The 56,866-nt window shown below is 71.0% G+C and carries 48 protein-coding genes, 4 tRNA genes and 1 riboswitch; of the genes, 22 read left to right on the top strand and 30 right to left on the bottom strand.

Features of this window, described 5'->3' with window-relative positions:
• Window positions 1–90: 90 nt before the first annotated feature.
• The 3 genes from ACWEVS_RS40830 to ACWEVS_RS40820 form a co-directional block, all read right to left on the bottom strand.
• Complete coding sequence (locus tag ACWEVS_RS40830; RefSeq protein WP_354907193.1) at window positions 91–483, bottom strand: DUF6463 family protein; 393 nt, start codon at window positions 481–483, stop codon at window positions 91–93.
• A complete protein-coding gene (locus tag ACWEVS_RS40825) occupies window positions 480–1,037 on the bottom strand; it encodes a TetR/AcrR family transcriptional regulator (protein WP_452556171.1) in 558 nt (185 codons plus the stop codon). Before ACWEVS_RS40825 ends, ACWEVS_RS40830 begins: the two co-directional genes overlap by 4 nt.
• A gap of 86 nt (window positions 1,038–1,123) precedes the next feature.
• Complete coding sequence (locus ACWEVS_RS40820) at window positions 1,124–1,624, bottom strand: hypothetical protein (RefSeq protein WP_452419520.1); 501 nt, start codon at window positions 1,622–1,624, stop codon at window positions 1,124–1,126.
• 1,021 nt (window positions 1,625–2,645) lie between these two features.
• On the opposite strand from ACWEVS_RS40820, the gene ACWEVS_RS40815 reads away from it, so the two are divergent.
• On the top strand, window positions 2,646–3,059 hold the full coding sequence (locus ACWEVS_RS40815) for a hypothetical protein (RefSeq protein WP_452556169.1): 414 nt from the start codon (window positions 2,646–2,648) through the stop codon (window positions 3,057–3,059).
• A 72-nt stretch (window positions 3,060–3,131) separates the two neighbouring features.
• On the opposite strand, the gene ACWEVS_RS40810 is transcribed toward ACWEVS_RS40815, so the two are convergent.
• On the bottom strand, window positions 3,132–3,842 hold the full coding sequence (locus ACWEVS_RS40810) for a hypothetical protein (RefSeq protein WP_452556167.1): 711 nt from the start codon (window positions 3,840–3,842) through the stop codon (window positions 3,132–3,134).
• Window positions 3,843–4,544: 702 nt separating this feature from the next.
• Window positions 4,545–5,132 (bottom strand): isochorismatase family protein, encoded by a 588-nt coding sequence (locus tag ACWEVS_RS40805; protein ID WP_452556177.1) that lies wholly within the window; start codon window positions 5,130–5,132, stop codon window positions 4,545–4,547.
• A gap of 977 nt (window positions 5,133–6,109) precedes the next feature.
• Between ACWEVS_RS40805 and ACWEVS_RS40800 the strand changes: the two genes are divergently transcribed.
• Window positions 6,110–7,363, top strand: coding sequence for a DUF1254 domain-containing protein (locus ACWEVS_RS40800; protein WP_452556165.1), 1,254 nt, complete (start codon window positions 6,110–6,112; stop codon window positions 7,361–7,363).
• 42 nt (window positions 7,364–7,405) lie between these two features.
• Window positions 7,406–8,020 carry a hypothetical protein gene (locus tag ACWEVS_RS40795; protein ID WP_449927665.1) on the top strand — a complete coding sequence of 205 codons (615 nt, stop codon included), beginning with the start codon at window positions 7,406–7,408 and terminating at the stop codon, window positions 8,018–8,020.
• A gap of 303 nt (window positions 8,021–8,323) precedes the next feature.
• Here ACWEVS_RS40795 and ACWEVS_RS40790 read toward each other — a convergent pair whose 3' ends face one another.
• The gene (locus tag ACWEVS_RS40790; protein ID WP_452556163.1) at window positions 8,324–9,496 is read right to left on the bottom strand and encodes an FAD-dependent oxidoreductase; all 1,173 of its coding nucleotides are present in this window, start codon (window positions 9,494–9,496) and stop codon (window positions 8,324–8,326) included.
• A 55-nt stretch (window positions 9,497–9,551) separates the two neighbouring features.
• On the opposite strand from ACWEVS_RS40790, the gene ACWEVS_RS40785 reads away from it, so the two are divergent.
• The 3 genes from ACWEVS_RS40785 (at window position 9,552) to ACWEVS_RS40775 (ending at window position 12,048) form a co-directional block, all read left to right on the top strand.
• Window positions 9,552–10,244 carry a TetR/AcrR family transcriptional regulator gene (locus tag ACWEVS_RS40785; protein ID WP_449927671.1) on the top strand — a complete coding sequence of 231 codons (693 nt, stop codon included), beginning with the start codon at window positions 9,552–9,554 and terminating at the stop codon, window positions 10,242–10,244.
• A gap of 213 nt (window positions 10,245–10,457) precedes the next feature.
• Window positions 10,458–10,970 carry an N-acetyltransferase family protein gene (locus ACWEVS_RS40780; protein WP_452419524.1) on the top strand — a complete coding sequence of 171 codons (513 nt, stop codon included), beginning with the start codon at window positions 10,458–10,460 and terminating at the stop codon, window positions 10,968–10,970.
• A gap of 415 nt (window positions 10,971–11,385) precedes the next feature.
• Window positions 11,386–12,048: a DUF4097 family beta strand repeat-containing protein gene (locus tag ACWEVS_RS40775; protein WP_452556175.1), complete on the top strand. Its 663-nt coding sequence runs from the start codon at window positions 11,386–11,388 to the stop codon at window positions 12,046–12,048.
• Between the two features lie 293 nt (window positions 12,049–12,341).
• Here ACWEVS_RS40775 and ACWEVS_RS40770 read toward each other — a convergent pair whose 3' ends face one another.
• Together ACWEVS_RS40770 and ACWEVS_RS40765 are read right to left on the bottom strand one after the other, a co-directional pair.
• Window positions 12,342–15,701 carry a BTAD domain-containing putative transcriptional regulator gene (locus ACWEVS_RS40770; protein WP_452556161.1) on the bottom strand — a complete coding sequence of 1,120 codons (3,360 nt, stop codon included), beginning with the start codon at window positions 15,699–15,701 and terminating at the stop codon, window positions 12,342–12,344.
• A gap of 10 nt (window positions 15,702–15,711) precedes the next feature.
• Window positions 15,712–16,383 (bottom strand): hypothetical protein, encoded by a 672-nt coding sequence (locus tag ACWEVS_RS40765; RefSeq protein ID WP_449927680.1) that lies wholly within the window; start codon window positions 16,381–16,383, stop codon window positions 15,712–15,714.
• A gap of 164 nt (window positions 16,384–16,547) precedes the next feature.
• On the opposite strand from ACWEVS_RS40765, the gene ACWEVS_RS40760 reads away from it, so the two are divergent.
• Together ACWEVS_RS40760 and ACWEVS_RS40755 are read left to right on the top strand one after the other, a co-directional pair.
• Window positions 16,548–18,632 (top strand): sensor histidine kinase, encoded by a 2,085-nt coding sequence (locus ACWEVS_RS40760; protein ID WP_452556159.1) that lies wholly within the window; start codon window positions 16,548–16,550, stop codon window positions 18,630–18,632.
• On the top strand, window positions 18,622–19,275 hold the full coding sequence (locus tag ACWEVS_RS40755) for a response regulator (RefSeq protein ID WP_449927686.1): 654 nt from the start codon (window positions 18,622–18,624) through the stop codon (window positions 19,273–19,275). Before ACWEVS_RS40760 ends, ACWEVS_RS40755 begins: the two co-directional genes overlap by 11 nt.
• Before the next feature lie 101 nt (window positions 19,276–19,376).
• Here the strand turns inward: ACWEVS_RS40755 and ACWEVS_RS40750 are convergent, their stop codons facing one another.
• The 6 genes from ACWEVS_RS40750 to ACWEVS_RS40725 form a co-directional block, all read right to left on the bottom strand.
• Window positions 19,377–21,161: a hypothetical protein gene (locus tag ACWEVS_RS40750; RefSeq protein WP_452556157.1), complete on the bottom strand. Its 1,785-nt coding sequence runs from the start codon at window positions 21,159–21,161 to the stop codon at window positions 19,377–19,379.
• Window positions 21,162–21,379: 218 nt separating this feature from the next.
• Window positions 21,380–21,454 (bottom strand) — tRNA-Val (locus ACWEVS_RS40745).
• 19 nt (window positions 21,455–21,473) lie between these two features.
• Window positions 21,474–21,545: transfer RNA gene (locus ACWEVS_RS40740), tRNA-Gly, on the bottom strand.
• Between the two features lie 50 nt (window positions 21,546–21,595).
• Window positions 21,596–21,666 (bottom strand) — tRNA-Cys (locus tag ACWEVS_RS40735).
• 16 nt (window positions 21,667–21,682) lie between these two features.
• Window positions 21,683–21,754, bottom strand: a tRNA-Gly gene (locus ACWEVS_RS40730).
• A 90-nt stretch (window positions 21,755–21,844) separates the two neighbouring features.
• A complete protein-coding gene (locus tag ACWEVS_RS40725) occupies window positions 21,845–23,767 on the bottom strand; it encodes an N-acetylmuramoyl-L-alanine amidase (protein ID WP_452556155.1) in 1,923 nt (640 codons plus the stop codon).
• 218 nt (window positions 23,768–23,985) lie between these two features.
• Between ACWEVS_RS40725 and ACWEVS_RS40720 the strand changes: the two genes are divergently transcribed.
• Together ACWEVS_RS40720 and glmS are read left to right on the top strand one after the other, a co-directional pair.
• Entirely contained in the window at window positions 23,986–24,249 is a 264-nt protein-coding gene (locus ACWEVS_RS40720) for a hypothetical protein (protein ID WP_354922564.1), read from the top strand.
• Window positions 24,250–24,261: 12 nt separating this feature from the next.
• The gene (gene glmS / locus ACWEVS_RS40715) at window positions 24,262–26,082 is read left to right on the top strand and encodes a glutamine--fructose-6-phosphate transaminase (isomerizing) (RefSeq protein WP_354922561.1); all 1,821 of its coding nucleotides are present in this window, start codon (window positions 24,262–24,264) and stop codon (window positions 26,080–26,082) included.
• A 160-nt stretch (window positions 26,083–26,242) separates the two neighbouring features.
• Here glmS and ACWEVS_RS40710 read toward each other — a convergent pair whose 3' ends face one another.
• Window positions 26,243–27,943 carry a CocE/NonD family hydrolase gene (locus ACWEVS_RS40710; protein WP_452556153.1) on the bottom strand — a complete coding sequence of 567 codons (1,701 nt, stop codon included), beginning with the start codon at window positions 27,941–27,943 and terminating at the stop codon, window positions 26,243–26,245.
• A 79-nt stretch (window positions 27,944–28,022) separates the two neighbouring features.
• On the opposite strand from ACWEVS_RS40710, the gene ACWEVS_RS40705 reads away from it, so the two are divergent.
• From ACWEVS_RS40705 to ACWEVS_RS40685, 5 genes are all read left to right on the top strand, one after another.
• A complete protein-coding gene (locus tag ACWEVS_RS40705) occupies window positions 28,023–28,601 on the top strand; it encodes an ArsR/SmtB family transcription factor (RefSeq protein ID WP_449927700.1) in 579 nt (192 codons plus the stop codon).
• Window positions 28,602–28,662: 61 nt separating this feature from the next.
• The gene (locus tag ACWEVS_RS40700; protein ID WP_354922553.1) at window positions 28,663–29,559 is read left to right on the top strand and encodes a tripartite tricarboxylate transporter substrate-binding protein; all 897 of its coding nucleotides are present in this window, start codon (window positions 28,663–28,665) and stop codon (window positions 29,557–29,559) included.
• Between the two features lie 23 nt (window positions 29,560–29,582).
• Window positions 29,583–29,781, top strand: a riboswitch (cobalamin riboswitch).
• Between the two features lie 87 nt (window positions 29,782–29,868).
• Window positions 29,869–32,058, top strand: a complete 2,190-nt coding sequence (locus ACWEVS_RS40695; protein WP_452556150.1) for a ribonucleoside-diphosphate reductase subunit alpha — start codon at window positions 29,869–29,871, stop codon at window positions 32,056–32,058.
• Between the two features lie 46 nt (window positions 32,059–32,104).
• Window positions 32,105–33,100, top strand: a complete 996-nt coding sequence (locus tag ACWEVS_RS40690) for a ribonucleotide-diphosphate reductase subunit beta (protein ID WP_354922548.1) — start codon at window positions 32,105–32,107, stop codon at window positions 33,098–33,100.
• Window positions 33,101–33,113: 13 nt separating this feature from the next.
• Complete coding sequence (locus ACWEVS_RS40685) at window positions 33,114–34,226, top strand: mechanosensitive ion channel family protein (protein WP_449927708.1); 1,113 nt, start codon at window positions 33,114–33,116, stop codon at window positions 34,224–34,226.
• On the opposite strand, the gene ACWEVS_RS40680 is transcribed toward ACWEVS_RS40685, so the two are convergent.
• From ACWEVS_RS40680 to ACWEVS_RS40655, 6 genes are all read right to left on the bottom strand, one after another.
• On the bottom strand, window positions 34,155–35,678 hold the full coding sequence (locus tag ACWEVS_RS40680) for a hypothetical protein (protein ID WP_452556148.1): 1,524 nt from the start codon (window positions 35,676–35,678) through the stop codon (window positions 34,155–34,157). The two genes, ACWEVS_RS40685 and ACWEVS_RS40680, sit on opposite strands and share 72 nt — an antisense overlap.
• Window positions 35,679–35,864: 186 nt before the next feature.
• A complete protein-coding gene (locus ACWEVS_RS40675) occupies window positions 35,865–37,010 on the bottom strand; it encodes a DegT/DnrJ/EryC1/StrS family aminotransferase (protein WP_452556147.1) in 1,146 nt (381 codons plus the stop codon).
• Window positions 37,010–38,092 carry a GNAT family N-acetyltransferase gene (locus tag ACWEVS_RS40670; protein ID WP_354922536.1) on the bottom strand — a complete coding sequence of 361 codons (1,083 nt, stop codon included), beginning with the start codon at window positions 38,090–38,092 and terminating at the stop codon, window positions 37,010–37,012. Before ACWEVS_RS40670 ends, ACWEVS_RS40675 begins: the two co-directional genes overlap by 1 nt.
• 26 nt (window positions 38,093–38,118) lie before the next feature.
• Window positions 38,119–39,417, bottom strand: a complete 1,299-nt coding sequence (locus ACWEVS_RS40665) for a lipopolysaccharide biosynthesis protein (protein ID WP_452556146.1) — start codon at window positions 39,415–39,417, stop codon at window positions 38,119–38,121.
• Window positions 39,418–39,798: 381 nt separating this feature from the next.
• Complete coding sequence (glgC, locus tag ACWEVS_RS40660; RefSeq protein WP_449927720.1) at window positions 39,799–41,034, bottom strand: glucose-1-phosphate adenylyltransferase; 1,236 nt, start codon at window positions 41,032–41,034, stop codon at window positions 39,799–39,801.
• A gap of 133 nt (window positions 41,035–41,167) precedes the next feature.
• Complete coding sequence (locus ACWEVS_RS40655; protein ID WP_449927722.1) at window positions 41,168–41,590, bottom strand: hypothetical protein; 423 nt, start codon at window positions 41,588–41,590, stop codon at window positions 41,168–41,170.
• Between the two features lie 294 nt (window positions 41,591–41,884).
• Between ACWEVS_RS40655 and glgA the strand changes: the two genes are divergently transcribed.
• Both glgA and pgeF read left to right on the top strand, forming a co-directional pair.
• A complete protein-coding gene (glgA, locus tag ACWEVS_RS40650) occupies window positions 41,885–43,051 on the top strand; it encodes a glycogen synthase (protein ID WP_449927724.1) in 1,167 nt (388 codons plus the stop codon).
• A gap of 253 nt (window positions 43,052–43,304) precedes the next feature.
• Complete coding sequence (pgeF, locus tag ACWEVS_RS40645) at window positions 43,305–44,012, top strand: peptidoglycan editing factor PgeF (protein WP_452419535.1); 708 nt, start codon at window positions 43,305–43,307, stop codon at window positions 44,010–44,012.
• On the opposite strand, the gene ACWEVS_RS40640 is transcribed toward pgeF, so the two are convergent.
• Entirely contained in the window at window positions 43,991–44,371 is a 381-nt protein-coding gene (locus ACWEVS_RS40640) for a PH domain-containing protein (protein ID WP_354922518.1), read from the bottom strand. The two genes, pgeF and ACWEVS_RS40640, sit on opposite strands and share 22 nt — an antisense overlap.
• A 68-nt stretch (window positions 44,372–44,439) precedes the next feature.
• Between ACWEVS_RS40640 and ACWEVS_RS40635 the strand changes: the two genes are divergently transcribed.
• Both ACWEVS_RS40635 and ACWEVS_RS40630 read left to right on the top strand, forming a co-directional pair.
• Entirely contained in the window at window positions 44,440–45,015 is a 576-nt protein-coding gene (locus tag ACWEVS_RS40635) for a hypothetical protein (protein WP_452556144.1), read from the top strand.
• The gene (locus ACWEVS_RS40630) at window positions 44,925–45,917 is read left to right on the top strand and encodes an Nramp family divalent metal transporter (protein ID WP_452556142.1); all 993 of its coding nucleotides are present in this window, start codon (window positions 44,925–44,927) and stop codon (window positions 45,915–45,917) included. The genes ACWEVS_RS40635 and ACWEVS_RS40630 overlap by 91 nt, the downstream gene beginning before the upstream one ends.
• Window positions 45,918–46,100: 183 nt before the next feature.
• Here the strand turns inward: ACWEVS_RS40630 and ACWEVS_RS40625 are convergent, their stop codons facing one another.
• Window positions 46,101–46,505 (bottom strand): nitroreductase family deazaflavin-dependent oxidoreductase, encoded by a 405-nt coding sequence (locus tag ACWEVS_RS40625; protein WP_354922510.1) that lies wholly within the window; start codon window positions 46,503–46,505, stop codon window positions 46,101–46,103.
• 224 nt (window positions 46,506–46,729) lie between these two features.
• Here ACWEVS_RS40625 and ACWEVS_RS40620 point away from each other — a divergent pair, with 224 nt between their 5' ends.
• A complete protein-coding gene (locus ACWEVS_RS40620) occupies window positions 46,730–47,920 on the top strand; it encodes an MFS transporter (RefSeq protein ID WP_452556140.1) in 1,191 nt (396 codons plus the stop codon).
• Window positions 47,921–48,082: 162 nt separating this feature from the next.
• On the opposite strand, the gene ACWEVS_RS40615 is transcribed toward ACWEVS_RS40620, so the two are convergent.
• The 6 genes from ACWEVS_RS40615 to ACWEVS_RS40590 form a co-directional block, all read right to left on the bottom strand.
• Window positions 48,083–48,883 (bottom strand): glycosyltransferase family 2 protein, encoded by an 801-nt coding sequence (locus tag ACWEVS_RS40615; RefSeq protein ID WP_449927733.1) that lies wholly within the window; start codon window positions 48,881–48,883, stop codon window positions 48,083–48,085.
• Between the two features lie 548 nt (window positions 48,884–49,431).
• Window positions 49,432–49,881 (bottom strand): hypothetical protein, encoded by a 450-nt coding sequence (locus ACWEVS_RS40610; protein ID WP_449927735.1) that lies wholly within the window; start codon window positions 49,879–49,881, stop codon window positions 49,432–49,434.
• 486 nt (window positions 49,882–50,367) lie between these two features.
• Window positions 50,368–50,673, bottom strand: coding sequence for a hypothetical protein (locus ACWEVS_RS40605; RefSeq protein ID WP_452556138.1), 306 nt, complete (start codon window positions 50,671–50,673; stop codon window positions 50,368–50,370).
• Window positions 50,674–51,544: 871 nt separating this feature from the next.
• On the bottom strand, window positions 51,545–52,774 hold the full coding sequence (locus tag ACWEVS_RS40600) for an MFS transporter (RefSeq protein ID WP_449930948.1): 1,230 nt from the start codon (window positions 52,772–52,774) through the stop codon (window positions 51,545–51,547).
• A 354-nt stretch (window positions 52,775–53,128) separates the two neighbouring features.
• On the bottom strand, window positions 53,129–53,434 hold the full coding sequence (locus ACWEVS_RS40595; protein WP_449930946.1) for a hypothetical protein: 306 nt from the start codon (window positions 53,432–53,434) through the stop codon (window positions 53,129–53,131).
• A 221-nt stretch (window positions 53,435–53,655) separates the two neighbouring features.
• Window positions 53,656–54,069, bottom strand: a complete 414-nt coding sequence (locus ACWEVS_RS40590) for a DUF6223 family protein (protein WP_452556136.1) — start codon at window positions 54,067–54,069, stop codon at window positions 53,656–53,658.
• 217 nt (window positions 54,070–54,286) lie between these two features.
• Here ACWEVS_RS40590 and ACWEVS_RS40585 point away from each other — a divergent pair, with 217 nt between their 5' ends.
• Both ACWEVS_RS40585 and ACWEVS_RS40580 read left to right on the top strand, forming a co-directional pair.
• Entirely contained in the window at window positions 54,287–55,402 is a 1,116-nt protein-coding gene (locus tag ACWEVS_RS40585; protein WP_452419798.1) for a sensor histidine kinase, read from the top strand.
• Complete coding sequence (locus ACWEVS_RS40580; protein WP_452419799.1) at window positions 55,399–56,061, top strand: response regulator; 663 nt, start codon at window positions 55,399–55,401, stop codon at window positions 56,059–56,061. Before ACWEVS_RS40585 ends, ACWEVS_RS40580 begins: the two co-directional genes overlap by 4 nt.
• Window positions 56,062–56,144: 83 nt before the next feature.
• On the opposite strand, the gene ACWEVS_RS40575 is transcribed toward ACWEVS_RS40580, so the two are convergent.
• Window positions 56,145–56,441, bottom strand: coding sequence for a sterol carrier protein domain-containing protein (locus ACWEVS_RS40575; RefSeq protein WP_452556134.1), 297 nt, complete (start codon window positions 56,439–56,441; stop codon window positions 56,145–56,147).
• Window positions 56,442–56,866: the final 425 nt, after the last annotated feature.

Genomic DNA, 56,866 nt, shown 5'->3' with positions numbered 1-56,866 from the left:
GCTCCACCCGCCGGACGTCTCCCGAGCTCGCGCATCCCGTCGCCCTCCGGCCGCCCGGCGACACCGGGCGCGCGTCGAGGCGATGTCATCTCAGCCGCCGGCGCCCTCCGGACGGCGCGCGGCGATCAGGGCCAGCACCCCGATGGCCAGCATCGGCCAGCTTCCCGTGACGGGGAAGTAGAACACGCACAGCGGGACGCCCATGGCCAGCATGTACCACCCGAGCTGCGCGGGCACCCGCCCCGTCGTCCGTACGGCGTGCCGCGACATCGTGCCGAGCGCCAGGAACGCGATGCCGGAGATCATGAACCACACGCTCGACTCGCGTACCCAGAAGTCGGGCAGCGCCGTGTCGGCGACGCCGCGGAAGAAGCCGTCGGCGGCGATCGCGGCCCAGGCGTTGGGCTGGAGGAACGCCCACCCGAAATGGAGCACCGCCAACCCGATGATCAGCCGCGGGACCCAGCGGTTCAGCCCGTTCATTCGTCGTCTCCCCGGTTCTCCGGCGCCAGGCGCAGGGCCAGCGCGTAGATCTCTCGCAGGTCCTCGGCGGGCAGCGGCGGCACGACCTGCTGGGCCCCGACCAGCACCAGGTACAGCAGGTGGGCCAGCGGGCCGGCGTCGGCCCGCCGGCCGACGAGCCCCCCGCACAGGGTGGTCAGGTAGTCGATGCGCAGCCGGTCGACGCGTTGCTGGAGCGCGTGGACCTCGGCGTCCTGCGCCGCCCACGCGCGCATCGCGATCTCGAGGTCGTGGCTGCCGCCCTTGTCCTCGAGCACCAGGGTGACGAGGTGATCGAGCTTGGCGGACGCGGCGTCCGCGGCCGCCTCGGCACTGTCGATGTAGCGGCTGGTGTGCTCGGTCTCGAAGTGCCGCAGCAGGTCGGTCTTGAAGCCCGCCATGCCCTTGAAGTGGTGGTAGAACGACCCCTTGGTCAGGCCGAGGTCGCCGCACAGCCGCTCGATGGTCAGCGCGGGCGCGCCGTCCTCACCCAGCACCCGGAGCCCTGCCTCCAGCCAGTCACGCTTGCTCGCCATGGTGAACCTCTCTTGTCCGCGTCACCGTACCATACGGAATGGTATGTCCCGAACGCCTGCCGTCCTTTGCCGCGCGCATCACGGCGTCACGACGGCATGGCGCTCGGGCCGGGGGCGACGGTCGAGTAGGAGCCGATCTTCTCCTTCACCGGCACCAGCGCCCGCACCGAGCCCGCCCTGCTGAAGGTGAAGGTCATCGGGATCGAGCCTGTCGGCCGCACGCCGGTGACCTGGGCGATCGGCCGGTCGAGCCCGACCGGCCGCCCCGGCGGCACCACGACCGGCGCGGCCAGCTGGACCGATCCGCCGCCGCCGTCCACGGTGACCCGCTCGAGACGGTCGGGCTGCCCCTGGTCGTTGATGATCACCGCGTACAGGGGCAGCGTGGCCGGCGGGGGCTGCCCGGGCGCGCCGGCGAGCAGGAAGACGTTGCGCAGGTGCACGTCGTGGTGGCTGACGTTGGCACCCTCGTTCTGCGGCTGGTGGAACCGCGTGACATCGTCGAGATCGTGGGTCACGCCGGTGCACCCGCCGGTGGCGAGGCCGAGGCAGAGCGCGGTGGCCGCGATGACGCGAAGAGCCGGCACGGCAACCCTCCTGACGCGAGGAGCTGGAACTGTCGCGCTACCCACGCCCGTCCCCCCGTAACCGGAGACCGGAAGGGCCCCGCCGCGGCGGGTCACACCACCTCACGCTCCCCTTGCGGTGTAACCGGTCCCGCGCGGTACACGCGGTCGTCGCGAGGACGCGTCCCGGCTTTCCGGCGGCGCCCGCGCGATGCGGTCGGGCCGGAAGCAGAAGAGCCGGGCGCGCCTCCTCCCATGCTCGGACCTGGGCGTTAAGTAGCCGGCGGCCACCGGGGTGGTTCACGTGGCGGTTGGCGGCAGCAGAGCATGCCGACCGTGACGAAGCGGCTTCCGGACAGCCAGGAGCCCCTTTGGACATCCACCCCGCGCGGCAACAGGTCGGCGGAGATCCTGTCTCCCGCGTCGCGGTGCCGTGAGCCCGTGAGGCGGTCACCCTCGTGGTCCACGTGCACGAGCGGCTCGGCCGCGACCATTGTCATCGCCGGGTCAGTCCTGCGGTGCGATTTCGGCCTGCTGGTTCTGGATCGTCACGAGTGGATCGTCAGGAGGCCGATCCATCCGGGTGGCGACGGCATGTACCGGAATGTCGATCTTCGTGCTCGACCTCGGTGAAGGCCGAGGCCCGGGCGTCCGGGACGAACTGGTGTTCCGCAAGGGGAACGCTCGCAGCTCCTTGGTGCGATCGCCAACCTGACCCGTCGCACGGAGCTGCTTTGCCCGGCAGGCGCGGTCGAGGGCTTCTTGAGGTGTGCCGGCCAGTTGGGGCCAGCGGTCGCGGGCGTGCCGGCGCAGTCGCCGAGCGCGGGAGGTCTTGGAGCCTGCGCTCCGAGCTCGAACGCATGGTGGAGGCGTCCTTCTCGAACTCGAACCCAGGTATTGCATGCGAACCATCGCGGGTAGGCGTTCGCCATCATGTTCCGGCCCAGTGCTACGATCTCCACCTTAATTCGTACATGATTGTTCGAGTTACGGGAGACCTGTCCGATCATGGATGGAGGCGCGCACGGTCGTGGTGCTGAGCATGGATGCCAAGGTGGTTCTGCTGGCGGCAGGCCTGATCTTTCTGCTGGCGTTGCTGCTGGGCGTATGGAAATATCGCCAGATGGCCACCTCTGCGGAGCATGTGGCTCACCCCTATGTGGACGTCGCACATCGAACCGCCTTGCTCTATTCGTTCGCGACGCTGCTGCTCGCGGCGTTCGTCGAGTTGAGCGACTGGCCGTCGTCGGTGGACCTGGTGGCGGCGGGGGTCATGATCTTCTTCTTCGTGGCCGCGATCGGGACCTACGTTTACCACGGCTGGCGTCGTGACACCGACAATCAGTTGCGCCATCCCGTACGCGGCACGAGCGCGTTCATGGTCTCTCTGATCGTCGGTGAGATCGGCGGCTTCGCCGTACTGCTGGCTGGATTCGTTCGGGCACAGCTTTTGTGAGTCGGGCCTCCTCGCGAACGCCGGAGCTCCGGCGGTCTCCACCTCGGCCAACGTTGAGGCCCCCTGAGGGACTTACGAACGAGGCCTTACTGACGGCGACTCCGCAGCTGCCAGAGAGCGCCGGCGTCGCTCCACGAGGAGGAAACGGACGACGACGAAGCCGGTACTCGCCGCAGCCGCCGCCCATACGATCGTCTTCCCTATGGTCTCGACCACCTCGTTCCTGCCGGGCGGGAGCACGACCATCTGGACGGCGGCGCCGACCGGCACGGTCAAGCGTGCGAGCAAACCGATCGCTCTCGATCGCTTGACGTATGTACCAACGGCTCCCAAGGGCGCTCCGAACACGACACTGGCGACCCACCACAGGGGCGGTTCGGACTCGTACCAGGGGAATTGCCCGCCGCTACGGATGGTGTCCACGATGCTGTAGGCGGCTGTGGCCGCAAGAAGGGCCAGTGCGCCGGCGGCGGCACCGCCCCGCGCCAGCGCGGTGGGGCGGCTCTCCCCGGCACGTGTGACCAGCCACCCCACTGCGACCGCCAAACCCGCCCAAGCCCAGCCGGAGTCGAGCAGCACGCTCATGATTTCCGCGATCGACCACCCGCTGGTGGTGTAGGCACGGCTTGAAAGGTCGGCGTAGCTGTGGGAGAGGGCGTTCACGAGGGAGGTTGCCGCGCCGAATCCCGCTCCGACCGCCAGGGCACTCACCAGGATCTCTACGGGACGGATCACGCGCGAGCGGTCCTGCCATCGACTGCCGTGCCGCTGATCGTTGGTCACGGTGCCTTCCTACCGCACGGATCATGCTGTGCAGGCGGACATTCCATGCGATCCAGTGATCAGCCGCATGTGCCGGTTGGTGGCATGTCCATGAACGGCCAGACCGCGCTCACCTCAATCTCCTGTCAACCGGCTGTCAATCCGAGCGGGCCACAGTCAGGGCCATGAAGACGATTTTCGCCGCCCTCCTGCGGATTACCGGTATCGGCGTCACCGGCTGCGGCGCCTCGCCCATAGGCTGCTTCCGGCAGCAGGGCCGCTGATGGGACCACTCAAACGCCCTCTGGCCAGGCCGATGGCAGGTAGCAGCCCACCGTGGCCGGCGCCTCCAATCCCGCCGGCAGAGGTCTTCGACCCTCAGGAACGCGCGGTGCTTCCACCCCGACCGCTCACCGCCGCCGCAAGGTAGAAGATCGCCGCAGGTCGCAGAGGGTGGTGTGCATCCGAGTCAAGGCCGGGTTTCGGTCCGATCAGGCAGTCGGGCGTCCGCGGGGCGATAGCGCGCGGGAGACGTGTTTGCCCAGCTCGGGTTGCTCTACTTTGCCCGCCCCGACCCGAGTCGAGGGCCGAGACCCCGTGCGGATACGGGTCACGCCGGAACGCCCCGGCGTGCCAGGCCTTGGGACTCTCCTCCCGGGCGGTAACGCCAAGCACTGATCCGCGGGGTCATCCGAACCGCCTGAACAGGCCGGACCGGCCTGTTCAGGCGACGACAGGTTCGCCGCTCAGCGCGACACCGGCCCGGCGCAGTTCGTCCAGTGCGGTGCGCGTGGTGTCGGCAGCGACGCCGGCGGTGTAGTCGAGCAGGACCCGCACCGTGAAGCCCGCGCGCGCTCCGTCCAGTGCGGTGGCCTTCACGCAGTGGTCGGTCGCGATGCCGACGACATCGAGGTCGGTGATGTCACGGGCCTTCAGCCAGGCGGACAGTGTCGTGCCGTCCTGAGTCGAGCCCTCGAAACCGCTCTTGGAGGCGGAGTGAGCGCCCTTGAAGAAGACCTCGTCGACGTGCCCGGAGTCGACGGCGGGCGCGAAATCCGGATGGAACTCGCTTCCCTCACTACCGACGACGCAATGCACGGGGAACGAGTCCTGGAAGTCGGGATTGTCGGAGAAGTGGGCGCCCGGATCGATGTGGTGGTCACGGGTGGCGACGACGAAGGCATACTGTCCGTCGGCGCGCCGGACCAGCTCGGCGATGGCGGCGGCTCGATCCGCGCCGCCCTTCACCGGAACGCTGCCGCCCTCGCAGAAGTCCTTCTGCACATCGACGATGATCAGTGCACGACTCACGGAACATCCCCTTTCCTCGGGTGTACCTCTCCGATGATCACTCTTCCGCCGGCGGGCGGGCACGTCACGCGCCGGACGTTCACCGACTGGCGTGGCGCGCACGGCAACGCGGTTCACCGCTCCGGAACCGGACCACATCCACTCGATTGTGACATGGAGTATAATCATACTCACTATGCGTGTTCGCCCTGAGGGGCGGAAGGGGGTCCCGGTATGGCCGCATGAGCTTGACGGAGGTCAACGGCATCATCAACGGCCTGCGGGACAGCCGACAGGCCGACCGGGGAGCCTGTGAGGCATGGCGGATTCACGAAGCCGGCCGAGACGGGGTTTGCGCTGCCTTCCGGACCGCCCCGGCAGAAACAAGGTCGCCCACTCGGCCAGGCGCACGTCGCCAGCTCGGTCCCCGGACCGTACGGCCGGCCGAAACCGCGGCCGGTCCCTGAGGGCAGCGCCCGACGGCGGCTGGCCGATGAGCTGAAGGTTGAACGCGAGCGCGGGCAGGCCGCTGGTGGAGGCCCTGCTGAAACAGTTCCAGGTCGACAATCGAAGCGGCGCGACATCGTGCGCATGCGGACACCGCCAGTCCGGCAAGACATGCGTCGACTTCTCCCGAGGCGCCGAAGTAAGTCATTTACCGCGAAATTCGCCTTTCACGGTTTCACCCGCAGCTCTTCATTCCGGAGCCAGATGGATTCCGGAGCCTGATGGAGAGGAGCGGAAGGCTGTTGATGTTGTCCTCAACTGGAGGAGGCACCATGGACGCTGTCCCGCGACCCCGGACATCGACGGGCAGGAGGCCGCCGGGCGCCCGTGCTCGTTGTGCGGGCACGCTTGCCGCCGCTGGCCTGCTGCTCCTGGGGTCGGTCGCCTGGTCTTCGCCTCGCCCTACAGTCGCACCATCCCTTTCGGCCACGCCCCAGGACCTCGGTGCGGAGGCCGTCCGGGCCTACGTCTACGGCTATCCCCTGGTGCTGATGGAGACCTCCAAGCGGACCCTGAGCAACGTCGCCGAGCCCGATCCCGTCGCCATCAAGGCGCCGATCAACCAGTTCGCGAAAGCGCAGAACGTTCCCGGTCCCGCCTTCAAAGGGGTTGTCTCGCCCAACGTCGACACCCTTTACGCCAGCGCCTGGCTGGATCTGGCCAAGGAGCCCTTGGTGCTGCACATGCCCGACACGCAGGGCCGGTACTACCTGATGCCGATGCTGGACGCCTGGACCAACGTGTTCGCCTCGCCCGGCAAGAGGACCACCGGCACCGGGAAGGGGGATTTCGCCATCACCGGGCCGAACTGGCGCGGCGCCCTGCCTGACGGTGTCAAACAGATCAAATCTCCGACCGACACGGTCTGGATCCTCGGGCGCACCCAGCTCAACGGCCCTTCCGACCTGCCCGCCGTACAAAAGCTCGTCTCCCAGTACACCCTGCTGCCACTCAGCGCCTATGGTCACGGCGCCTACACGCCCGCGCCGGGCAAGGTCGATCCGACCGTCTCCGCGGCCTCCCCGCCGGCGCAAGTGGAGCAGATGGAGGCCCAAGCATTCTTCTCCACGCTGGCCACCGCGATGGGAACCAACCCGCCGGCCCCCGCGGACGCGCCGATGGTCGCCACGCTGGCCAAGCTGGGAATCCACCCTGGCAAGCCGTTCGACCTCAACGCCGTCGACCCGGCCATCGGCAAGGCCCTGCGGGCGGCGGTACCAACGGCACAAAAACAGATCAAGGCGGGTGTGGCCGCGCTCGGCGAGGACGTCAACGGCTGGCGCTTCGCCACCAACCTGGGCAGCTACGGCACCGACTACATGCGGCGCGCCGCCACAGCCTGGCAGGGCCTGGGCGCGAACCTGCCCCAGGACGCCATCTATCCGCTGACCTTGGTCGATTCCTCGGGCCGACCGCTCGACGGGGCCGGCGAGTACGTCATCCACTTCCCTGCCGGACAGACGCCTCCGGTGAACGCGTTCTGGTCGATCACGATGTACGGCCCTTCGGGCTTCCTCGTCGACAACCCCATCAACCGCTACGAGATCGGGCACACCGCAAAGCCGACCGCCAACCCGGACGGGTCGGTGGACCTGTACATCGCGCACGACGCCCCTGCGGGCAAACAGGCCAACTGGCTGCCCGCCCCGACCGGCGCCTTCAACCTCATGCTGCGCATGTACTGGCCCGAGCAGAGCGTCATCGACGGCACCTGGAAGACCCCTCCGGTCACCAAGTCACCCTGACGGCAGCGCTCCGCCGCGAGCCACACGAGAGAGGCGGCCGACATGAAACTCGACATCACCCGGACGAACCAGGCGATCGAGCGACTGCTCGAGACGACCGACAATCCGCGGCACCGGTTCCTTCTGCAGGCCTACTATCGTCACCGCTACCTGGAGATCGCCGGGCGCTACCAGGAGATCTTCGCGCCGGACATGATGGTGGAGGAGCCGGTGTACCACTTCCATGCCCTGGGCATGGACGTGACCCTGCGGGGACAGGACGCGATACGCAATCTGTACCGCACCTGGGCGGAAACCGGCGAGTGCGTCATGTACACCGACGACGAGATGATCGCCGTCGGCGACAACATGATCGCCTCCAAGATGACCGGATACCAGTTCAAACCAGGCAAGGTGCTCGCTGCCGCCGGGTTCGACGTCGATGACGAGAACGCCATGTACATCTACAAGGCTCAGGAAGAGATGGTCTGGCCCTACGATGACCGCGGCCGGCTCATCGGCGAGGACGTCTGGGAACTCGACCCCGACCAAGCCGAGATCATCAAGGTCGACCCGGCCGATGTCATCACGACACAGCAGGCCGCCGATCTGCTCAACCCGCTGATCAAGCCCCTACCGTCATACGACGAGGCGGTGCTGGGACACAAAGCTCGGTAGACCGACTTCCCGCCCCAGAACAGAAGATGACGGCCGCGATGTGCTGGGCAGCCGGGTACCTGCCCAGGTGGACTCCTCGGCGAGCCACGTGGCGAGCAGGGTGTCTGCCGTCATGGCGGGCGCACCTGTCGAAATCAGCTGGAGGCCGGTTCGCAGGCCGAGCGGTGCAGACGAGCGCACCCGCCCTGGCTTGCCAACGGCACCGGCCGTCCGGTTGCTGCCCGCCCCATGGCGGCGGAACTGCCGGACGGAACCGCGGCCGTGCCGTGCTGCCCCGTGAAGCCTTGGCGTCGCGCCTGGCGGTCAGGATGGCTGAAGTTCGTCGAATAGGGCGAGGGCTTCGCTGGGGTCCGGGCTCACGAGGCGTTCCAGCCCGGCCGTCGTGATCTTCGCCCACCTGCCGGCCCGTGCCCACATCTGTTCCTCGAAGGCGCGGACGGCCTCGTCCAGTTCGCCTGGGCCGGGGGCGGCGGCGACGGACTCGGCGAGTTCGGCGCCTTCCAGCATCGCGAGGTTCGCGCCCAACCCGAGTGGGGGCATCAGGTGGGCGGCGTCGCCCAGGAGCGTCACCCCGGGGACGTGGGCCCAGGTGTGGGACACGGGCAGGACGTGGAGGGGGCGGTGGACGAAAGCGGTGCCGTGGCGGAAGAGGTCGAGGACGGGAGCGGCCCAGCCGTCGAACAGAGCCAGCATGCTTGATCGCACGGCCTCGACGTCGGCCAGGTCCAGGCCCGCGTCCATGCCTGCGCGCCGATTGAGGCCCATATGCCGGTCCAGGTTCGTGTGCCAGTCCAGCGGCGCGCGGAACTGGGCGTACACCTTGACGTGGCCGCCGCTGTTGCGCTGGGCGACGAGGCCGCGGTTCACGCCGTACACAGCCATGGAGCCGTCGCCGATCAGCCGGGCGAGGTCGGGGTGGCGGGTGTCGACGTCGTCCAGGGAGGTCTCGACCATGGTGACGCCGGTGTAGTGCGGCGTCACGGACGAGACCGCCGGACGGACCCGGGACCAGGCGCCGTCCGCGCCGATCACGAGGTCGAACGTCTCCTGCCGCCCGTCCGCGAAACGGACCAGCACGCCATCCCCGGTCCCCGGCTCTACCTCCGTCACGCCCCGCCCCCACTGAACGTCCAGAGGGCCGAGCAGCAGGTCACGGAGTTGCCTGCGGTCGATCTCGGGATTGGCCCGGTCATCAGGACGGGGTTGCCAGTCGCGCAGGACGGTCCCGTCCACGTCCAGGATGCGCATGGCCTGCCCTTCGGGACGGGACAGCGCCTGGAACTCCGCCAGCAGCCCCGCCTTGCCCAGCGCGAGTTGGCCCAGATTTTCGTGCAGGTCCAGCGTGCCGCCCGGGGGACGGGCGTCAGGGGCGGGATCGCGTTCGAGGACGGTGACGGGGTGATCGTGGCGGTGCAGGACGCGGGCGAAGGTAAGGCCGGCGGGGCCGGCTCCGATCACGGCGATACGATGTCTCATATCGATACACTGTATTTTGCCGAGACGCTGTATCGCAACAGCTACGATGTGACCCATGACTGTGTGGGACCGGCCGGAGCCGCCGACTCGCCCCGCGCCGCTCGACCGCGAGCGAATCGTCGCCGCCGCCATCGCGCTGGCCGACGAGGGCGGGCTGGAGGCGGTGTCGTTGCGCAAGGTCGCCGCCCGGCTGGACGCCGGCCCGATGCGGCTGTACGGATACATCTCCACCAAGGAGGAGCTGTTCGACCTCATGGTGGACGAGGTCCATGCCGAGATCCTCCCCGAGGAGCAGCCCGGCGACTGGCGGGAGGTGCTGCGCATCCGCGCCGACCGCACCAGGCAGGCCGCCCTCCGTCACGAATGGCTGGCCGACCTGCTCGGCGGCCGTCCGAGCCTGGGCCCGAACGCCCTCGCCGTGACCGAGGCCACGCTGGCCGCCCTCGACGGCCTCGCCGACCTCGACACCGTCATGCGCGCCGTGGAGACCGTCAGCGCCTACTTCACCGGCGCGATCAGGCGCGAGATCGCGAACCTGCGGGCCGAGCGCGCCACGGGCCTGTCCAAGCGCGACTGGCAGCGCGCCTACGGCCCGCATGTGAGCAGGATGCTGGCCACGGGCCGCTTTCCCGCGCTGGCCAAGGCCGTGCACGACGGCACAGAGGTGGACGCCGAGGAGTCCTTCGCGATCGGACTGGACTGGGTCCTCGACGCCGTGGCCGCCAAACTCACCCGGCCGCCGGCGTGACACGGCACCGTCGGCAAGGCCTGGCCGGTGTCCGTGCCGAGTCGGCCCAACCTGGCGAGCAGCAGCCGACTGGGCCGGCGGCCACGCCCGCACAGGCAGCGGCCCCCACCGCGAGCACTCCGCCACGACAGAAATCACCGGCAGGGAGGCGAGGTGCGAAACCGCGAGGCTCATCCCTCGACGCCACCGCGTAGAGTCTCCTCCATGCAAGGCATGATCACTATCCGCGAGGCGGGGCCCGGCGACGGGGAGGTTCTCGGCGAGATCCATGCGATCTCCTGGGGCATCTCGCACGGCCCGTTGTGCACGCCGAAGGTCGCTGCCGCCGGTATCCAGGAGCGGCGCACCAAGTGGGACGCCATCCTGGCCGAGGGCAAGGACACAGTTCTGCTCGCGCTCCTGGATGATCGTCCAGGCGCCTTCGCCCGCTTCGGGGCCTCCTCCTCCCGCCCCGGCCTCGCGGAGATCCACACCTTCTTCGCCCACCCAGACGTCTGGGGCAGCGGCCTCGCGGCGGCCTTGCTGGCCGCCACCTTGGACCGGCTGCGGGAGGCCGGCCATGACCGCGTGCATCTGTGGACGCTTCAAGACTCAGCCCAGGCGCGCCGTTTCTACTCCAAGAACGGCTTCGGCGAGACCGGCAGGCGACACAACCACGACTTCGGCGAGGGCCCTCCGCTTGCCCTCCTGGAGCTCGAGCGAACCGTGCCCGGCCCCGGCCTGTGACGGCCGTGCGGCAGGCCGCAACCGAGATGTGGAAGTCGGCCGGTTTGCTCACCCCGCCGGCGACCGAGGTGAACGCGGCCTCGAAGGCCGGAACCCGGCCCATCACTTCCAACGGCAGATCCGGCAGGTCGACCCGCCGATCATCCAACACATGTGCCTGACCAGAAGAAACGACGGGGTGAGCCGGTATCGCCGAAGCTACTGCGGGCTCCATGACAGCTCACCGAGCTCCTGAGAGTTCCTGATCAACCCGTGGCGGCCGCCGCGGTCGCGGTCGCCCTGAGCAGAGGCCAGCCTGGACCCCGGCCGGCTACTCTCCGCCGTATGTCAGCGGCGGCGTCAGGACGGCGACAGCCCGGTATCAGAGCGGTTGGCGATGGTGGATGTCGACAGAACACAGCACAAGGAGCACATGATGCAGACGTTCGACACCCCCGCCCCGATCTCCGCCGTCCTTGACATCCCCGCCGGACGCGTCCAGTTCATCGCCGCCGACCGGGCCGACACCGCGGTCGAGGTCCGGCCCACGAACGCCGCGAAGAGCCGCGATGTGAAGGCGGCCGAGCAGACCACGGTCGAATACGCCGACGGCGTCCTGCGGATCGGGACTTCGGTGAGGAACCAGTACCTCGGCCCGTCTGGATCCATCGACGTGACGGTCAGGCTGCCCGCCGGGTCCCACGTCGAGGCGAAGACGGCCGGCGCCGAACTCAGGACCGTCGGCCGCCTCGGCGACGTCGCCTTCGACGGCGCGTACCACCGGATCAAGCTCGAGGAGACCGCAAGCCTTCACCTCACCGCGACCGACGGCGACGTCGAGGTCGGTCGGCTGGGCGGCCCCGCACAGATCAGCACCGCACGGGGCGACATCCGGATCGCCGAGGCCGTCGGCGGCAAGGTCGTGCTCCGCACCCAGTCCGGCGACATCTCGATCGCCGCAGCCGGCGGAGTCTCGGCCGCCCTGGACGCCGGCACCACCCGCGGCCGCATCACCAACGCCCTCAAGAACGACGGCACCGCCGGACTCGACATCCACGCCACCACCTCCAACGGCGACATCACCGCCCGTAGCTTGTGACCTCTGCGTAAGCGCAGGTTGTTGGATGCGGCGGAGTTCCTGAAGGCCGGCCGACACCGCCCTCCGCGTGCCCGGCACGCCGGACTCAGGAGATCCCTTCTCCTGCTGAAGGCTGGACTCGCGCGGAGTCAGGCCGTGGAAGACCAGGTGGAGCAGGGCGTCAACGACTTCTCAAACTCGGCAGGCTCAGGAATTCCGGTGCGGTACGCACCGGAAGTCGCGCCGACGTGCCGCCCGATCGCGCCCGGGTGGCACGCGGGGACGGGTACCCCCAGCGGTGCCGGCCGGAACCGTCATCCTCTGGTGACGAGGTGGAGGGGCTTGCGGTCCGGCAGGCGCCGGGACGCGGCGGTGGCGCGCTCGCGCCACCACAGGAGACCGTTGGCGTCGGCCTGACGTTCGAGCGTGCTCAGGTGGGCGGCGGCCGTGTCGTGCCTGCCGATCGCCGCGGCCAGCAGGGCCAGGTACCAGTCGACCGGCCCCATGCAGACGACCGCGGAGAGGGCGGAGACACGGCCGCTGTAGGGCAGGAGGGTGTCGTAGATGGCGCGGCATTCGTTCGGGCGGCCCAGCGCGGCCGCGGCGGCGGCGCGCAGGCAGACCATGGACAGCCACGACCAGTCGCGGCGCGGCGCGGGGCGCGGGCCGTCGTTCAGCAGCCTGGCTTGGTCGACGCGGCCCTGGGCGCACAGCTGCAAGGTCCGGACGTCGTGGCCGAGGGTGGGGTGGACGGCGTGGACGGCGTCGATGAGCGGGCCGGCCTCGGCCATCGTTCCCTGGTGGAAGCCGAGGCCGATGCGGCCCATGGCGACGGCCTGGCGGGCGTGCCAGACGCCGAGGTGGGCGGACTGGGCCTCGGCGTCGTCGTACAGGAGGGCGGCCTGGTCGAACCGGCCGTCCATGGCGAGCCGGTTGGCACGCCACAGGGTGTGTTGCAGGCGTGGCCAGGGCAGCGGGAGGCGTTCCAGCAGGGTGTCGCAGCGGGCGGCGGCGCGGTCGGCCGCGGGCAGGGCGAACGTTTCGAGGTGGTGGTGGGTGTCCATCATGTGGGCGAGCAGTTCGAATTCGGGGGTGTTCGTCTGTGCCGCGAGGTCGTGCAGTTCGGCGGCGATGCGCTGCAGTTCCGGGAGATGCCGTGGATGGGGCAGGGCGAGGTGGCGGGCGTTGAGCGCGAGCATGCGCAGGTGCGGGTCGCCCAGGCGGCGGGCCATGGCGACGGCCTCGGCGGACAGGTCGTCGCGACGCGGGTCGCAGGTGCCGTCGTACAGCTCCTGAGCCAGCCCGGCCAGCAGCCTGGCCCGCTCGGGAGAGTCGGTGGCGGGCAGGTCGCGCAGCGCGGCCTCGAAACGTCGCACGAGCCTGAGATCGACCGGCTCGTACGGGTCCCGTAACGTCCACAAGGCCGGGACGTCGAACGCGGTCAGCGCGCGGACCACGAGGCCGGTCTCTTGGTCCCCCCGGTCGGCGACGCGGAGCGCCACCGCTCTGGCCCGGCGCGCGGCGATCGGGTCCCCGGCGTTCAGGCACGCCCGGGTCCTGCGCAGGAGGAGTTCGACGTGTTCGGCCGGGTCGCCCCCTGAGGCGTCGTGGGCGGTGACCGCCCTGTCCCACCAGGTGGCCGCCTCCTGGTAGGCGAGATGCAGGTCCGCGTGCTCGGCGGCGGTCACGGCCCAGCGGACGGCCTCGCCGTACGCCGCGGGTCCCGCCTGGACCGCGTGGCGGGCGATGACGGCCACCTCGGTGGAGGGACGGGAGGACAGGGCGGTGGCCAGGTCCCGGTGGATGGCCGCCTCGCGCAGGGCCGGGATGCCGCGGCGCACGGCCTCGCGGACCAGGTCACAGGCGAACGCCAGGCGGCCGGCCTCGTCTGCCCTCAGCAGTCCTCCGCGGACCGCCTCGTCGAGCAGGCCGTACGCCTCGACTCCGGCGACCTCGGCCACCAGCGCGGGATCGAAAGCGACGCCGATCGACGCCGCGACCGCCAGCACCTCCGCCATCCCGGGCAGGGGCGCCGGCCACAGCCGCACCAGTTCGGCGACCGCGTCGGGGACGGCGTCCAGGTTCCTCGCCCGGATGCTCTCGCGGACGAGGAACGCGTTGCCTCCGGTGAGCCGGGTCGTTCTCTGGGCGGACTCCTCGTCCAGGTGCACTCCCAGGTCGGCGGCGACGGCACGCACGGCGTCGGCGCCGAGGCCGGTCACGGGCACGCGGACCAGGTCGTAGCGCGCCCAGGTGGTGAGCGGGCCGTCGAAGCCGGTACGGAACGCGGTCACCAGGGTGATCGCGGCGTCCTTCGCCAGGTCGAGAAGGTCCCTGAGGAGATCGAGCGAGGCGGGGTCGGCCCACTGAAGGTCGTCCAGGATGATCACCAGCGGGCGGGACCCGGCGGCGGCGATCAGCCGTCGGGCGACGGTCCGGCTCGCGCCTGGCGATGCGGCGTGCCCGTCCGGCCACCGGTCCTGTGGCGGCTCGACCAGGTGGTGATCCGGCGCCGGGCAGTGCTGCTCCAGCGTGTCCAACACCTGGATCCACGGCCACAGCCGCGGGGTCGTCTCGTCGTCGTGACAGCGGCCCCAGAGGACCAGCTGCCCCAGCCGCGTCGCGCAGAGCTCGGCGAACGCCTCCAGCAGGAAGGTCTTGCCTGCCCCAGGGTCCCCGGTCACCGCCGCGACCGACAGCCCGGCGTGCGCGGCCCGGCCGGCCGGCGCCAGCAACGCGGCGAGCTCGCCGTCGCGCCCGCGCAACACCCGCCCTGGCGTGGGACCGACCTCGGGCATCGGGCGGGGCTCGGGCATCCGGCTGGGCTCGGGCATCGGACTGGGCTCGGGCATCGGGCGGGGCTGGGGCGAGGATGCCAGGGCGGTCTCGGGAGCGGCCAGAAGCAGGACGGCGTCGTGCGCGACGGCGGCCAGCGAATCGGCCTGGCGAAGGATGTCACGTTCCATGGCGCGCAGTTCGGGGCCCGGGTCGAGGCCGAGCTGGTCGGCCAGCAGGTCGGCCGCGCGCCGGAGCACGGCCAGCGCCTCCGCCTGACGCCCCGTGCGGTACAGCGACAGCGCGAGCAGGCACCACAGCCGCTCGCGCAGCGGGTTGGCCATCGTCTCGGCCTCCAGGAAGGCGAGCACGGCCTGCGGGCGGCCCAGGTCGAGCAGCGTGCGGGCGTGCCGTTCGACGGCGGTGAGCCGCAGCTCGTGCAGCCGGCTCACCTCGGTGAGCGCCCATGGATGGTCGCCGAACTCCTCGTACGGCGCGCCCCTCCACAACCCCATGGCCTCCTCCAGACAGACCAGCGCGTCCCCCGGCGAACGCAGCTCCGACCGGCCCACCAGGTCGGCGAAGCGGACCGCGTCCACCCGGTCCGTCGCCAGCAGGTAACCGGGCGGGCGGCCGATCAGCAGGGTGGGCCTGGTGCGCGGAGGGCGTCGGGGTTCGAGCGCGCGGCGCAGGTTCGACACGTACGAGTGGAGCGTCGCCAGGGCGCTGGGCGGCTGCGCGTCGCCGTACAGGTCGTGGAGCAGGGCGTCGGCGGAGACCACCGCGCCCCGCGCGATCAGCAGCCGGGCCAGTACGGCGCGCGGGCGCGGACCGCCCAGCTCGACGGGTCCTCCCTCGGCGTCGCGCACCTCCAAAGAACCCAGGACTCGAAATTCCACCTGTACTCGCTCACGCCTTCTCGGACGGGACGAAGGCCACGTGGCCGGGCCGGACGGCAAGCAGCACCCCGAGCGCGGCGTACCCGACGACCAGGTGCCCACCGCCCACCCAGCGCGACACGTCCTCGCCGAGCACCAGGTAGGAGGGGACCGTCACGACGGCCCAGCTCTCCGCGACCAGCGGCCACCAGCGCAGCTTCCCGACCCACCGGCCCGCGACCGCCAGCTTCACGCTGATGGCGGCCATGCCCAGCATCGACAGCGGCCAGCAGAGGTCGAGCGCGGCCAGCCAGTCCGCGTTCTTCACGTCGTCCGGCAGGACGCCGTGCAGGAACGACCAGACGCTGGCCATGCCCAGCAGGACCGCCTCGACCCTGAGCGCCACGGCGGCGGCGCGGGAGGTTCCGATGGCCTGGGTCCTCATCTGCACCCACAGCAGGCAGAACACGCCGAGCTGGAACAGCAGGCCGGTCAGGTCCACGACGCGCTCTCCCACGCCGACGCCGGTCGAGCCGAAGACGAAGATGGCCGATGCCCAGGAAAGCGTGCCCGCCGTGAGCCCGGCGCCGGCGAGGCGGACGGCGGCGACGCCGATCGGTCGACGGCCGGTGCCCGGCGAGCCGTTCATGATCTGGAGATCCGTGCGAGCCTTGGCCGGCTCGTCTGTGATGCGGGCGTCCATGCTTTCCCTCCGGTTGCGAATGGCGACGGGGTCCACGATGCGCGTCCGCCGTCCCGGGCCGGCAGGGTCGCCCGTCCCCACTCAGGTCCCGGCGCTCGGCCCGCTGTCCCGGGACAGGCTGTCCCGGGACATCAGGACACGAACCCGGCGACAATGCTCGGGTGATGAATGCCGGACCGGCAGGGATGCCGGCGTCGAGTTCTGCCCGCAGGCCCGTGGTCCTGCCGGTGGCCGTGACGGTGTGCGCGGCCGCGCTGCTGGTCGGCACCGTACTGCTGGACGTCGGCAACGCCGGCGTGGCCCTTCCGCCGAACAGCGACCTCGACGAGGCCGGCTGGCCCTCCGCGCTGGCGGGGCTGGCCCAGGCCGTGCCCGGCGCGCTGTTGCTGCGGCGGCTGCCCCGGCATCCGGTCGCATGGGTGCTGACGCTCTCCGGGCTCGCCTGGGCGCTGAACGGCTTCCTCGGCGCGTGGGCGGTGCACGCGATCTACGTGTCCCCCGGCGCGCCATGGGCCGCTTTCGCCTACTGGTTCTACGCCCGGTTCGGCGCCGCGCTGCTGATCGGGCTGCCGCTGCTGATCCTGCTGTTCCCTGACGGGCGCCTGCCGTCCGGCAGAGGATGGCGGTGGCTGTCGGCGGCCAGTCTCGCGCTGACCGCGCTGCTGCCCGCCGTCTGGGCGTTCGCGCCGATGGCCGTGCTGACCCGCTACGACGCGGCCCCGCTGCCTCTTGAGATCGCCCGGCTCGACCTCGACCCGTTCAGCGTCGGCCTGCCCTACGAGGTCTGGCTGCCCGTGCTCGAAGTCGCCAGTGCCGCGGTGCCGGTGAGCCTCGTGGTGCCTTTCGCGGTCATGGTGCACCGTTACCGCGTCGCGGATCCGGAGCGGCGGGCGCAGATCCGCTGGCTGACGTGGGCGGCGCTGGTGGGCATGTTCGTGCTGCCGCTGCCGCTGGTGGCCCCGCCGGAGCTGCCGCCGCTGCTGCTGTGCGCTGCGCTCGGGCTCACCTCGGGCGCCGTTTTGGTCGCGGTGAGCAAATACCGCCTGTACGACATCGACCGGCTGCTGCCCGCGACGTTCCTGTACGGCGTGCTCGCGGTCGCGGTGGTGGTGATCGATGTGGCGGTGTTCACCCTCGCGGGCAGCGTGCTCGGCGAACGCGACTCCGCGCTGGCCGCGACCGCGATCGTGGCGGTCGCCTACGCGCCGCTGCGCACCTGGCTGTGGCGGGCGGCACGGCGGCTCGTCCGCGGGGCGCGCGATGATCCGTACGCGATGGTCTCCACCCTCGCCCAGCGGCTCGAGCTCGCCATAGAGCCGGACGAGCAACTCCTCGCCCTGGCCCGGACAGTGGCGGAGGCGTTCCGGCTGCCGTACGTGCGGGTGGAGATCGAGCGGCCGGGCGGCGTGCGGTCCGTGGTCGAGCACGGTTCACCGCGCGGCCCGTCGGTCTCGCTGCCCGTCGCCTACCGCGCCGAAGCGGTGGGCCGCCTGGTGCTGTGCGGAGCCGACCTGACGGAACGCGACCAGCGGCTGCTCGGCGACCTCGTACGGCAGGCCGCCGCGGCGGCCAGGGCCAGCGAGCTCAGCACCGACCTGCAACGCATCCGCGCCCAGCTCGTGCTCGCCCGTGAGGAGGAGCGCCGCCGGCTGCGCCGTGACCTGCACGACGGGCTCGGGCCGAGCCTGGGCGCCGTGGCCCTGCGCATCGAGACCGCCCGCAACCTGGCCGCCACCGCGCCCGCGGAGTCCGATCGCATCCTGGAGCAGACGGCCGCCGAGGTCTCGACCGTGCTGGCCGATGTCCGCCGTCTGGTGCACGACCTGCGCCCGCCGGCGCTCGACGAGCTCGGCCTGCTCCGCGCGGTGGAGCAGCAGGCCGGGCGCGTCCGCGCAGGCGGCCTGCACGTGGTCGTGTCCGGCGACGGGCTCGCCCCGCTGCCTGCCGCGGTCGAGGTCGCGGCATACCGTATCGTGTCGGAGGCGCTGGCCAACGTGGCACGGCACGCCGACGCCGGGCGCTGCGACATCTCACTCGGCGTGCGGGACGGGGCACTGGAGGTGCTCGTGCGCGACGACGGCTCCGGCATCGAACCTGACGTCGTGGCCGGGGTCGGCATGCTGTCGCTGCGCGAACGCACCGCCGAGCTGGGCGGAGACTGCGAGGTCAGCTGCCCGCCCGGCGGTGGCACGCTCGTGCGCGCGAGGCTTCCGCTGGAGCAGACCATGGAGGTGGCAGGTGTCCGATGAACCGATCCGCGTGCTGCTCGCGGACGACCACCCGATCTACCGCGACGGGCTGGCGGTACTGCTGGGCTCGATCCCCGGCATCGACGTGGCCGGCACCGCGGCGACCGGTCTGGAGGCGGTGGAACGCGCCGCCGCCCTGCAGCCCGACATCGTCGTCATGGACGTCGCCATGCCCGGCCTCGACGGCATCGAGGCGACGCGGCGCGTGGTCGCGGACAGCCCGCACATCGGCGTCCTCATGCTGACGATGTCGGAGGAGGACGCCACCCTGTTCGAGGCGATGCGCGCAGGAGCCCGCGGTTACCTGCTGAAAGGCGCCAACCAGGCCGAGATCGTCCGTGCCATCCAGGCCGTCGCCCACGGCGAGGCCATCTTCGGCCCCTCGGTCGCGCGGCGCGTGGCCGAGTACTTCTCAGGCCCGGCCACCAGGCCGGACGACGCCACGTTCCCGCAGCTCACCCCGCGCGAGCGGGAGATCCTCGCGCTGATCGCCGCGGGCCGGTCCAACCCGCAGATCGCGGCCGCCCTGTTCCTGTCACCGAAGACCGTGCGCAACAACGTCTCCAACATCTTCGCCAAGCTGCACGTCGCCAACCGGGCCGAGGCCATCCTCCGCGCCAGGGACGCGGGGCTCGGCCGCTGATCCCCATGGCCGTCCCGCGGCGACACCGGGACCTGCCGCCGAGCCCCGAACGCAGGCGGTGCCCACGGGTGAACCCATGGGCACGCCGTGTCTCCCGTGCGCTACTTCCGGCAGGTCACAGGGACGGTGATTTCAGCGGCCGGCTTGTCGTGGCTCAGGACCTCGAACCTGACCGGTCCGTTCGGCCTGTCCTCCCAGCGCCAACCCTGCCCGATGGAGATGATGCCGTTGGCCGGGGTCGTGGTCTTCACGGCGCCCATGGGCACCCCGCCGACGACCCAGCGGTAGGTCACCTCCGTGCCCGCGGCCGCGACGAGTGCGGCGTAGATCCCGAGCTGGGGCGTCTCCACACAGTCGCCGTCGTAGCCGCTGGTCGAGAGCTCCCTGATGCGCACCGCGCCCGAGGTGTCCTCCGGAACGCAGGTCCAGGCGTAGGCCGCCTCCTTGACCGGCTCGTTCAGATTGAGGACCTCGAGCCGGACGACGCCGGTGCCGCTGCTCGTCGCCCTGTTGGTCCAGACCTCGGCGATCTCCCGGCTGGTGCCGGGCGCGAGCTCCTGCGTCTTGGTCGGGCCCGGCACGCCGTCCACGACGAAGCGGTACCGCATCGTGGTCGCGCGATCCGTCGTGACCACCCCGGACGCCTGGAGGGTCAGGTTGCCGGTGCACGTCCCCTTGAACCGAGGCGTCAGCAGGTACCGGACGGTCAGCCTGGCGGGGTCGGGCTGGGCCGCGCAGCTGAAGGTGAACACCCGCTCCGCCGGAGCGGCGCCGCCTTCGGCCTTGAGAGTCAGCTTGTGGGAGCCTCCGTCGTTGGAGGTGAGCTTCCAGGTGGCGGTGACGGCCAGAGCCCGGGGCTGCTGGCTCGCGGGGAAGTCGAGTTCCCTGGACTCCCACTGGGTGGCGTCCAGCCTCCACCAGTAGGTGACCCTCTGCGCCGGTCCCGCCGGCAGCTTGACGCGGCCGACGGCCTGGTACTCGACCGGCTCGGTGCAACGACCCGCGTAGTCACCCGGAGAGAGGTCGAAGATCTCTGCCTCCGGCTTGTGCGCCGGCGGTTGCGTGGAGGTCGGCGTGGGCGTGGGTGTGGGCGTGGCCGGCGGCGTGCCCTGGCAGGTCACCTGGTAGATGGCCCGCCCCGAGTCGTGGCCGTTCGCGTTGAGGATGTGAACGGCCTTCCACCCGCTGGTGGAGTCGCCGACGGCCAGCGGCAGTGTCACCTGGCGGACGCGGGGGCCGCCCGCGGCGAAGAAGACCGTCTCCGGCCGGCCCTCACCTGTGGCGCTGTCGATCCACTGGTAGTCGACAGTCGCAGGGGTGCGCGAGACCTGGATCGTGGCGGTGAACGTCACGGTCGTGGGGCAGGGGCCGTGGTGGACCGGCGGACCGTCGACGTGGGCGGCGGCGACCAGCGGCCTGTCCGTCCGCGCGGGCAGCAGGTGGGAACCGTCCCACACGGTGCCGGGGCCCGTACAGGTGACGTCGAAACGGGCCTTGCCGGACAGGCCGCGCCTGCCTAGGATCTCGACGGCCTGCCAGCCCGAGGTGGTCCGGTCGAACGTCTGGCGCTCCTTCACCACGACCCTGCGCGCGCCGTTGACGCGGAAGCCCCTGATGACGCCCTTGCTTCCGTCGCCACGCACCCAGCGGTAGCGGACGGTTCCCGCGCCCTTGGCCGCCACCACCGCGGAGAAGCCCACCGTGGTGGGGCACTCGCCCGACTTCGCGGGGCTCGCCTTGACACTGGCCACGGCTGTCTTCACGGTGGCGGCGGCTGTCTTCGCGGGGAGGGCGGCTGTCTTCACGGCGGGGGCGGCGAGCGCCGGACTGGCGGCCAGCAGGCTGGTGAGCAGCAAACCGCTCAGCAGCATCGCTGTCCTTCTCATATGGATGTCCCTTTCTCAAGGAGGAAGGGAGACATGATGCCGACGCCCACTGGTGCCGCACTTGGCGCGACTTGTGACCGCTTCTTGCCGGCATCCTGGCCACGATCCGGCGCGCGGCCCTCAACGTCAGCACATGTGCTGACAGCAACCACGAAAGTCCATGAACAGCAAGAAGCCCCAGACTCGCGGCATCGGCCGTGAGCTGGGGCTCTGAAGCGTGGTGGACGATACTGGGATTGAACCAGTGACCTCTTCCGTGTCAGGGAAGCGCTCTCCCGCTGAGCTAATCGTCCGTATCGAGTTGTCACTCAGAGCGGAAGACGGGATTCGAACCCGCGACCCTCACCTTGGCAAGGTGATGCTCTACCACTGAGCCACTTCCGCATGGCGCTTTACCTACTTTAGCGGATCCGTGAGGTTCCGCGTGACGCCCGAGGTGGAGACGGGATTTGAACCCGTGTGGACGGCTTTGCAGGCCGCTGCCTCGCCTCTCGGCCACTCCACCAGGAGATCGTGCTCCGAGCGGAAGACGGGATTCGAACCCGCGACCCTCACCTTGGCAAGGTGATGCTCTACCACTGAGCCACTTCCGCGTGAGATCCGGCGATGTGCTCGTCGGCCACGGGAAAACCATATCGCCTTTGGAGAGTGCGTGTGCGCAGCGAGGTGCGGGGGCCCGACTTTCATGACACGATCCGCACGTCGTCGGCCTTGACGAACATCATCCGGTGGCCGAGCTGGATCTGGTGGTAGCGGATCCTGCCGCGCACCATGACATGCTTGGCCGGGTTGAAATGCGACGCCGCCAGATAGGTGCCCCTGACCGTCTGCCCGAGCGAGTAGAGCTGCCCCCTGCCCAGCCGGTACGGCAGCGGCGTGAGCTCCTGGAAGCGCACGCCCGGCGGGTAGGCCGACCGTTCGGGGTAGGCCCTGCCGTACACCTTGACCTGGTCGTGGACGGGGGTGACCAGCGGGCCCGCGGCGCGGACGGCGGTGGGCTGGTCGGGAGGGTTGCGGAACCAGGCCTTCTGGCCGAGGTACCAGATGGCCGTCCAGTCGCCGCTGGTGTCGGCGAGGGCGTAGCGCTGGCCGGCGCTGGCGCGGGCGCTGTGATCGTAGACGCTGTAGGTGGAGGCGCCCTTCTGCCGCTTGCCGACGTCGTCGACGAGGGGCGCGTCGTCGCGCGGCTCGGTGTGCAGCCAGACGCTGGCGGCGCCCTGCGGCTCGCACAGCTTGGCGGGACGCTTGCGGACGCAGCCGACGAAGTCGGGCCGGTGGGCGTCGTAGTCGGGCTTGATGACCACGGACCTGCCGTCCTCCGCCTCGTCGCCGAGGGGGGCCTCCATCATGGCGAAGAAGCGCGCCCAGTCCCAGTAGGGCCCGGGATCGTTGTGCATGCCGGGGATGGCCGAGGCGCTCGCGCCTGGGACGTTGTCGTGGCCGATGATGTGCGCCCGGTCGAGCGGCACGTCGTACTTGTTCGCCAGGTAGCGCACCAGCCGGGCGGAGGAGCGGTACATCGCCTCGGTGTACCAGCTGCCGCCCCTGGCCATGAACCCCTCGTGCTCGATGCCGATCGAGCGGGTGTTGACGTCCCAGTTGCCCGCGTGCCACGCCACGTCCTTGGTCGCCACGTGCTGGGCGACGTGCCCGTCGCCGGACCGGATCGTGTAGTGCCAGCTGACGTACTTGGGGTCCTTGACCAGCGTGGGGATACCGCCGTACGAGCCCTCGGTGTCGTGGATCACGATGTAGTCGATGGGCCGCTCGGTCCGCATCCTGTCGTGGTTGCCGTAGTCGTCCTTGCCGAAGCGCTTGTAGGCGGCGGGCATCCACTCGCAGGCCAGGGTGGCGGGACACTCGGTGTTCGCGGCGGACGCCGTCCTGAACACCGGCACGGGGGCGGCCGGCAGGCGGACCAGCGAGCCGTCGTCGGTGCGGCGCTCGGCGCCCTCGCGCAGCACCTCGAACACCTCGCCGGCGAAGGACGGGCCGGCGTAGGCGGCGATGGCCTGGTACCAGGCGGTGGGCTCGGCGCTGAGCGGGGCGCCGAGCCTGCGCTGCCGGTCGGCCAGCAGCGCGGCGCCGCCCCGGATGTTGGCCGCCCGGTCGCGCCGCAGCGTCTCGGTGGGCAGCCCGGTCAGCAGCGCGGCCCGCTGCAGGGTCGGCGCGTCCTGATCGGCGGCGGCGTCACTGGTGGCGGTGTCACCCGCGGCAGAGTCACCCGCGGCAGAGTCACCGGAGGAGGAGTCACCGGCGGCGGCGTCACCGGCGGCTGCGTCACGGGTGGCGGTGGGGGAGCGGGCGCCGGGGTGTGCGGGCGGGTGCGCGGGGGCGATGCGCATGGGGCGCGCGTCGTCGCCGCGCGGGTCGCCCGTGTGGTCATGCCCCTCCTGCGGGACGGCCTCCGCGTCCACCAGGTGCATCGGCCCGTAACCGCCCGACACGCTGGGCCGCCCGTCGTGGGAGTCCCAGCGCGACTCGAGGTAGGAGACCCCGAGCAGCACGCTCTCCGGCACGCCGTACTCCTTGGCCGCGGCCCGGAAATCCTCCTGCGCCCCTCCTGGGGCGAGCGCGACGAGAAGTGCGGCGGCCCAGAAGAGCATGAGAACCCCCTGCGATGCGGGACCAGTCAATTACGTAGCGTAAAGGGCATGTGGCTCGTGTTTTCGAGGGGTATGGCGATCTCTGCGCGCGTTGTCAGCGCCTACGGGGCTTGCGGGCATCCCGCCCTTCGGCGTGTCGTATCCGATCGAGCGAATTCCTGCCCGATTTCGGGCAGGATGTTGGCGTGTCGTGTGATCCATGCGTAGTGTCCTGCCCTGTGCATCCCTACGAGGACCTCATCGCGCACCTGACCAGGACGAGCCAGCTCGACCCCGGTGAGGCGGCGCGCGTGGTGGCCGACGTGGTGGCCTACTTCTCCGAGCCGGTCGAGGAGTTCGTACGGCGCCGCCACGGCGAGCTGAAGTCTCGCGGCCTCACCAACGACGAGATCTTCCCGAGGATCGCGGCGGAACTACCCGTGCGGCGCGTGGCGGCTCCCGAGCTGTCGCTGCGCCAGCTGCGCAGGATCGTCTACGGATAGGAAGGTTGGCCCATGTGCGGAATCGTCGCCTATGTCGGCAGCAAGGATGCCGCGCCCATCCTGCTGGAGGGGCTTCAGCGCCTGGAGTACCGCGGCTACGACTCGGCAGGGGTGGTGGTCTCGAACAAGGGCCTCAAGCTGCGTAAGGTCAAGGGACGCGTGGCCGACCTGGCCAAGGCCGTACCCGCCAGGTTCAAGGGCGCGCTCGGCATCGGGCACACCCGCTGGGCCACCCACGGCGTGCCGAGCGACGAGAACGCCCACCCCCACCTGTCGTCCGACGAGCGCATCGCGGTCGTCCACAACGGCATCATCGAGAACGCCGACGAGCTGCGCGCCAGGCTCGTCGCCGAGGGCGTGACCTTCGCCTCCGAGACCGACACCGAGGTGCTCGCGCACCTGATCGCCCGTACGGTGACCGAGACCGACACGCTCGAGGCGGCGGTCAGGAAGGCGCTCAAGAGCATCGTCGGCACCTACGGCATCGCGGTCGTCGACGCCGAGCGGCCCAAGGAGATCGTGGTCGCCCGCAACGGCAGCCCGATCGTCCTGGGCCTCGGCGAGAAGGAGATGTTCGCCGCCTCCGACGTGGCCGCCCTCGTCCGCTACACCCGCCAGGTCGTCCACCTCGAGGACGGCGAGCTGGCCGTCCTGACCGCCGACGGCTTCCACACCTTCGCCAGCGGAGGGCGCGAGACCGCCAAGGAGCCGCTGACCGTCGACTGGGACGCGGGCCACTACGACACCGGCGGCTACGAGCACTACCTGCTCAAGGAGATCTCCGAGCAGCCCGAGTCGATCGCCAGGACCCTGCGCGGCCGCCTCGACGAGCGCTTCCACATCGCCCACCTCGGCGGCCTCAACATGGACGCCCGCGAGACCCGTTCCTTCCGCCGCGTGAAGATCATCGGCTGCGGAAGCGCCTACTACTCCGGCCAGATCGGCGCGCAGCTCATCGAGGAGCTGGCCCGCATCCCCGCGGACGCCGAGCCCGCCAGCGAGTTCCGCTACCGCAACCCGGTCGTCGACCCCGACACCCTCTACGTCGCCATCAGCCAGTCCGGCGAGACCTACGACACGCTGGCGGCCGTCCAGGAGCTCAAGCGCAAGGGCGGGCGGGTCATCGGCATCGTCAACGCCGTGGGCAGCGCGATCGCCAGGGAGGTGGACGGCGGCATCTACCTGCACGCGGGCCCCGAAGTGTCGGTGGCCTCCACCAAGGCCTTCACCTCGACCGCGGTCGCCTTCGCCCTGCTGGCCCTGCACTTCGGCCGGGTGCACGACCTGTCGCCGGCCGACGGCCGCCGCATCGTCGAGGGGCTGCGCGAGCTGCCCGCGCAGATCGAGAAGATCCTCCAGCAGGGCGACCGCATCGCCGAGCTGGCCAGGAAGTACGCGGGGCACCCGAGCATGATGTTCGTCGGCAGGGTGCGCGGCTACCCGGTGGCCCGCGAGGGCGCGCAGAAGCTCAAGGAGATCTCCTACATCCACGCCGAGGCCTACCCGGCCAGCGAGCTGAAGCACGGGCCGCTCGCGCTGATCGGCCCCGAGCTGCCGACGGTGGCGATCGTGCCCGACGACGAGCTGCTCGACAAGAACCTCACCACGCTCGGCGAGATCAGGGCGCGCGGCGGGCGGGTGCTCATGGTCGGCCATCGCGAGCCCGAGGCCAAGCTGGCCGACGACGTGATCGTGATCCCGAAGAACGAGATCGAGCTCGACCCGATCCTGCTCACCATCCCGCTGCAGATGCTGGCCTACCACGCGGCGGTCGCCCTGGAGCGCGACGTCGACAAGCCGCGCAACCTGGCCAAGAGCGTCACGGTCGAGTAGCGGAGCGGCCGTGCGGGCGGAGCGGCCGTGCGGCCGTGCGGGGCCGGGCGCCCGCGCAGCCGCACGGCCTGCACCCCGGCACGGCCTGCACCCCGGCACGGCCTGCACCCCGGCACGGCTCGCCCCCCGGACGGCCCGCCCCCCGGACGGCCTGCCGCTTTCACGGCAGCAGCAGGCCCCAGTAGAGGGCCCAGGGGATCATCACGGCGCCCGCCGTGACGAGCAGGCCGAGCCGTACCCGCTCCGCGCGCCGCTCGACCGCGCGCCAGGCGCGGGCGGTCAGGACGGTGGTGACGGCGACGGTCACCGTCAGCGCCTGCAACGCCAGCCAGAGCACGGGCCGTCCCGCCAGCACGGGGCCGGGCTGGGCCAGCTTGCCACCGGTCATGATCAGGTAGGTCAGGTACGCGAAGCCGCCGAGCACCACGACCAGACCGGAGGCCGCCAGCACCCTCGGCGCCGCCCCGGCTCCCCTCGCGCCGGATCCGCCCGCCCCGGCCCACCGCGCCCCGGCCCACCGCGCCCCGGCTTCGTTCGCGCCGGATTCCTCCGCCCCGGATCTTCCGGTGCCGGAGGCCGCCGCCCCTGGACGCCCTGTGTCGGAGGCCGCCGCGCCCGGACGCCCTGTGTCGGAGGCTGCCGCGCCCGGACGCCCTGTGCCGGAGGCGGCCGCGCCTGGACGCCCTGCGCCGGAGGCCCCTTCGCGGGATCCCCGTGCGCCCGAAGCCGTGGCCAGGCCCCTGATCCGGCGGGCGGCCGCGGTGAGCGGGTAGCCGAGGAAGGCGGTCAGGAACAGCAGCAGCGCCGCGGTCTGCACGGGCGCCGACTCCCACCAGGCGGGCGGCGGCACCGCGACGGTCGCCGAGGCCTGGTGCGCCCGGGGGGCGTCGGGCGGCGGGCTCGTCCGCGGCGCCCGGCCCGTGGCGACGTCCGACACCCAGGAGCCGACCTGGTCGGCGTAGCCGGGGGCCAGTTCGGGCAGCCGGGTGACGCCGCCGTCGGGGGTCAGGTGGGCGGCGTGCTCGGCGCCGGGGAACAGCCGGAGCGTCACGTGCTCGTTGCCGCCCTCGGCCAGGGCCCGCGCCATCAGCGGCGGGCTCTCCCGCGGCGGGGTGAGCAGGTCGTGGGTGCCCCAGATGGCGAGGACCGGCTGGCGGACAGCGCGCAGCACCGACAGCGGGTCGTGCCACGGCTCGGGGAACAGCCCGCCCGCGGAGATCGCCCGGTACAGCGTGGGGATCGCCCTGCCGGGCAGGGCCCCGGACACGCCCGCCTTGCGCAGGCCCGCCATGACCGCCCACGACTGCTGGCGCAGCGGCTCGAGGGAGTTGGCGCCGACCAGCACGACGAACGCCACGTCCCGGGAGCGGGAGGCGGCCAGCGGCACCACCCATCCGCCCTCGCTGAGCCCCCAGAGCCCGACCTTGCCCGGGTCCACCCCGGTCTGCCGGCGCAGCGCCGCCACCGCGCCGAGCGCGTCGTCGGCCAGTTGCGAGTAGGAGCGCCGGAAGGTCGAGTAGCCCGCCGCCCGCTTGTCGTAGACCAGCACCGCCATGCCGCGCCTGGCGAACTCCACGGCCTCGGTCATGAGCTTGGTCCTGGGCGTGCCGGCGCCGGCCCCGTGCACGAGCACCATCCCCGGCAGCGCGCCGCGCCGGTTCCTGGGGGCCAGGACCGTGCCGTGCAGGGTGAGCCCGCTGCCGGCGAAGCTCACCTCCGTCGCCGCCAGATCGCCGGGCACGGGTACGGCGGGCGGGGCCGGGGGCGCGGCCGAGGGCGCGGCCTGAGCCGCCCCGGCCAGGCCGAGTGCCGCTAAGAGCGCCAGCAGCGCCGGAACCACTGTCTTCACGAATCGCGTCATATTGCCGAAGATAGTCTGCAGAGAACTCTCGGCAAAGAGATGTCTGCAGAAATCCTTCTGGAGTACTAGGGTGATCGTCATGAAGGATGACGAGCCCTGGGTTCTGGACGATCCAGGCAAGCTGAAGGCCCTGGCCCATCCCATGCGCCGCGCCATGCTGCGCCACCTCGGCCTGCACGGCCCGGCCACGTCCACGACGCTCGGCTCGCTGCTCGACGCCAAGACCGGGACGACCAGCTACCACCTGCGCCAGCTGGAGAAGTACGGATTCATCGAGGAGATCCCCGAGCGGTCCACCGGGCGCGAGCGGTGGTGGCGCAGGGCGGAGACGGGCGACATCAGGCTGCCGCTGCCCGCCCAGCTCGCCCCCGAGGACCGCCCGGTCCTCGCCGAGTTCCACCGGATCGGGCTGGAGGAGGACAAGCGGATCCTCCTGGAGCAGCTGCCTGCCGCCTACCAGGCCGACCCCGCCTGGGTGAAGGTGTCGCGCGCGCTCGGCCGGATGCGGCTGGACGAGCTGGAGGACTTCTTCGAGGAGTACATCCTGCTGCTGAAGAAGTACAGCCGGCGGGCCGCCGACGCCCCGCCCGAGGCCAGGCCCCTCCACATCCGGCTGCTCGCCGTTCCCGCCGACCTGCCCGCCACCCCCGAGGTGTGACGCAAGGTGATCATCCAATAACATCCTGTACAAGGGTTGGGGGCGACGGGGAGGGGCGCGCATGCGCCGTCGGGAGTTCGTGGCAGCGTTCGTGCCGGGGACGGTGGCCGCGCTGGCGTGCCTGGCCGGGTGCGGCGCCACGGTCCCCCGGCAGGGAGCCAGCTTCACCGTCGTGCCGGGCGGAGAGGCGTGGATCCCCGTCGCGAAGGTCCTGGCGGGCCAGTTCAGATACAGCGGCGTCGCCGACGGCGGGACCTCGCTGACCGTGACGGGCCTGCCCGCTCTCGCGACCGCCCTGCGCAACGGCTCCAAGGCGGCCGGCACCCCGCTGGCCAGGCTGGTGGGCGACGTCGAGGTGCTGGTCGTGCCCGCCGCCTCGCTGCTGCGCGGCTTCGACGACTTCGCCGGGCGGCTGCTCGCCGACCCGGGCGCCACGGTGCTGGCGGGCCGGCCCCAGGGCGGCACCGACCACCTGCTGTTCGGGCTGGTCGCGCGCGGGCTCGGCGCCGACGCCAGGGTGCTCGACTACGCCGGCTATCCCACCACGCACGACGCGGCCGCGGCGCTGCTCGTGGGCCGGGCCGCCGTCGCCGCCGGGCCGCTCGGCGACTGGCGCAAGCGCATCGACAAGGGCCAGGTGAGGGTGCTGGCCGTCTCCTCCGCCGAACCGGTCGACGGCATCGAGGCGCCGACGCTGCTGGAGTCGGGCGTGCGGGTCGACTTCGCCGACTGGTGCGGGGTGCTCGGGCCGGGGGAGATGACCGAGCGCGAGCACGCCCAGGCGGTCGCGATCCTCGAGGAGATCACCGGGTCCCGGCAGTGGGCGGATGCGTGCCGTACGAGAGGGTGGAAGCCGATTCCCCTCAGCGGCGGCGACTTCGGCGTGTGGCTCGGGTCGGAGACCGAGCGGACCCGTGAGGTGCTCAAGGACCTCGGCCTCATCGACATGTTGGGGTAGTTGCGCCCGCGGCCACTAGATGTAGGATCCTGCTCGTCGCTGGTTCGCCCGATCAGGGCGGAGCAAAAAGGGAAGCCGGTGCGAATCCGGCGCTGCCCCGCAGCGGTGAGCGGGAACGACCGCCGTCACGACGCACTGGGCCCATGGCCTGGGAAGCGACGGCCAGTAGGAAGCTGACGAACGCCCGCGAGTCCGAAGACCTGCCAGCGGTGTGACCTGTCCATGGCCTCGAGGGAGGGCCGGGGGGCCTCGCGGCATGCCCGCGCGCTCTCGCCTGCCCTCACGAGGCCGAGCTCGCGAGGAGAGAGCGTGACGCAGACCGTAGAGGTGGATCGCCGGCTGGCCATCGAGGAGGCCGCCGCCAGGGTGATCGCCGATCCGGAGAACTCCAGGGTGGCCGCCAGGCTGCTGGCCGAGGAGATCGCCGACGAGGCCGCCGCGCACGGCGTGCGGACCTTCTCCGAGTCGATCGCGGCCACCCACGCCGCCGGCCTGCTCCAGGACGGGCTGGCCGCCTTCGTGACCGCCCACGCCGCCGCCCTCGACGCGCTGGTGGACGAGAGCGCCGACGACAGGTTCGAGTACTTCGGGCTGCGCACCGTCTACGACCGCTACCTGCTGCGCCACCCCGACACGCGCGGCGTGCTCGAGCGCCCGCAGCACTTCCTGCTGCGCGTGGCGTGCGGCCTTTCCGCCTCGGTCGCCGAGGCCGCCGAACTGTACGCCCTGATGTCCACGCTGTCCTACCTGCCGAGCTCGCCCACCCTGTTCAACTCGGGTTCGCGCCGCGCGCAGCTGTCGTCCTGCTTCCTGCTCGACTCGCCGCGCGACGACCTCGAGGGCATCTACGAGCGCTACGGCCAGGTCGCCAGGCTCTCGAAGTACGCCGGGGGCATCGGCATCGCCTGGACCAGGGTCCGCTCCCGGGGCTCGCTCATCCGCGGCACGAACGGCCACTCCAACGGCATCGTCCCCTGGCTGCGCACGCTCGACTCCAGTGTCGCCGCCGTCAACCAGGGCGGCCGCCGCAAGGGCGCGGCCTGCGTCTACCTGGAGACCTGGCACGCCGACATCGAGGAGTTCCTCGAACTGCGCGACAACACCGGTGAGGAGGCCCGCCGCACCCACAACCTCAACCTCGCCAACTGGGTGCCGGACGAGTTCATGCGCCGCGTCGAGGCGGACCAGGTGTGGTCGCTGTTCGACCCCAAGGAGGTGCCGCACCTCACCGACCTGTACGGCGAGGCGTTCGACGACGCCTACCGGGCCGCGGAGGCGGCCGGCCTGCACACCCGCCAGATCCCGGCCCGCACCCTCTACGGCCGGATGATGCGCACGCTCGCGCAGACCGGCAACGGCTGGATGACCTTCAAGGACGCCGCCAACCGCGCCTCCAACCAGACCGCGCGCCCGGAGAACGTCATCCACCTGTCCAACCTCTGCACCGAGATCCTCGAGGTCACCAGCGACGGCGAGACCGCCGTCTGCAACCTCGGCTCGATCAACCTGGCCGCGCACCTGGCCGGCGGCTCGATGGACTGGGCCCGGCTGCGGGCCACCGTGCGGACCGCGGTGCGCTTCCTGGACAAGACGATCGACCTGGGCTTCTACCCGACGCCGGAGGCCGAGACCGCCAACCTGCGGTGGCGGCCGATCGGGCTCGGCGTGATGGGTCTGGCCGACGTGTTCTTCTCGCTGCGCCTGCCGTTCGACTCGGCCGAGGCGCTGGCGCTGTCCACGCGCATCGCCGAGGAGATCGCGCTGGCCGCCTACGACACCTCCGCCGACCTGGCCGTCGAGCGCGGGCGCCACCCCTCCTACGGCGACACGAGGGCGGCCCAGGGGGTGCTGCACCCCGACCACTTCGGCGCCGGCGACTCGCCCGCGTGGACGGCCCTGCGCGCCAAGATCGACCGGACCGGCCTGCGCAACTCCCTCATGATCGCCATCGCGCCCACCGCAACGATCGCCTCGATCGCCGGATGCTACGAGTGCATCGAGCCCCAGGTGTCGAACGTCTTCAAGCGCGAGACCCTGTCCGGCGAGTTCCTGCAGGTCAACCGGTATCTGGTCGCCGACCTGCAGCGGCTCGGGCGGTGGACGCAGGAGATGCGCGACGCGATCAAGCGGGCCGACGGGTCGGTGCAGGACATCCCCGGGATCCCGGCCGAGCTCAAGACGCTGTACCGGACCGCGTGGGAGCTGCCGCAGAAGGCGCTCATCGACCTGGCGGCGGCGCGGACGCCGTACATCGACCAGTCGCAGTCGCTGAACCTGTTCATGGCCACGCCGACGATCGGGAAGCTGTCGTCGATGTACGCCTACGCCTGGAAGCAGGGGCTGAAGACCACCTACTACCTGCGCTCGCGCCCGGCGACGAGGATCGCCCAGACGACCGTGCAGGCGACCGCTCAGCCCGCCCCAGAGCCCGCCTTCACGGTGAGCGAGGCTGTCGCCTGCTCGCTGGAGAACCCCGAGATCTGCGAAGCCTGCCAGTAGGCCCTCGCCCGCCGCGCCGACGACGACCCACCGCAAGGAGAACTACGTGCTGCTCGACCCCGGCATGGACCTGACGCTGCGCCCGATGCGCTACCCCGACTTCTACGAGCGCTACCGGGCGGCCATCCGCAACACCTGGACGGTCGAGGAGGTGGACCTGCACAGCGACCTGGCCGACCTGGCCAGGATGACGCCCCAGGAACGCCATCTCATCAACCGGCTGGTCGCCTTCTTCGCCACCGGCGACTCGATCGTCGCCAACAACCTCGTGCTCAACCTCTACCAGCACGTCAACGCCCCCGAGGCCCGCCTGTACCTGTCCAGGCAGCTGTTCGAGGAGGCGGTGCACGTGCAGTTCTACCTGACGCTGCTCGACACCTATCTGCCCGACCCGGACGAGCGCGTCAAGGCCTTCGCCGCCGTCGACAACATCCCCTCCATCCGCGACAAGGCCGAGTTCTGCTTCCGCTGGATCGACTCCCTGGCCGACCTGCGGCGGCTGGAGACCAGGGCGGACCGCCGGGCCTTCCTGCTCAACCTGATCTGCTTCGCCGCCTGCATCGAGGGCCTGTTCTTCTACGGCGCCTTCGCCTACGTCTACTGGTTCCGCTCCCGCGGCCTGCTCGGCGGCCTGGCCACCGGCACCAACTGGGTCTTCCGTGACGAGTCGATGCACATGGAGTTCGCCTTCAGCGTCGTCGACACCGTGCGCGCCGAGGAGCCCGACCTGTTCGACGACAAGCTCGGCGAGCAGGTCACCAGGATGATCGAGGAGGCGGTGGCGGCCGAGCTGGCCTTCGCCCGTGACCTGTGCGGCGATGGCATGTCGGGAATGACCGTCGAGCAGATGCGCGAGTACCTTGAGTACGTGGCCGATCAGCGGCTGCGCCGTCTCGGCCTGCCCGTCAGGTACGGAACCGCCAACCCCTTCGCGTTCATGGAGCTGCAGGACGTGCAGGAGCTGGCGAACTTCTTCGAGCGCAGGGTGTCGGCATACCAGGTCGCGGTCGAGGGCAATGTGACCTTCGACGAGACATTCTGAGACATTAGGGGGCATGATCGTGGCGCCGGTGAACTGGCTCATCCTGATCGCATCCGTCCTCGGAGCGGTCGTCTGCGTCGAGCTGGTTCGCAGGCTCCTCCTGAGAGCCGCCCGTACCTGGGACTTCGTCGGGCATCTGGTGCGCAGGTGCACCTGGCCGGCGTTCGCCGTGGCGTCGGTGGTGGCCTTCAACACCGCGTTCGTGCCCAGCATGGTCGGCAGCGCGGCACTGCCCATCGTCGAGCGTCTCACCGGCATCCTCACCATCGCCGCGTTCACCTGGCTGCTCATCCAGGCCGCCTACGCGGTCACCGACGTCGTCCTCGACCGGCTCGAACAGGTCGAGGAGAACAACCGCAGAGCCAGGCGGGCCAGAACGCAGATCGCGCTGGTCCGCAGGGCCGCCGCGGCGGTGATCATCGTGATCTCCTTCGGCGCCGCGCTGTTCACCTTCCCCGAGGTGCGCGCGCTCGGCGCCGGACTGCTCGCCTCGGCCGGCATCGCCGGCGCGATCGTCGGCATCGCGGCGCAGTCCACGATCGGCAACATGCTCGCCGGGCTGCAGCTCGTCTTCAGCGACGCGCTGCGGCTCGACGACGTGGTGGTGGTCAACGGCGAGTGGGGCAGGATCGAGGAGCTCACACTCACCTACGTCGTGGTCCGCTCGTGGGACGAGCGGCGTCTGGTCTTCCCCGTCTCCTACTTCACCCAGAACCCGTTCGAGAACTGGACCAGGCACGGCAGCAGGGTCATCGGCCACGTCTACTTCCGCGTCGACTGGTCGGTGCCCGTACCGGAGCTGCGCGAGGAACTGCACCGCTTCATCAAGGACCACCCGCTGTGGGACCAGAAGGACTGGACCCTCCAGGTCACCGACATCCTGCCCAACGGCCTGGTGGAGCTGCGGGCACTGATGAGCGCGGCCGACTCGGCCTCGGTCTGGGACCTGAAGGCCGACGCCCGCGAGCACCTCGTGGCCTACCTGAAGGCCCACCACCCGCACGCGCTGCCCCGCTTCCGGGTGGAGAGCTCCTCCTACGGCGCCTTCGCCGACTCAGGCCCCGGAGGCTGGCCGAAGGACCCGCGTGGCGCCCGCGATCAGCGCGGTGGCCAGCACCCAGCCTGAGACCACCAGCGTCCACGCCACCCAGGCCGTCCACCCGGCCGGCTCGTACGCGCCGCGCACCTCGAACACACTCACCGGCACCAGCAGGTCGAGCGAGTAGACGAACGCGTTGAACGTGCGCACCTGGTCAGGGTCGACCTGGACCGGCGGAACGCGGGTGAAGATGACCGTCCCCGCGGTCAGCAGGATCGCCGCCCACAGACCCGCCAGCCACGAGCGGTAGCCGTAGCCCACCATGACGTCGAGCAGCCGCCCCCACACCTTGCCCGCCGGCCGCAGGGTGCCGCGCCGCCGCCGTTGCTTGGCCAGCAGCACCCGCCGCGCCTCCGGCTCGTGCCCGATGCGCCGGTACCACGAGGCCAGCTGCTCGTACGGCTGCGGCCGGTACCCGCCGGGGTCGTGGCCCAGCCAGCCGAGCCGTTCGGCCAGGGACCAGGGACCGCGCAGCGACTCGTAGGTCAGGCCGTTGAGCAGCACCGCGCCCGGATAGGCGTCGGGGGAGTCCAGCAGCACCCCGAAGCGCGAGTAGCCGAAGTTGACCTCGCCCTCGATCACGTCGGGCCGCATGATCACCTCGTCCGCCTGCATGTGGCTGAGGTGCAGCGCCCGGCCCTCCGCACGAAGCTCTGCATGGTGGAAGGACAGCACCCCGTCGACGCGTGCGCCGCGCATCCTGATCGTGCCGTCCGCCCTGAAGCCGGCGCTGAGCTCGGCGGTGCCCGCGGTCATGAAGTCGGCGTTGACCGCGCCGACGTGCGCGCCCTCCAGGTAGAGGCCGCCGGGGAAGGTACCGCCGATCAGCCGCAGGTCGCCGTGGGCGCGCAGCCCGCGCAGGAAGGTGCCGCCGCCGACCGACAGGCCGCCCGCCCACAGCGCCCACTCGTGCATCGTGTCAGTGACGCCGCCCTCGGGCTCGCGGACGTCGCCGTGGGCCGACTCCGAGGTCGAGGTGCGCGGCAGCGGCGCGGTGATCGTCGTCCTGGACAGGCGGCACTGGCCCTCCACCCGCGCGTTGTCCAGGCGCACGCCCGCGTGCACCGTCGAGCCGTCCAGCTCGAACAGGCCGTCCACCTTCATCCGCGAACCCTTGACCCTGGCCAGCTCGCAGCCGCGCAGCCGGACACCTCTGGCGGTGGCGTCGGACAGGTCGACGGGCTCGGCCAGGTGGCAGTTGAGCAGGTAGAGGGTGGCGTCGATGGTCGCGCCGGACAGGTCGAGGGCGCCGACCACCCTGGCGCCCGCCAGCCGTACCCCCGCCACCCGGCCGGGGGTGCGCTCGACCGCGCCGAGCAGCAGCGCGGCGATCACCTCGGCCCGCACCTCGCGCTCGCGGCCCCAGCGATCGGCCTGCGCCGGGTCGTCGAGTTCCCTGTCGCCCGTGCGCAGGTCCACCCACGCCCCCGTGGGAAAGGCCCGCCACAGGCGGCGTTCGGCGGCGGATAATCTGCGCACGGACCAGATTTTATTCTGTGGCGGACACGTGAATTGCCATTTACCTTTGTGGTGTTCGCGAGAAAGAAAACGGTCCAAGCCGACAGGCTTTTTCTTTCTCAGGTCTGACCGGCGGGAATGGCGCCCCCCGGATGGATGTGAACGCCATTCGCCCCGGGCATGGACCCACGCCAGCCACGCCCGGGGTCACATGGGCGGCGGTACGGCGGGCCGGACCTCCAGCTCGGCCAGCAGCCCCGCGATCCGACGCGCGCGCAGCGGGTCGACGGGCAGCACATGGCTCGTCCACCAGCGCGCGGCCTCCGGGTTCGGCCCGGCCGGCACCAGGTCGAGATAGTCGTGGAGCGGCGGGTCGTAGATGAACCCGGGCACCACGCCCCGCTGTTCGAGCCGGGCGACGACGGTGTCCCTGTCCTCGACCACGAGCGGGACCCGCAGCAGCGGCTGGGGCTCGGCGTGGCGCACCCCCTCGGCGGCCCAGGGCGTGTCGCGCAGCAGCCGGACGCCCGCCAGGCGCGCCTCCCGCTCGCGGTCGATCACCCGGAACCTGGAGTCCTGGTAGCGGCGCACGAGCGGACCGTGGCGCATCCGCCAGTCCGCCTGGTCGATCGACAGCCAGTAGTCGAGGGCGGACAGCAGCGCGGCGTCGGCAGCCGGGCCCGTCCCGCGCGCGGCCAGCGCCGCCCGTAGCTCCGGCTCCCTGGACGGCAGGCGGTGCCCCGTCCAGGTCATCAGGCCCAGGCGCTTGAGCGCGTGCCAGATCGGGCGCACCAGCCCGGTGCGGTAGATCGTCTCCCTGATCACCGGCCGCAGGACGGCGGCCAGCTGGCGTCCCGGCACGAGCAGGTCGTCCCTCGCCTGCGCCAGCGTCCGCAGGTCCGCCGGATCGGCGCAGGTCAGATAGGCGCCGGACATCGCGCGGCCGTGCTTGGCCAGGCTGTAGACGCCCGCCGCCCCGAACGTGCCGGCCAGCCGCCCGTCGACCGTGGTCAGCATGGCGTGGGCGGCGTCGTCGATGATCGTGACGCCGTGGCGCGCGCAGGCCTGTCGCAGTTCGGCGATCCGGTCGGGCTGGCCGTACAGGTGGGTGGTGAGCACGCCCGACACGCCCGTCCAGTCGACGGCGGGCACGTCGATGTTGCCGTCGCGCCAGGAGACCGGCGCCAGCACCGGCGTCAGGCCGGCCGCCAGCACCATGAACAGCACGATCTCGCAGTTGGTGGGCGCGAGCAGCACCGTGTCGCCGGGCTTGAACCAGTGGCGCAGCGCCAGGTAGAGGGCGAACCGGCCCGACGGCACGTGGATGCAGTCCTGGCCGGCCCTGTCGCGCATCACCGGCGCCTGCCGTACGCGCGCAGCACCTTGTCGACGGCGCCGTAGATCCGGGGGGACTCCAGGATCAGCCGGCGCACCCGGCGGACGGGCTCGTGGCGCATGCGGTGCAGCGCGGCGCCCATCGTGCGGCGGCGCACCACCCCCTCGCCCACGGGGGCGCCCGTGCTGCGCAGCGCGTCCTTGTACTCGGAGTTGGTGCCGATGCCCAGGTCGAGGGAGCGAATGCCGATCTCGGCGGCGGCCTCAGCCATGTGCAGGTGCTGGATGAGGCCGGGGGAGTACTTGGCGAACTCGGGATCGTAGGCCGGGAACCAGCCGATGAGCACCGTGTCGGAGCGCAGCCCGAAATGCCCGGCGACCGGACGGCCGTCGACGTACATCATCGACAGCGGGCCGGCGAAGGTGGGCGAGTCGATGGCGTGCAGCCGCTCGGCCAGCTCCACCACCCAGGACTGCCCGAACCTGTCGGCGCGCCCCATGCGCCGGTACTGCGCCGACTTCCACTCGCGCAGCACGCGGAAGTCGTCGGCGCCGCGCGCGGCGAAGTCGAACGTGACCTCCCCGAAGTCCCTGCCGAGCTTGCGCTCCTTGTACAGGGTGCTCTTGTAGAACTTCGACGAGCGCTTGGCCAGCCCGGCCGCGTAGGCGGCGTAGCCGTCCGACAGGTCGAGCACGACGCTCTGCTGCGAGAGGGTCTCGTAGGGGTGGAACCACGGCTGGCGCTCCACCAGGCAGCCGAACTCCCAGACGTGCAGGCCCAGCCCCTTCAGCAGCGTGTCGGCGGCGAAGTCGGCGCCGGGCCGGTGGATGACGCCCTGGCACAGCGACACCCACGAGCCGATCGCGGCGCCCACGCCGCCCGCGCCGACCTCGAACGGCAGGAATCCGGCGATGCCCTCGCCGTCGCTGATGACGCCGACCCGCGCCGCCTTGCTCACCTCACCCATCGCGATCGTGAACTCGGGGCTCAGGAAGGGGTTGGCCAGATGCGGTTGGGCCGCCTGCATCCCACGCCAGGCGGTCAGTTCGCTCTCACCGAGCTCAGCCGGGCGGATGACCGAGAAGGTAGAGCGTTTCATATCAAGCTGGAACATACCCATCCTTGTTAGGAAACTGCGGCAACTCTGCGCAGATGCGGCACCACCGCCAGCGCGACGACGGCATTGGCGGCGAGCACCGCATAACCAACGCCGGTGATCCCCGCGACGGGGAAGAGGACGCCGATCAGGCCCAGCATCAGCCCCGCGAGCCCGATCTGCACGATCGCCAGCCGTCTGGCCTGGCTCATGGCCCTGAGCGTGCTGAGGTGGATCTCGATCAGCATGCCCGGCAGCACCGACAGCGCCATCAGCCGCAGCAGCGGCGCGGCGGCCTCGGCCATCTCGGCGCTGAAGACCGACAGGATCAGCGGCGCGCCCAGCGCCGCGATCGCCACGATCGGCACGATGATCACCACGGTACGGCGCAGCGCGTTGCGGACGCTGCGGGCCAGCTCCTCGGCCTTGAACGCGCCCTCGACGGTGAGCGAGACCGCCATGTTGGCGGCCAGCAGGCCGATCATGCAGCCCAGCGTGTGGGTGACCGAGAAGTAGCCGAACACCGTGGCGTTGTTGAGCCAGGCGGCCACCAGGACCGGAACCAGGTAGAGGGTCAGCAGCAGCGACAGCGCGCCGGGGAAGTCTCCGGCCAGGAACCTGCCGATCTCGCGGAGCCGGGGCGGGTCGCCGGCGTTCTCCCTGACGTGGCGGGGGATGGCGTACCTGAAGATGAACCAGTTGATCGGGATCAGCGCCATCGCGGTCGGGATGATCCACGACAGGAAGATGCCGCCGAACAGGCCGCCCTCGGGCAGGGCGAAGGCCAGACCGGCCAGCATCGCCATCTTCACCAGCCCGAAGGCCAGGCTGTTGGCCGGCACCCAGATCGCCTTGCGCAGGCCCGCCAGCGTCACGTCCTGGAGCGTGAAGATCGTCCAGACCAGCACGGAGGCCAGGAAGAACAGCCCGGGACCGAGCCCGCCGAGGCTCGCGTAGGCCGGGCCCCACAGCGGGAGCGTCAGCAGGAAGCCCAGCGCCGCCACCACACCCGTCGCGCCCGCCACGGCGTAGCCGCGCTGCACGAACTCCGAGGTGCGGCGGCCCGCCACGGGGATGAACCGCGCCATCGCCCCCACGAACGCCAGTCCGGTCAGCGAGGAGAACAGGCGCATCGCGCTGATCATCGTCTGCCCCTCGCCGAAGGCGGCGGGCGAGTAGAGTTTCGTGGCCAGGAACCAGTAGCCGAGCCCGAGCACGGCGGTGATCCCGGTGTTGATCATGAGCGCGTAGGCCTGGAGGAACAGGGGGTTCCGCAGATCCCGGCGCAGCCGGTCGGCAAGAGTGGGTGTGGCGCCTGGGGTTGGCATGGCGTCATCGTCGGCCTTGCCGCTTGCGGCGGTCTTTCCGGAAACTTTCAACCGGTCGTCCGCGTCAGGTGCCTCACTTGTCACACTGACCATGATGTCCGATGGCCGGAGTGACCCGGCACGTCTTGCGCCACTCGTTATGCGGGCCGGCCCGTCTCGGCGGCCATCGGCGGACCCTCAGCGACCCTCCTCAGTGACCCTCGGCGGCCCTCAGTAGCCCTCGGCGGCATCGGCGGGCCCTCTAGCGCGGCCCTCGGCGGCCTTCGCGCGCGGGAGACCGGCGCCGAAGCGTGGCGCACCACCGTCCACCGCGTCCGGCGGCCTTCGCGCGGGAGAGACCACCGGGCCGTCCCCCATGCGGGCGACCTTCTCGCGCTCCGGCTAGCGATCCACGATCTCGTTCTTGCCGATCACCACGACGCCGCCCCTGGTGACGGCGAAGCGGGTGCGGTCGTAGTCGAGGTCGAAGCCGATCCTGGCGCCGTCGGGGATGACGACGTTCTTGTCGATGATCGCCTTGCGGACGATGGCGCCCCTGCCGACCTTGACGTTGTCCATCAGCACCGAGTCCTCCACGCGGGAGTGCGAGTGCAGGACCACGCGCGGCGACAGGATCGAGCGCTGCGCGGCGCCGCCCGAGATGATCACCCCGGGGGAGACCAGCGAGTCGATGGCGCGGCCCACCCGGTCGCCCTCGTTGTGGACGAACTTGGCGGGCGGCAGCGGATCGTGCCCGGTGAAGATCGGCCACCGGTCGTTGTACAGGTTGAAGACCGGGTGCGCGGAGATCAGGTCCATGTGCGCCTCGTAGTAGGCGTCGAGCGTCCCCACGTCACGCCAGTAGCCCCGGTCGCGCTCGGTCGAGCCGGGCACGAGGTTGTTGGCGAAGTCGTAGACGTCGGCGCCACCCGACTTGACCATCATCGGGATGATGTTGCCGCCCAGGTCGTGCTTGCTGGTCGGGTCGAGCGCGTCCTCGCGCAGCGCGTCGATCATGGCCTGCGTCTTGAAGACGTAGTTGCCCATCGAGGCGTAGATCTCGTGCGGGTAGTCGGGCAGGCCCACCGCGTCCTTCGGCTTCTCCCTGAACGCGACGATCCTGCGGCCGGACGGATCGGTCTCGATGACGCCGAACTGGTCGGCCAGCGACAGCGGCTGCCTGATCGCCGCCACCGTCACGTCGGCGCCCGAGTCGACGTGCTGGGCCACCATCTGCCGCGGGTCCATCCGGTAGATGTGGTCGGCGCCGAACACGATCACGTGCTCGGGCATCTCGTCGTAGATCAGGTTGAGGTTCTGGAACAGCGCGTCGGCCGAGCCGGAGAACCAGCGCGGACCCAGCCGCTGCTGCGCGGGGACGGGCGTGACGTAGTTGCCCAGCATGGCCGACAGGCGCCAGGTCCGCGAGACGTGGCGGTCGAGGCTGTGGTTCTTGTACTGCGTCAGGACCACGATCTGGAGGTAGTGGCCGTTGGCGAGGTTCGACAGCACGAAGTCGATCAGCCGGTAGATCCCGCCGAACGGCACCGCGGGTTTGGCGCGGTCCGCTGTCAGCGGCATCAACCGCTTGCCTTCTCCACCGGCGAGAACGACTGCGAGAACCCTGGGCGACGTCATGGCTGGACGCTACCCCGAAACGGGCAGTCCACGCAGGTCCACATGCCTGTCATCCGGGCGGCGAGTCGCGGACCGCCATGATCGCGACCATGGGGACACGTTCGCCGCCCTGGAAGGCCCCGCGGAGCCGTCGCTACGACGGCCGCGGGCTGGTCGGTGGGCTGACGGGCGGGCTGATGGGTGGCCTCGGCGTGGGCGTCAGCTTCGGCGTCATCGGACGCTCGCAGGTGGTGAAGCCCTTGGAGTAGCCGTGCCGGTAGCCCTGGTCGTACCACTTCACCCCGGTGGGATCGATGTGGAAGGGCTTGCTCTGCTCGCAGTCCAGCCGTCCGCGGTAGATGCCCTTGTCGTAACCCTTCTTGTACAGCTGCTTCTGCCGGTCGGTCCGCGGCGGAGTCCGCGCGAGGATCCCGGCGCCCGGTGCCGGACCGGCCGCCGGGATCGCCGCGACCCCGGCGCTCGCGGCCGGGGCCGTGACCAGTTGCCCGGCCAGTTGCCCGGCCAGTTGCGCGGCCAGCGCCATTCCGATGAGGAGCGCACGTTGCCTTCCGTGCATTCTCGTCCTCCTTCCATTGCCGCCGCGGACATTTCGGAAAGGCCGCGGGATCCATGGTGCGGGACAATTCATTCGGCCGGCGCCGGCAGGTGGGTGACGTGCGAATTCGCTGGGGCAGGGGCACGGCGAGGAGCGGCGGGGCGGGAAAGCGGGAAGGTCCTTTTCCGGCTCCTCGACAGCATGGTGCACATGCCGGCGAAGGAAAGTACACCAAGAACATCTCATCAACGTTTTTACCCGGGTGTTTTACCGCGTCGCCGGGAGGGCGGCGTGCGTTAGGGTCGCAGTGTGCGCGTGGATCTGCTGAGTCGCGAATACCCGCCCGAGGTGTACGGCGGTGCCGGAGTGCATGTCGAATACCTCGCCAGGGAGCTTCGGCGCCTGGCCGACGTCCGGGTCCGGTGCTTCGGCGCCCCCAGGGACGAGCCGGGTGTCTCGGCCTACCGGGTGCCCGGTGGCCTGGAGACCGCCAACGCCGCCCTCCAGGTCCTCGGCGTCGACCTGGAGATGGCCGCCGCGTGCGAGGGCGCCGACCTGGTGCACAGCCACACCTGGTACGCCAACTTCGCCGGGCATGTGGCCAAGATGCTGTACGGCACGCCGCACGTCGTCACCACCCACAGCCTCGAGCCGCTCAGGCCGTGGAAGGCCGAGCAGCTGGGCGGCGGCTACACGCTGTCCTCGTGGGCCGAGCGCACCGCGCTCGCCTCGGCCGACGCGATCGTCGCGGTGTCGGAGGGCATGCGCCGCGACGTGCTGACCGCCTACCCCGAGATCGCCCCCGACCGGGTGACCGTGATCCACAACGGGATCGACACCGTCGAGTACGCGCCGGACCACGGGCTCGAGGTGCTGCGCAAGCACGGCATCGACCCGGGCCGGCCGTACGTCGTCTTCGTCGGCAGGATCACCCGGCAGAAGGGGCTGGTCCACCTGCTGCGCGCGGCCCGCGACCTCGACGCGGGGGCGCAGCTCGTGCTGTGCGCCGGCGCCCCCGACACCCCCGAGATCGCCGCCGAGGTGCGCGGCCTGGTCGAGGGGCTGGAGCGCGACGGGGTGTTCTGGATCTCCGAGATGCTGCCCAAGCCGGAGGTCATCCAGCTGCTCACGCACGCGACGGTGTTCGTGTGCCCCTCGGTGTACGAGCCGATGGGGATCGTGAACCTGGAGGCGATGGCCTGCCGGACGGCCGTCGTCGCCACCGCGACCGGCGGCATCCCCGAGGTGGTGGCCGACGGCTCGACCGGGCTGCTGGTGCCCATCGAGCAGGGGGCCGACGGCACGCCGGACGATCCGGAGAAGTTCGCCGCCGACCTCGCCGAGCGGATCAACGCGCTGCTCGGCGACCCCGACCGGGCCAGGGAGATGGGCGCGGCCGGCCGGACGCGCGCGATCGAGCACTTCTCGTGGGAGCGCATCGCCGAGCGCACCATGGACCTCTACCGCTCACTGACAAGCTGACCGTCGGCTCCGCACCGCCCGTCGGCTTCGCACTGACCGCCGTATTCGCGCCACTCGCCGGATTCGCGCCACTCGCTGGCTCCGCGCCACTCGCCGGCTCCGCACCGCCCGCCGGTTTCGCACCGCCCGCCGGGGGCCGCCCACCGGGGGCGGTCGGCGGGTGCGCCAGGGCCGGGCCTTCCGGGGTTCTGGGCGGCGGCCGTGGCGATGCGGCTGGCGTAGGCTGCAGGAGCCGACGATCGAAGGGGAGCCCGTGCTGCTGGCCGAGGGAGTGCACGCTGTCGTCACCGACCGGAAGGGAGGCGCCAGCGCGCCGCCGTACGACGGCAGGAACCTCGGCGGCGCGGTCGGCGACGATCCCGGCAGCGTGCTGGCCAACCGCCGCGACACCGCCGCGGAGCTGGGGCTCGACCCGGACAGGGTGGTCTACATGCGCCAGGTCCACAGCGCCGAGGTGGCCTACGTGAGCGAGCCGTTCGGCGCCGAGCCGCCCGCGCTCGACGCGGTCTTCACCGACCTGCCGGGCGTCGGCCTGGCCGTGCTGGTGGCCGACTGCGTGCCCGTGGTCGTGGCCGATCCGGTCGCGCGTCTGGTCGGCGTGGCACACTCCGGGCGCGAGGGCACGTTCAAGGGCGTGGTCCCGGCGCTGGTCGAGGCCATGGCGGGGCACGGGGCGCAGCCGGGCAGGATGGTCGCGCTGGCCGGGCCGTCCGCCTGCGGCCGGTGCTACGAGGTCTCGCCCGAGCTGAGCGAGTCCGCGCCGCCCGAGATGCGCTCCACCACCCGGCTCGGCACGCCCGCGCTCGACGTCCGCGCGGGAGTGGCCGCCCAGCTGCGGGCCGCGGGCGTCCAGGACGTACGGCACGACGAGCGCTGCACGATCGAGTCGCCCGAGCTGTTCTCCTACCGCCGCGACCGCGTGACCGGCCGCTTCGCCGCCTACGCCTGGCTGGCGCCCTGACCGGAGATGTAGTGCATGATCACGTTGTGCACGTGCTGGGCCTTGTTCTCCCCGCGGAACTCCACCTCGTAGGTGTGCGTGCCGACGTGGATGGCGATCGCCCCCGAGGAGAAGAACGACCCGGCGAACGACTTGTTGCTCACGACGCTGACGGCGGAGACCCGTGAGTAGGGGATGCTGGTGATCGCGAGCCGCTTGCCGACGAACGACTTGTCCTGCACGATCACGCGCCGGTCGGTGAGACCGAGGAATCCCGTTCCGGTGCCGATGGCGTCGTAGACGGCGATGATCTGCTCCCCGGGCAGCAGTCCGCTCTGGACCTGCTGGAGCTGTTCCCGGCGGTCGTAAGTGACGTCCATACCCCCAGCATGCGGCTTGCCCCGGGCTTTGTCGCAGATCACTCTGGAAGTGAGAGGGGGGTGAGGACATGTCCCAAGCTCTCGGAGTCAGCCGCCCTGATCTCGCCGTCACCGACCTGCCCCAGCCGGAGGAGGTCTTCGGTGTCCGGCACATCGGGGTCAAGGAATTGTTCATGTACGCGGTGGGCCCGAGCCTGATCGCTCTGGGCATCTCCATCGGCAGCGGCGAATGGCTGCTCGGACCGCAGGCCGTGGGTCAGTACGGTTTCGTCGGCGTCGGCTGGGTCATCACCGTCTCCGCAGTCCTGCAGACCTTCTACAACGTCGAGTGCGCGCGCTACGTGATGGCGACGGGAGAGGCCCCCGTCGTCGGATGGGGCAGGGTCCCGCCCGGCTACAGGCTCTGGGTGCCCCTGTCTGTCTTCGTGGTCATCTTCGCCTTCATCGCGGGTGGCTGGGCCGCTTCGGCGGGCCAGGGCGTCTACGCGCTGGTCCACGGGACGGTCCCCCCGGCCGGGGCCGAGAGCCCAGACTGTGGGCCATCGCCCTGCTGGTGCTGGTCTTCCTCATCACCGCCGCCGCGCGCCGCATCAGCAGGGCGCTGGAGCTGGCCAACTGGGGGATGGTCGGCGCGATCCTCGTGACGCTCCTGCTCATCGACCTGTTCGTGGTTCCCTTCGCGCAGTGGTGGGAGGCCATCCGCGGCTTCGTGACACCCGCCGCCCCGCCTTCCGGCATCACCGCCACCCAACTCGGCGCCCTGGCCGGCTTCACCGCCCTAGCCTCCGGCCTGAACTGGTACGTCATGGGCCACTACCGCGACAAGGGCTACGGCATGGGCTTCCGCACCGGCTTCATCGCGGGCCTGCGCGGCGGCCGCAACGAACTGCTCGAGACCGGCGTGACCTTCCCCGACAACGTGGAGAACGCCGCCACCTGGAAGCGGTGGTACCGGCTGCTGATGGTCGACATGTGGGGCGTCTTCTTCATCGGCGCGATGCTGGGCATGCTGCTGCCCACGATCCTGATGGCCCGCGCCGTCCAGCTGTCCGGCCAGCGGCCGACCACGGCCAATGTGCCGACGTTCGTGGCCAGCGTCCTCTACGAGGACTACGGCAGGCCGATGTTCGTCATCGTGCTGATCATCGGCGTGCTGATCCTCTTCTCCACCCAGCTCGGCATCTTCGAGGCGATGGTCCGCGTCACCACCGACGCCGCGCACGCCACCAGCCCGCGCCTGCGCGGCCTCATCGAGGGCGATCCCAGGCGCTTCTACTACCCGTTCATGGGCGCGCTGCTGGTGGTCATCGCGATCGTGCTGCACCTTGCGGTGCCCGTCGAACTGGTGCAGTGGTCGGCCAACATGTCCAACCTGGGCGCGCTGATCTACCCGTTCATGCTGATGTACCTCAACAGCAGGCTGCCGCGCCCGGCGCGGCTGCACTGGTGGCACTACGTGGTGCTGGTGCTGAACTTCCTGTTCTTCGGGTTCTTCTTCGTCAACTTCGTCGCCGACTTCCTCGGAGAGCCACTGGTGACGTTCTGAGATGATCATGGGGGCAGCGCGCTGCCGCGCGCCAGGCACGTGCGACGCCGAAGGCGGGGCGGCCTGTCTGTAGAGCAGCAAGGAGAGCATCGTGCCCTGCTACGAGAAGCACGGGTTCCAGGTCACCCGGGAGATCCGTCTGCCGGGACGGTCCCACCGTCTGGGCGGTGCTCAGGAGACCCGTCAGCTGATCGGCTCCAGGACCACCACGGGGATCGGGCGGTCGGTCTTGGTCTGGTACTCGTCGTAGTCGGGCCAGGCCCTGGTCATCAGCCCCCACATCTCGGGCTTCTCGCCGGGCTCGGCCGTACGGGCGCGGGCTCTGAACCTCCTGTCCTTCACCTGCACCTCGACCGCCGGATCGGCCTGCAGGTTGAGGTACCACTCGGGATGGCGCGGGTCGCCCCCCTTGGAGGCGACGACCAGGAACTTGTCGTCGTACGGCTGGTAGATCAGCGGAGTGGTGTGCTTCCTGCCGGACCTACGGCCGGTCGTCGTCAGGAGCAGCGTCGTCGTGCCGTTCCAGTCGTGACCCTCGGCGCCGTCGGTCTCCTGATAGCGCTGGACGTGTTCCTTACCGTAGAGCATGTGGCCCTCCTACCCGAGAATCGGTAATGACACAGCCACGGTTGCGGACGTTCCCTCCCGACCCCAGGTCGGAAATGTCGCCCACATCTGATCCGCTCTGGCTAGAATCCGACCATGACCTGGCGACATTGATCCAGCACCAGAGGTCACGGGGCGCGTGAGCGCGGACCCCCGGGCACGGCAGCACGCCCGACGTCCGCACCGCCCCCGACAGGAAAGACCTCATGCTGCCAAAGCTCTACGTTTACTCGTTCCTCGGTGACTTCGTCCTGTTCTACCCGGTCTACACGCTGCTGTTCACCGACACCGGGTTGACCGTCCCCGAGATCACCTCCCTGCTGGTCATCTGGGTGCTGGCCGCGCTGGTGCTCGAGGTGCCCTCCGGTGCGCTGGCCGACACGCTGTCCCGCAAGGCGCTGCTGATCGCCGGCCCGCTGCTGGGCGCGGCCGGCTTCGCGCTGTGGACGGCCGTGCCCTCCTACTGGGCCTTCGCCGCCGGCTTCGTGCTGTGGGGCGCCCGCGAGGCCCTGGAGTCGGGCGCGTTCGAGGCGCTCGTCCACGACAACCTCGCCCACACCGGTACGGCCGAGCGCTATGCCGAGGTCACCGGCCGCGCCCGGTCCATCAGCCTGGTGGCCACGGCGCTCGCCACCGCCGCCGCCAGTCCTCTCTTCGCGGTCGCCGGCTACCAGGGCGTGGGAGTGGCCACCGTCCTGGCCTGCCTGCTGTGCGCCGCCATCGCCGCCACCCTGCCCGAACACCGCGCCGAGCCGGAGGACGACGACCCGACCGGCTACCTCGACACCCTCAAGGAAGGACTGGCCGAGGCGCGCCGCTCCCCCCGGGTGCGGCACGCGCTGCTGCTGGTTCCCGCGGTCACGGCCGTGTGGGGCGAGCTGGAGGAGTACGTGCCGCTGCTGGCCCAGGAGAGCGGCGCGACGGCGCAGACCGTTCCGCTGATGGTGCTGCTGGTGTGGCTCGGCGCCACCTCGGGCGGCCTGCTCGCCAAGCGGGCCGCCGGTCTGCGCTCACGCGGCCTGGCCGCCCTCCTCGCCACCGGCGCCGTCGCCCTGGCCGCGGGTGCGGCGTCCGGGCATCTCGCGGGATTCGTCGCCATCGCCGTCGCCTTCGCGATGTTCCAGCTCGGCGACGTGCTGGCCGACGCCAGGCTGCAACGGCGCATCACCGGGCCCAGCCGGGCCACCGTCACCTCGCTGGCGGGCCTGCTGACCGACATCTGCGTCATCGCGGCCCTCGGCCTGTACGCCGCGGCGTCCCTCGTCCTGCCCCACAGCGGGATCTTCGTGCTGTTCAGCGTGCCGTACCTGGTGGCCGCCTGGGTGCTGTCGCGAAGGACGGGCCGGCCGCGACCCGTGGGGGAGAGGCATCAGGAAAGCAGAGAGGACATCAGCTGAGCACGCCACGCCTCGGCTTCACCCTCCCCGCCTTCGACCCCCACGCGGGCCCCGACGCCCTCGCCACCGGGCCGGGCTCAGCCAGGCACGGCCGCCCGCTGGTTCGAGGCCGCGAGGGTGCCCGCCGCGGGGCGGTGGGAGGGAGGGTTGGGCTGCGGGGCGCTATCGGGTGGACGGCATCGGCCGGCGGACCGCGGCGAACAGCCGGGACAGCGTGGCCGACCGGCCGCCGTCGGCCGCCTGTGGCGCGATGGCCGCGACGCCTTCCTCCAGCCACGCCTCCCACGCCCCGCGCTCACCGCTGTCCAGACGGCCGTGGGCCATCGCCAGGTCGAGGATCGCCGTACCGATCTCGCGGGCCATCGACCCGCCCGTCGGACGGAACCGGCTCCCGATGACACCCAGATGCCGGACCTCCGCCCGCGCCCCCGCCAGCGCGAGCGTGATGTTGAGGAAGGACTCCACCCCGAAGTCCGGCGGAAGCGGATCGGTGAGCAGCGACCGGCGCACCGCCCGGTAGCCGGTCAGCGCGTTCGCCCCCATGAACCCCGTCTCGGGGAAGAACCTGTCGGTCAGCGGCTCGTAGATGGTGAAGGTGGAGCTCAGGATCGTGCCCGGGTGGTCGTACTCGTAGTCGCCCACCACGTGGCCCGCGGTGCTGGAGGCCGCCGCCGCGCGGAGTTCGGCGGCGATGTTGACCTCCGAGGAGACCAGGTCGGCGTCGAGGAAGCACACCCATTCGGCGCCGGCCACGTCGATCGCGGCGTTCATCGCGGCGCCCTTGCCCTTCGGCCCGCGCAGGACCTCCGCCCCCGCCGCGGCCGCGCGCTCGGCCGTGGCGTCGGTCGAGGCGCTGTCGACGACCAGGACCCGATCGCCCGGTCTCGCGGCGGCGCGGGCCTGGCCGACGATGGTGGCGACGGTGGCCTCTTCGTTGTGTGCGGGGATGACGAAGGTGAACAATGCCGTGTCTCCCGAGAGAGTGGTCGATCACCACCCTAACGACGCCCCCGCGTCCGGTTGAGGCAGCACCTCAGAAAGTCCTGCGGGAGGTGTGTGCACGGAACGCGAAGGGCGCCGGTTCAGGTGGGGGCGTGTGGTCCGGGCGAGCGGGGCCGGCCAGGTGTCGGCGGGCCAGGAGGGCCGCGGCCCGGGTGAGGGACGGCCCGGGTAAAGGACGAAGCGGGTGAGGGACGAAGCGGGTGCGGGCGACGGAACGGCCCGGCGCACGGCCTGCCGTACCACGAGAAACCCCGAACCGGACACGGACGGGGGCGACGCGGCACGGATGTGCGCACGGTCGGCCCACGGACGGGCGCATGGGCGGGCGCTACGGGACGGTGTGGCACGGACGGGCGCATGGGCGGGCGCGGCGGGCGGGGGCGATGATGACCCGGACGGGTGTGCGGTCACGTACGAGAGGCGACAGCAGGAGGACCCGGACGGGTGGATGCGGTCAGGTGTCAGGTGCGAGAGGCGACAGCAGGACGGCAGGAGGACAGGCAGGTCGGTCAGGTGTAGGGCTTGGCGACGGCGACCAGTGCGGGCAGGGCGTCAGACGTCTCGACGAACAGCGCCGGTGACGGGGTGCGCTCGCGCACGTCGGTCGCCCTGATGGCCATGACCGCCGGGGTCGCCGCTCCCACATCGCCGTAGCGGGCGTCGACGGCGGCGCTGATGGCTCTGCGCGCGTCGGCCACCACGTCTTTCGCCATGTGCTCGGGGCCTGAGGCGGCCAGGAAGCCGAGCAACGCCGCGAACCTCAGATCGCCCTGGGCGGCCTCGGCCGTGCCCGGCTGGTCGAGCCAGAACACCTTGCCCGCCAGGAACGCCGGATAGCTCGACCCGTCGCGATCAAGCGTGCGCGCGGCGCCGGTGAGCAGGTCACCGAACTCGGCCAGATCCGCCTCCGGCGGCAGATCGGTGGTGACCAGCAGCGGCACGATCAGCGAGTCGAGCATCTGTGAACATCCCTCCGTGAGGCCGCTCATGGTAGACGGCGTCACCGACAATTCGCGGCCCGAACCCGCTATGACGCAGCCCGCTGTCACATCGGCCCGGGTCGGGAGGACGTGAGAAGGAGTCCGTGACGGCCGGCGGACGGCGACGTGGACCCTCCTGGGGGCCGTGCCGGCGGCCGTCGTAGGGAGTCTCCGCGCGGCGCCGGGCAGGGGTCTCCGGCTTGGGCTGATCTTTACATCAAGACGCACCGGCGGATGAGCGGGCGATACCGGCATGCGCCATGGCACTCGACGGAACGGTCGGCCGGATGAGAGAAGGCCCGGCTCCTGTCACCTGGGTGGCCGGGACTGCTTCCCGCGCACACGCGAAGGCGGCCGGCGCTTGTGGTCGCGTCGGCCGCCTGTTTCGCGGTGTTTCTCATGTGTGGGTGTGGGTTGGTAACTGGCGGGGGGTGTGGGTGACATGGCGGGCCATGGTGGTGTGGCTCAGTTGTTGCCGACGTTGATGTTGCCGCTGTTGTTGTTGCCGCCGTTGCCGCCGGGCTGGTTGCCGCTGGCGCCGTTGGCGTTGCCGCCGTTGCCGTTGCCGATGTTGCCGCCGCGGTTGTCGATCTTGATGACCTTCTTGTTGACCTTCTTGACGAACTTGGGTGCGCAGGTGGTGGCTTCGGCGGTGTGGGCGACGGTGGTGGTGGGCTGGGCGGCGGCGTGCTGGGCCGACATGGTCACGGGGACGGCCAGGGCGGAGGCGGCGATGGTGGCGGCGGCGAAGGCCTTCTTGAAGTCGAGCATGAGGTTCTCCTTAGGTGGTGTGTTTCTGGGCTCCGGGGAGCTATGTGGATATTTGTACCGAGGAGTCCTTGCATGCCCCTTTCATGCAGTTAACGGATGGCATGCGAGATATCTGCATCGCCGTTCCTGTCGGGGATACCGGTGATGCCGGAAACGCTTGCCAGTCCTGGACAACGCCGACTCGGCTCCGTTCCGGCACGGATTCCCGGGGCGCGCGCAGGCTCTTTCCGCCGCGCTTTCATCCCGCTTCGCCGAATCGGAGGCAAGCAGCGTGGCCTGCGCCAGGCTTCAGAGGCGCATTCTCGCGCCCGCCGGCGCCCGTCGCGGCTCGGGCTCATCACGGGGGCGGCGATGCCGGCGGTGTGATCGGTTTCGTGGACCGTGCGGACCGGGGGCGATGGCGAGCCGACCCTCATCGCGCCAGGTCTGCGAGTGCCGTCAGCAAGGCCGCCGCCACGAACCACACGCGGCCGGGCCGATGAGAGGGCCGGCGTCGCGTGATCTCCGCGCGGCGGAAGGGCGGGAGGAGATCGGCAAGCATGGCCGTGCCGAAACCCGCTGGGCGGTCGGTACGGCGCCGCCGGCCGTTCCGCCTATCCCGGCGGTTCCGGCCATCCCGGCGGTTCCGGCCATCCCGGCCGGCGCGAGCTGCGGCGTGAGCGGCATGGTGGGCGCGGCCACCCGAAGCCGGTGACTCCGCCCTCGCCGTACGGCATGCCCTTCCCTTCAGCGGCCACCGCCGGCCCGTGGCCACGCGGCCACGCGGTCATGCCGTCACGCTCGGCCGGCATCGGGCGGGGGCCGGCGGTGGGCGGTCGGACGGGACCGCGCCACCGACGGGACCGAAGAACCAGACGAAAAAGCTGCCCGGTTACCGGGCGGCTTGGAGACTGCTTTCGGTCGCCGGCGCGACCCGGCGTCCGGCGAGGCGGGCGGCGGGCGGGACGAGCAGGCCGACGGCCGCCAGCGCGATCCCGAGAACGACCCAGCCACCTTGTCCCCACTCGATGCACAGCGCGGTGACCAGAGCCGGGCCGACGAATTCGGAGCCGCCCATGCCCATGCTGAACAATCCCTGGTACTGGCCGATCGCGTGGGGTGGGGCCAGCGCGAATGACAGCTCGAAGCCTCCTGCGGCATGCCAGAGCTCACCCACGGTGTGCACCACGACGCCGGCCAGCAGCATCGCGGCGGCCGCCCATGGCGGCATGCCGGCCGCGAGCGCGATCATCGTGCAGGAGATCAGGAACGTCGTCCCGGCCCGGCGCATGGCCCGGCCCGCCGCCGCCGGCGTGTCGACGCCTCTGGCGGTCCGTGCCTGGAACAGTCCGACGATGGCGGTGTTGACGAGCATCGTCGCGCTGATCAGCCAGTGCGGCGCGGACGTGGCGGCGACGATCCACAGCGGGACCGCGATGGTGAGCACCTTGAACTGCACGGCCATCAGCCCGTCCAGGACGGTCAGGGTCACGTAGGGGATGTCTCTCAGCGCGATCCATCGCGGCCCGTTGTGTGCCGGTACGGGAGGAGTGGGCGGGAGGAAGGCGACGATCGCCGCCGCGCAGAGGAAGGTCGCGGCCGCGGCGAGGATGAGCGCCACGTAAGCGGGGCGGGTGCCGACCTGGACGGCCCACCCCGCGGGGAGGGTTCCGATGGAGATGCCGATGTTGCTCACCGAGCGCAGCCGGCCGCGGAACTCCTGCGGGCGGTCCGGGCTGTGGTGGGCGATCAGCGGTCCCCGTGCGGCCAGGCCCGCGGTGGAGGCGCACGCGCTCGCGCAGGCCGCAGCGAGTAACCCCCAGAACTCGGTGGCCATGACGAACGCCGCCGTCGCCAGTCCTCCGCACAGCAGGGTGACGATGTAGAGGCCGCGGCCACCGATCCGGTCGGCCAGGTGGCCGCTGGGCGGACCGGCCGCCAGCGACAGCAGGCCCGCGACGCTGAGGGCGGCGCCGACCTGGTGGGCCGGTAGGTGGAGGGCCTGGGTGAAATACAGCACCCCGGCGGTCAGGTAGGCGCCCCTGCCCACGGCGTTGACGAACGTGGCCGCGACGAGGACGCGCTGCGGTCCGGTGGGCGGGATCCAGGAACGTGGTCTCATGCGCGTCGTCGGTGGCTGATCTGGGCGCAGGCGGACGTGCGGGCTTGAGGTCGTGCGAGCGTCGCGACGTCGTCCGCCTGCCGTACATCGGTGGGGTGTTTCACGGTGACCAGACTGATGTAATGGGCTTGTACGACTCAACCCTTACGGCCTGGCCCCGTGAACCTGGCCGGACGGCGTCCCGAGTCCACCGGCAAGCGCGCGGACGGCGTGTGGCGCTGGAGAGGCGGGCACGACCATGGGCGGTCGTCGCACACGACAAAGGCGGCCGACGCTCTTCGCGTCGACCGCCTCCGTGGTGGGGTGTCTAACTGCCGGCTGCTGCCCGCTGTGCGGTTGGGCATGATGGCGGGCTCAGTCGTTGCCGATGTTGATGTTGCCGCTGTTACCGCTGCCGCCGTTGCCGCCGGGCTGGTTGCCGCTGGCGCCGTTGGCGTTGCCGCCGTTGCCGTTGCCGATGTTGCCACCGCGGTTGTCGATCTTGATGACCTTCTTGTTGACCTTCTTGACGAACTTGGGCCCGCAGCCGGTGGCTTCGGCGGTATGGGCGACGGTGGTGGTGGGCTGGGCGGCGGCGTGCTGGGCCGACATGGTCACGGGGACGGCCAGGGCGGAGGCGGCGATGGTGGCGGCGGCGAAGGCCTTCTTGAAGTCGAGCATGAGGTTCTCCTTAGGTGGTGTGTTTCTGGGCTCCGGGGAGCTATGTGGATATTTGTACCGGGGAGTCCTTGCATGCCCCTTTCATGGAGTTAACGGATGGCATGCGAGATATCTGCATCGCCGTTCCTGTCGGGGATACCGGTGATGCCGGAAACTCTTGCCAGTCCTGGACGTCGCCGACTCGGATCCAGCGCTGCCAGCGGGGTCAGCCGGTCAGCCGGTCAGCCGGTGCGGCGGGAGCGGGCCAGAGCCAGCCCACCGAGCAGCACGCCGATCAGCCCCACCGCCAGGGCCACGAAGCCCCCGACTATTCCGTAGCCGGTGCCGGGACCACCTTCGGCGGCGGCCACAACCAGCCCGCCGATGGCCGCGCCGGCCACCCCCGCGGCCAGGGCCACGACGGCCCCTCTTCTTCCGTTGCCGGTGCCGACACGACCCGTGGAACGGGCCAGGGCCAGCCCGCCGATGACCACGCCGACCAGCCCCAGCAGCGCGGCCACCAAGGACCAGAGCCGCCCGGCGGTCAAGGCGTAGGCACTGACGTCGGCCGACTGGACCAACACGCGCGCGGCCGCCGGTGTGGCCGGCCCGAACCCGCCGAGCAAGGCCTCGGCAAGCAGGTGACGGACGGACATGAGGTACTCCTTCTTCTCCTACGAGGGACGTCGCCCGATCATGTCCGCCGGACCCGCCGCCGGTCGTCCGGCGGACGCGGGCACTTCGCGCTGCCGCCGATGCCGTAACAGGCTGCCGCGGACGCCGTAGGAGCGGCGGAGGTACCGCGTGTGCGGTAGACAGCTGATCATCCGTCCGCAGGAGTCGCCCGCGCGAACGTCCGGCTAGGGTGCACGCATGAGCAGCGGGCGGATCGGTGTCGGGGACTGGGCGACGGCGGCCGGCGTGGCGGCGATCCTGCTTGTCACCGGACTGTCCGGGCAGCACTCCGCCACGTACCGCGACCTGCTCGGCTACGCGCTGCTGACGGTCGGCGGCCTGGCGCTGGCCGTGCGCCGCCGGGCTCCGGTTCCCGTCCTGGCCGTCACCGGCGTGTGCGCGGTGGGTTACCAGGCGGCCGGTTTCGACGTGCCTGCCGTGGCGTACCTGTTCGCGGTGTACGCGGCCGTGCGGGCGGGACACCGCACCGTCACGGTGGCGGCGAGCGTGGCCATGCTGGCCGCTCTCCCCCTCGCGGCCCTGGCCTCGGGCCTGCACGACACGGGTGAGGCGTTCGCGCAGGCCCGAGGCGCCCTTGAGCTGGCCTGGCTGATCGCGGCCGGCGCCGCGGGTGAAGCGCTGCGGCAGGCCGAGCGGCGGGCGGAGGAAGCCGAACGCACCCGGGAGGAGACCGCGCGGCGCCGCGCCGACGAGGAGCGGCTGCACATCGCGCGGGAGCTGCACGATTCGCTCACCCACCAGATCTCGATCATCAAGGTGCAGGCGGAGGTCGCCGTCCACGTGGCCCGCAAGCGGGGCGAACAGGTGCCGGAGGCCCTGCTGGCGATCCAGGAGGCCGGACGTGAGGCGACCCGGGAGCTGCGCGCGACCCTGGAGGCGCTGCGCGACGACGACACGACCCCGCCGCGCGGGCTCGACCACGTCGCTGAACTGGTGGAACGGGCCCGGACGACCGGCCTGGACGCGACGCTGACGATCGAGGGACGACGACATGACGTGCCGGCCGCGGTGGACCGGACCGTCTACCGGATCGTCCAGGAGTCCCTCACCAACATCGCCCGGCACGCCGCCGCCGCGACGGCGACGGTCCGGATCGACTACCGTCCCGACACCCTCGCGATCCGCATAGACGACGACGGCAAGGCCACTCCTGGCAGCGCCCCGGTGCCCGGCGTCGGGCTGCTCGGGATGCGCGAACGCGTCACCGCCCTCGGCGGTCGCCTCCGGGCGGCACCGCGCGGGGAGGGCGGCTTCACCGTCCAAGCCGAACTTCCCGTGGACCGAACGTCATGATCCGTGTCCTGCTGGTCGACGACCAGCCGCTCATCCGCAGCGGATTCCGCGCGCTCCTCGACCTCGAAGACGACATCGAGGTGGTGGCCGAGGCCGCCGACGGGACGGAGGGCCTGGCTCTGGCCAGGGAACACCGGCCCGACGTCGCGCTCGTCGACATCAAGATGCCGGTCGTCGACGGCATCGAGGTGACCCGGCGCATCGCCGCGGACCCGGCGCTGGCCGGGGTGCACGTCGTCATCCTGACCAACTACGGCCTGGACGAACACGTCTTCAACGCGCTGCGCGCCGGCGCCGCCGGTTTCCTCGTCAAGGACATCGTGCCGGAAGACTTCCTGCACGCCGTACGCGTCGCCGCGCGTGGTGACGCCCTGCTCGCGCCGTCGATCACCCGCAGGCTGATCAACCGGTACGTCAGCCAGCCGCTCCACACCGGCACCGGCACGGGGCTGGAAGAGCTGACCAACCGCGAACGCGAGGCCGTCGCCCTGGTCGCGCAGGGCCTGTCCAACGACCAGATCGCCGACCGCATGGTGATCAGCTCACTGACCGCGAAAACCCACGTCAACCGGGCCATGGCCAAGCTCCGTGCCCGTGACCGTGCCCAGCTCGTGGTCCTCGCCTACGAATCCGGCCTGGTGGTCCCACGCAACTCCTGACATCCACGCTCCGGGCGCCGTCCTGACCGCGCCATGGGAGTCCAGCGAGCCCCGGGCGCGCGGGAAGGACGCGCGGCCGCCAGTCACATTCGAGGCGGCGGCGCCGTCAGAACTCGTCCATGGTGAAGGCCCGGCCGCTCGGTGGGCAGCGCGGCGTCCAGCGTGGCCGCCGCGCCCGGAGTGTGCTCGACGAGCAGACCTGCCCGGGCGAAGCGGGTGACCCGGGCGCCGCCGAGATAGCAGGCGGCGAGCTCGCGCACATCCATGGTGAGGTCGGCCGGGTCGGCGGTGGGCTCGTACGCGGTCGCCGTGTCCGGGGACGCCGTCAGCCGGAAGCGGCCGGCGTTGGCGGGCAGCGCCGCGTCCCGCACCTGCAGCACCAGGTCGAGCGGCGCGGCCCAGGCGCGAACCAGCAGGGACTGCCGTACGTCGGCGAGGCGCAGCCACAGGGCGGATGTCCAGCTCCAGCGGGTGCAGGGCGGCGGTGGCCGGATGGTCGATCTTCATGGCGCGAACCTGGCCCGCGCCCGTGCGGCCGTCATCCGAATTTTCGCCTGGGCGAGACCGCCGGCCGACGGCGAGGGCGGCAGCTGCTCACGAGCGGTCGCCGGACACAACGCGAAGGCGGCCGGCGCTTGTGGTCGCGTCGGCCGCCTGTTTCGCGGTGTCTCTAATGTGTGGGTGTGGGTTGGTAACTGGCGGTGGGTGTCGGTGACATGGCGGGCCATGGTGGTGTGGCTCAGTTGTTGCCGACGTTGATGTTGCCGCTGTTGTTGTTGCCGCCGTTGCCGCCGGGCTGGTTGCC

It is taken from the genome of Nonomuraea sp. NPDC003754 (assembly GCF_053605785.1).
This window is presented reverse-complemented; position numbering and strand designations above follow the sequence as displayed.

Coding starts and splice junctions, on each gene's coding strand:
- ACWEVS_RS40830 (WP_354907193.1), bottom strand. CDS start 483: ATGAACGGGCTGAACCGCTGGGTCCCGCGGCTGATCATCGGGTTGGCG.
- ACWEVS_RS40825 (WP_452556171.1), bottom strand. CDS start 1,037: ATGGCGAGCAAGCGTGACTGGCTGGAGGCAGGGCTCCGGGTGCTGGGT.
- ACWEVS_RS40815 (WP_452556169.1), top strand. CDS start 2,646: ATGGATGCCAAGGTGGTTCTGCTGGCGGCAGGCCTGATCTTTCTGCTG.
- ACWEVS_RS40800 (WP_452556165.1), top strand. CDS start 6,110: ATGGAGACCTCCAAGCGGACCCTGAGCAACGTCGCCGAGCCCGATCCC.
- ACWEVS_RS40795 (WP_449927665.1), top strand. CDS start 7,406: ATGAAACTCGACATCACCCGGACGAACCAGGCGATCGAGCGACTGCTC.
- ACWEVS_RS40790 (WP_452556163.1), bottom strand. CDS start 9,496: ATGAGACATCGTATCGCCGTGATCGGAGCCGGCCCCGCCGGCCTTACC.
- ACWEVS_RS40785 (WP_449927671.1), top strand. CDS start 9,552: ATGACTGTGTGGGACCGGCCGGAGCCGCCGACTCGCCCCGCGCCGCTC.
- ACWEVS_RS40780 (WP_452419524.1), top strand. CDS start 10,458: ATGATCACTATCCGCGAGGCGGGGCCCGGCGACGGGGAGGTTCTCGGC.
- ACWEVS_RS40775 (WP_452556175.1), top strand. CDS start 11,386: ATGCAGACGTTCGACACCCCCGCCCCGATCTCCGCCGTCCTTGACATC.
- ACWEVS_RS40765 (WP_449927680.1), bottom strand. CDS start 16,383: ATGGACGCCCGCATCACAGACGAGCCGGCCAAGGCTCGCACGGATCTC.
- ACWEVS_RS40760 (WP_452556159.1), top strand. CDS start 16,548: ATGAATGCCGGACCGGCAGGGATGCCGGCGTCGAGTTCTGCCCGCAGG.
- ACWEVS_RS40750 (WP_452556157.1), bottom strand. CDS start 21,161: ATGAGAAGGACAGCGATGCTGCTGAGCGGTTTGCTGCTCACCAGCCTG.
- ACWEVS_RS40725 (WP_452556155.1), bottom strand. CDS start 23,767: ATGCTCTTCTGGGCCGCCGCACTTCTCGTCGCGCTCGCCCCAGGAGGG.
- glmS (WP_354922561.1), top strand. CDS start 24,262: ATGTGCGGAATCGTCGCCTATGTCGGCAGCAAGGATGCCGCGCCCATC.
- ACWEVS_RS40710 (WP_452556153.1), bottom strand. CDS start 27,943: ATGACGCGATTCGTGAAGACAGTGGTTCCGGCGCTGCTGGCGCTCTTA.
- ACWEVS_RS40705 (WP_449927700.1), top strand. CDS start 28,023: ATGAAGGATGACGAGCCCTGGGTTCTGGACGATCCAGGCAAGCTGAAG.
- ACWEVS_RS40700 (WP_354922553.1), top strand. CDS start 28,663: ATGCGCCGTCGGGAGTTCGTGGCAGCGTTCGTGCCGGGGACGGTGGCC.
- ACWEVS_RS40685 (WP_449927708.1), top strand. CDS start 33,114: ATGATCGTGGCGCCGGTGAACTGGCTCATCCTGATCGCATCCGTCCTC.
- ACWEVS_RS40675 (WP_452556147.1), bottom strand. CDS start 37,010: ATGCGCGACAGGGCCGGCCAGGACTGCATCCACGTGCCGTCGGGCCGG.
- ACWEVS_RS40670 (WP_354922536.1), bottom strand. CDS start 38,092: ATGAAACGCTCTACCTTCTCGGTCATCCGCCCGGCTGAGCTCGGTGAG.
- ACWEVS_RS40665 (WP_452556146.1), bottom strand. CDS start 39,417: ATGCCAACCCCAGGCGCCACACCCACTCTTGCCGACCGGCTGCGCCGG.
- glgC (WP_449927720.1), bottom strand. CDS start 41,034: ATGACGTCGCCCAGGGTTCTCGCAGTCGTTCTCGCCGGTGGAGAAGGC.
- ACWEVS_RS40655 (WP_449927722.1), bottom strand. CDS start 41,590: ATGCACGGAAGGCAACGTGCGCTCCTCATCGGAATGGCGCTGGCCGCG.
- ACWEVS_RS40640 (WP_354922518.1), bottom strand. CDS start 44,371: ATGGACGTCACTTACGACCGCCGGGAACAGCTCCAGCAGGTCCAGAGC.
- ACWEVS_RS40635 (WP_452556144.1), top strand. CDS start 44,440: ATGTCCCAAGCTCTCGGAGTCAGCCGCCCTGATCTCGCCGTCACCGAC.
- ACWEVS_RS40625 (WP_354922510.1), bottom strand. CDS start 46,505: ATGCTCTACGGTAAGGAACACGTCCAGCGCTATCAGGAGACCGACGGC.
- ACWEVS_RS40620 (WP_452556140.1), top strand. CDS start 46,730: ATGCTGCCAAAGCTCTACGTTTACTCGTTCCTCGGTGACTTCGTCCTG.
- ACWEVS_RS40610 (WP_449927735.1), bottom strand. CDS start 49,881: ATGCTCGACTCGCTGATCGTGCCGCTGCTGGTCACCACCGATCTGCCG.
- ACWEVS_RS40605 (WP_452556138.1), bottom strand. CDS start 50,673: ATGCTCGACTTCAAGAAGGCCTTCGCCGCCGCCACCATCGCCGCCTCC.
- ACWEVS_RS40600 (WP_449930948.1), bottom strand. CDS start 52,774: ATGAGACCACGTTCCTGGATCCCGCCCACCGGACCGCAGCGCGTCCTC.
- ACWEVS_RS40595 (WP_449930946.1), bottom strand. CDS start 53,434: ATGCTCGACTTCAAGAAGGCCTTCGCCGCCGCCACCATCGCCGCCTCC.
- ACWEVS_RS40590 (WP_452556136.1), bottom strand. CDS start 54,069: ATGTCCGTCCGTCACCTGCTTGCCGAGGCCTTGCTCGGCGGGTTCGGG.
- ACWEVS_RS40585 (WP_452419798.1), top strand. CDS start 54,287: ATGAGCAGCGGGCGGATCGGTGTCGGGGACTGGGCGACGGCGGCCGGC.
- ACWEVS_RS40580 (WP_452419799.1), top strand. CDS start 55,399: ATGATCCGTGTCCTGCTGGTCGACGACCAGCCGCTCATCCGCAGCGGA.